The organism is uncultured Mailhella sp. (assembly GCF_963931295.1).
Taxonomy (GTDB): domain Bacteria; phylum Desulfobacterota; class Desulfovibrionia; order Desulfovibrionales; family Desulfovibrionaceae; genus Mailhella.
Map to the genome: position 1 here is coordinate 1895599 of NZ_OZ007001.1, position 57671 is coordinate 1953269.

At 55.9% G+C, this 57671-nt stretch carries 47 protein-coding genes, 1 tRNA gene and 2 rRNA genes (2 of these 50 only partly in view); 18 read left to right on the top strand and 32 right to left on the bottom strand.

Annotated elements, in window-relative coordinates; genetic code table 11:
* From ABGT79_RS07910 to hemL, 6 genes are all read left to right on the top strand, one after another.
* Positions 1-709, top strand: a 23S ribosomal RNA gene (locus ABGT79_RS07910) (it extends 2202 nt beyond the left edge of the window).
* 50 nt (positions 710-759) lie between these two features.
* Positions 760-874 (top strand): 5S ribosomal RNA (gene rrf, locus ABGT79_RS07915).
* A gap of 1646 nt (positions 875-2520) precedes the next feature.
* A complete protein-coding gene (locus ABGT79_RS07920) occupies positions 2521-2988 on the top strand; it encodes a hypothetical protein (protein ID WP_346665717.1) in 468 nt (155 codons plus the stop codon).
* Positions 2989-3382: 394 nt separating this feature from the next.
* Complete coding sequence (locus ABGT79_RS07925) at positions 3383-5011, top strand: lactate permease LctP family transporter (protein ID WP_346665718.1); 1629 nt, start codon at positions 3383-3385, stop codon at positions 5009-5011.
* Positions 5012-5385: 374 nt separating this feature from the next.
* On the top strand, positions 5386-5871 hold the full coding sequence (gene ahbB / locus ABGT79_RS07930) for a siroheme decarboxylase subunit beta (RefSeq protein ID WP_346665719.1): 486 nt from the start codon (positions 5386-5388) through the stop codon (positions 5869-5871).
* 12 nt (positions 5872-5883) lie between these two features.
* The gene (hemL, locus tag ABGT79_RS07935) at positions 5884-7158 is read left to right on the top strand and encodes a glutamate-1-semialdehyde 2,1-aminomutase (protein WP_346665720.1); all 1275 of its coding nucleotides are present in this window, start codon (positions 5884-5886) and stop codon (positions 7156-7158) included.
* Between the two features lie 320 nt (positions 7159-7478).
* Here the strand turns inward: hemL and ABGT79_RS07940 are convergent, their stop codons facing one another.
* The 8 genes from ABGT79_RS07940 to ABGT79_RS07975 all read right to left on the bottom strand — a co-directional run bounded on the left by ABGT79_RS07940 (position 7479) and on the right by ABGT79_RS07975 (position 16553).
* Positions 7479-8474, bottom strand: coding sequence for a D-alanyl-D-alanine carboxypeptidase family protein (locus tag ABGT79_RS07940; protein ID WP_346665721.1), 996 nt, complete (start codon positions 8472-8474; stop codon positions 7479-7481).
* A 265-nt stretch (positions 8475-8739) separates the two neighbouring features.
* Positions 8740-9342 (bottom strand): FmdE family protein, encoded by a 603-nt coding sequence (locus ABGT79_RS07945; protein ID WP_346665722.1) that lies wholly within the window; start codon positions 9340-9342, stop codon positions 8740-8742.
* A gap of 156 nt (positions 9343-9498) precedes the next feature.
* Entirely contained in the window at positions 9499-10608 is a 1110-nt protein-coding gene (dnaJ, locus tag ABGT79_RS07950; RefSeq protein WP_346665723.1) for a molecular chaperone DnaJ, read from the bottom strand.
* Between the two features lie 23 nt (positions 10609-10631).
* Positions 10632-10868: a DNA-directed RNA polymerase subunit omega gene (rpoZ, locus tag ABGT79_RS07955; RefSeq protein ID WP_077072023.1), complete on the bottom strand. Its 237-nt coding sequence runs from the start codon at positions 10866-10868 to the stop codon at positions 10632-10634.
* Positions 10869-11098: 230 nt separating this feature from the next.
* Entirely contained in the window at positions 11099-14134 is a 3036-nt protein-coding gene (gene rnr, locus ABGT79_RS07960) for a ribonuclease R (protein ID WP_346665724.1), read from the bottom strand.
* A 56-nt stretch (positions 14135-14190) separates the two neighbouring features.
* Positions 14191-15306, bottom strand: coding sequence for a tetraacyldisaccharide 4'-kinase (gene lpxK / locus ABGT79_RS07965; protein WP_346665725.1), 1116 nt, complete (start codon positions 15304-15306; stop codon positions 14191-14193).
* 69 nt (positions 15307-15375) lie between these two features.
* Positions 15376-15726 carry a TIGR04076 family protein gene (locus tag ABGT79_RS07970; protein ID WP_346665726.1) on the bottom strand — a complete coding sequence of 117 codons (351 nt, stop codon included), beginning with the start codon at positions 15724-15726 and terminating at the stop codon, positions 15376-15378.
* Between the two features lie 119 nt (positions 15727-15845).
* Positions 15846-16553, bottom strand: a complete 708-nt coding sequence (locus tag ABGT79_RS07975; RefSeq protein WP_346665727.1) for a Bax inhibitor-1/YccA family protein — start codon at positions 16551-16553, stop codon at positions 15846-15848.
* Positions 16554-16711: 158 nt separating this feature from the next.
* Between ABGT79_RS07975 and ABGT79_RS07980 the strand changes: the two genes are divergently transcribed.
* Positions 16712-16805 (top strand) — tRNA-Sec (locus ABGT79_RS07980).
* A 188-nt stretch (positions 16806-16993) separates the two neighbouring features.
* On the top strand, positions 16994-18196 hold the full coding sequence (locus ABGT79_RS07985; protein WP_346665728.1) for a phage integrase central domain-containing protein: 1203 nt from the start codon (positions 16994-16996) through the stop codon (positions 18194-18196).
* A 222-nt stretch (positions 18197-18418) separates the two neighbouring features.
* Here ABGT79_RS07985 and ABGT79_RS07990 read toward each other — a convergent pair whose 3' ends face one another.
* From ABGT79_RS07990 to ABGT79_RS08000, 3 genes are all read right to left on the bottom strand, one after another.
* Positions 18419-19309, bottom strand: coding sequence for a DMT family transporter (locus tag ABGT79_RS07990; RefSeq protein ID WP_346665729.1), 891 nt, complete (start codon positions 19307-19309; stop codon positions 18419-18421).
* Positions 19310-19661: 352 nt separating this feature from the next.
* Entirely contained in the window at positions 19662-20249 is a 588-nt protein-coding gene (locus tag ABGT79_RS07995; protein WP_346665730.1) for a LysR family transcriptional regulator, read from the bottom strand.
* Between the two features lie 142 nt (positions 20250-20391).
* The gene (locus tag ABGT79_RS08000) at positions 20392-21753 is read right to left on the bottom strand and encodes an aryl-sulfate sulfotransferase (protein ID WP_346665731.1); all 1362 of its coding nucleotides are present in this window, start codon (positions 21751-21753) and stop codon (positions 20392-20394) included.
* A 207-nt stretch (positions 21754-21960) separates the two neighbouring features.
* Here ABGT79_RS08000 and nhaC point away from each other — a divergent pair, with 207 nt between their 5' ends.
* A complete protein-coding gene (nhaC, locus tag ABGT79_RS08005; protein WP_346665732.1) occupies positions 21961-23376 on the top strand; it encodes a Na+/H+ antiporter NhaC in 1416 nt (471 codons plus the stop codon).
* A 997-nt stretch (positions 23377-24373) separates the two neighbouring features.
* Here nhaC and ABGT79_RS08010 read toward each other — a convergent pair.
* Positions 24374-24667, bottom strand: coding sequence for a hypothetical protein (locus tag ABGT79_RS08010; protein ID WP_346665733.1), 294 nt, complete (start codon positions 24665-24667; stop codon positions 24374-24376).
* Between the two features lie 632 nt (positions 24668-25299).
* Here ABGT79_RS08010 and ABGT79_RS08015 point away from each other — a divergent pair.
* On the top strand, positions 25300-25497 hold the full coding sequence (locus ABGT79_RS08015) for a helix-turn-helix domain-containing protein (protein WP_346665734.1): 198 nt from the start codon (positions 25300-25302) through the stop codon (positions 25495-25497).
* Positions 25498-25600: 103 nt separating this feature from the next.
* Entirely contained in the window at positions 25601-26815 is a 1215-nt protein-coding gene (locus tag ABGT79_RS08020) for a Rep family protein (RefSeq protein ID WP_346665735.1), read from the top strand.
* Between the two features lie 352 nt (positions 26816-27167).
* On the opposite strand, the gene ABGT79_RS08025 is transcribed toward ABGT79_RS08020, so the two are convergent.
* A complete protein-coding gene (locus ABGT79_RS08025; protein ID WP_346665736.1) occupies positions 27168-27677 on the bottom strand; it encodes a hypothetical protein in 510 nt (169 codons plus the stop codon).
* A 267-nt stretch (positions 27678-27944) separates the two neighbouring features.
* Positions 27945-28718 (bottom strand): hypothetical protein, encoded by a 774-nt coding sequence (locus ABGT79_RS08030; protein ID WP_346665737.1) that lies wholly within the window; start codon positions 28716-28718, stop codon positions 27945-27947.
* 546 nt (positions 28719-29264) lie between these two features.
* Here ABGT79_RS08030 and ABGT79_RS08035 point away from each other — a divergent pair.
* A complete protein-coding gene (locus ABGT79_RS08035; RefSeq protein WP_346665738.1) occupies positions 29265-29873 on the top strand; it encodes a sugar O-acetyltransferase in 609 nt (202 codons plus the stop codon).
* 257 nt (positions 29874-30130) lie between these two features.
* Here the strand turns inward: ABGT79_RS08035 and ABGT79_RS08040 are convergent, their stop codons facing one another.
* From ABGT79_RS08040 to pap, 7 genes are all read right to left on the bottom strand, one after another.
* Positions 30131-30925 (bottom strand): MBL fold metallo-hydrolase, encoded by a 795-nt coding sequence (locus ABGT79_RS08040; protein WP_346665739.1) that lies wholly within the window; start codon positions 30923-30925, stop codon positions 30131-30133.
* A 104-nt stretch (positions 30926-31029) separates the two neighbouring features.
* A complete protein-coding gene (locus ABGT79_RS08045; protein ID WP_346665740.1) occupies positions 31030-31710 on the bottom strand; it encodes a queuosine precursor transporter in 681 nt (226 codons plus the stop codon).
* Between the two features lie 302 nt (positions 31711-32012).
* A complete protein-coding gene (locus ABGT79_RS08050; RefSeq protein ID WP_346665741.1) occupies positions 32013-33284 on the bottom strand; it encodes a pyridoxal phosphate-dependent aminotransferase in 1272 nt (423 codons plus the stop codon).
* A 257-nt stretch (positions 33285-33541) separates the two neighbouring features.
* Positions 33542-34120, bottom strand: coding sequence for a phosphoribosyltransferase family protein (locus ABGT79_RS08055; RefSeq protein ID WP_346665742.1), 579 nt, complete (start codon positions 34118-34120; stop codon positions 33542-33544).
* A gap of 147 nt (positions 34121-34267) precedes the next feature.
* Positions 34268-35782: an AbgT family transporter gene (locus ABGT79_RS08060; RefSeq protein ID WP_346665743.1), complete on the bottom strand. Its 1515-nt coding sequence runs from the start codon at positions 35780-35782 to the stop codon at positions 34268-34270.
* Positions 35783-35890: 108 nt separating this feature from the next.
* Positions 35891-37078 carry an amidohydrolase gene (locus tag ABGT79_RS08065; protein WP_294487452.1) on the bottom strand — a complete coding sequence of 396 codons (1188 nt, stop codon included), beginning with the start codon at positions 37076-37078 and terminating at the stop codon, positions 35891-35893.
* 162 nt (positions 37079-37240) lie between these two features.
* Positions 37241-38746, bottom strand: coding sequence for a polyphosphate:AMP phosphotransferase (gene pap, locus ABGT79_RS08070; protein WP_346665744.1), 1506 nt, complete (start codon positions 38744-38746; stop codon positions 37241-37243).
* A 346-nt stretch (positions 38747-39092) separates the two neighbouring features.
* Here pap and ABGT79_RS08075 point away from each other — a divergent pair, with 346 nt between their 5' ends.
* The 5 genes from ABGT79_RS08075 (at position 39093) to ABGT79_RS08095 (ending at position 46539) form a co-directional block, all read left to right on the top strand.
* Positions 39093-41750 (top strand): TraB/GumN family protein, encoded by a 2658-nt coding sequence (locus ABGT79_RS08075; RefSeq protein WP_346665745.1) that lies wholly within the window; start codon positions 39093-39095, stop codon positions 41748-41750.
* Between the two features lie 93 nt (positions 41751-41843).
* Complete coding sequence (locus tag ABGT79_RS08080; protein ID WP_346665746.1) at positions 41844-42890, top strand: radical SAM protein; 1047 nt, start codon at positions 41844-41846, stop codon at positions 42888-42890.
* A 67-nt stretch (positions 42891-42957) separates the two neighbouring features.
* The gene (locus ABGT79_RS08085; protein ID WP_346665747.1) at positions 42958-43443 is read left to right on the top strand and encodes a GNAT family N-acetyltransferase; all 486 of its coding nucleotides are present in this window, start codon (positions 42958-42960) and stop codon (positions 43441-43443) included.
* 434 nt (positions 43444-43877) lie between these two features.
* Positions 43878-45323 (top strand): carbon starvation CstA family protein, encoded by a 1446-nt coding sequence (locus ABGT79_RS08090; protein WP_346665748.1) that lies wholly within the window; start codon positions 43878-43880, stop codon positions 45321-45323.
* 202 nt (positions 45324-45525) lie between these two features.
* Positions 45526-46539, top strand: coding sequence for a hypothetical protein (locus ABGT79_RS08095; RefSeq protein ID WP_346665749.1), 1014 nt, complete (start codon positions 45526-45528; stop codon positions 46537-46539).
* 261 nt (positions 46540-46800) lie between these two features.
* On the opposite strand, the gene ABGT79_RS08100 is transcribed toward ABGT79_RS08095, so the two are convergent.
* The 8 genes from ABGT79_RS08100 to rpmH form a co-directional block, all read right to left on the bottom strand.
* A complete protein-coding gene (locus tag ABGT79_RS08100; protein ID WP_346665750.1) occupies positions 46801-47769 on the bottom strand; it encodes an MBL fold metallo-hydrolase in 969 nt (322 codons plus the stop codon).
* 333 nt (positions 47770-48102) lie between these two features.
* Positions 48103-48903 carry a CDP-diacylglycerol--serine O-phosphatidyltransferase gene (gene pssA, locus ABGT79_RS08105; RefSeq protein WP_346665751.1) on the bottom strand — a complete coding sequence of 267 codons (801 nt, stop codon included), beginning with the start codon at positions 48901-48903 and terminating at the stop codon, positions 48103-48105.
* An 11-nt stretch (positions 48904-48914) separates the two neighbouring features.
* The gene (locus tag ABGT79_RS08110) at positions 48915-49571 is read right to left on the bottom strand and encodes a phosphatidylserine decarboxylase family protein (RefSeq protein ID WP_346665752.1); all 657 of its coding nucleotides are present in this window, start codon (positions 49569-49571) and stop codon (positions 48915-48917) included.
* A 164-nt stretch (positions 49572-49735) separates the two neighbouring features.
* On the bottom strand, positions 49736-50794 hold the full coding sequence (locus tag ABGT79_RS08115; protein ID WP_346665753.1) for a Jag N-terminal domain-containing protein: 1059 nt from the start codon (positions 50792-50794) through the stop codon (positions 49736-49738).
* A gap of 12 nt (positions 50795-50806) precedes the next feature.
* Positions 50807-52405 carry a membrane protein insertase YidC gene (yidC, locus tag ABGT79_RS08120; RefSeq protein WP_346665754.1) on the bottom strand — a complete coding sequence of 533 codons (1599 nt, stop codon included), beginning with the start codon at positions 52403-52405 and terminating at the stop codon, positions 50807-50809.
* Entirely contained in the window at positions 52398-52673 is a 276-nt protein-coding gene (gene yidD / locus ABGT79_RS08125; protein ID WP_294487412.1) for a membrane protein insertion efficiency factor YidD, read from the bottom strand. The genes yidC and yidD overlap by 8 nt, the downstream gene beginning before the upstream one ends.
* A complete protein-coding gene (gene rnpA, locus ABGT79_RS08130; protein WP_346665755.1) occupies positions 52670-53065 on the bottom strand; it encodes a ribonuclease P protein component in 396 nt (131 codons plus the stop codon). The genes yidD and rnpA overlap by 4 nt, the downstream gene beginning before the upstream one ends.
* A 133-nt stretch (positions 53066-53198) precedes the next feature.
* On the bottom strand, positions 53199-53333 hold the full coding sequence (gene rpmH / locus ABGT79_RS08135) for a 50S ribosomal protein L34 (RefSeq protein WP_294445518.1): 135 nt from the start codon (positions 53331-53333) through the stop codon (positions 53199-53201).
* Between the two features lie 294 nt (positions 53334-53627).
* Here rpmH and ABGT79_RS08140 point away from each other — a divergent pair, with 294 nt between their 5' ends.
* Positions 53628-54494, top strand: coding sequence for a pyridoxamine kinase (locus ABGT79_RS08140; RefSeq protein WP_346665756.1), 867 nt, complete (start codon positions 53628-53630; stop codon positions 54492-54494).
* Between the two features lie 118 nt (positions 54495-54612).
* Here the strand turns inward: ABGT79_RS08140 and ahcY are convergent, their stop codons facing one another.
* The 3 genes from ahcY to ABGT79_RS08155 all read right to left on the bottom strand — a co-directional run.
* Entirely contained in the window at positions 54613-56037 is a 1425-nt protein-coding gene (gene ahcY / locus ABGT79_RS08145; RefSeq protein WP_346665757.1) for an adenosylhomocysteinase, read from the bottom strand.
* Between the two features lie 28 nt (positions 56038-56065).
* A complete protein-coding gene (locus tag ABGT79_RS08150; RefSeq protein WP_346665758.1) occupies positions 56066-57004 on the bottom strand; it encodes a metalloregulator ArsR/SmtB family transcription factor in 939 nt (312 codons plus the stop codon).
* A 624-nt stretch (positions 57005-57628) separates the two neighbouring features.
* On the bottom strand, positions 57629-57671 hold the final stretch of the coding sequence (locus ABGT79_RS08155; protein WP_346665759.1) for a YIP1 family protein. The gene runs 1022 nt beyond the window's last position; the window shows 43 of its 1065 coding nt (coding positions 1023-1065); its start codon lies off the right edge, out of view; the stop codon is at positions 57629-57631.

Here is a 57671-nt window from a genome sequence, read left to right on the forward strand (position 1 = left end):
AGATCCTAACTCCATGCAGTTATCCTGCTGGAAGACAGTGTCTGGTGGGTAGTTTGACTGGGGCGGTCGCCTCCTAAATTGTAACGGAGGCACGCAAAGGTTCCCTCAGGCTGTTCGGAAACCAGCCGTCGAGTGCAAACGCATAAGGGAGCTTGACTGCAAGAGAGACATCTCGAGCAGAAACGAAAGTTGGCGTTAGTGATCCGGTGGTCCCGTATGGAAGGGCCATCGCTCATTGGATAAAAGGTACGCCGGGGATAACAGGCTGATCGCATCCAAGAGTTCATATCGACGATGCGGTTTGGCACCTCGATGTCGGCTCATCACATCCTGGGGCTGGAGCAGGTCCCAAGGGTACGGCTGTTCGCCGTTTAAAGTGGTACGCGAGCTGGGTTTAAAACGTCGTGAGACAGTTTGGTCCCTATCTTCTGTGGGCGGAGGAATATTGAAAGGGCCTGTCCCTAGTACGAGAGGACCGGGATGGACATACCACTGGTGAACCTGTTGTTCTGCCAAGAGCATAGCAGGGTAGCTATGTATGGAAGGGATAACCGCTGAAAGCATCTAAGCGGGAAGCCTGCCTTAAGATAAGTATTCCCTGTCGCAAGACCTGAAGGGCCCGGATAGACGATCCGGTTGATAGGTCGGAGGTGTAAGCGTTGTGAGACGCTCAGCTGACCGATACTAATAGCCCGTGAGGCTTGTTTTTCTCTCAAACCTCTCTTCATTCCCTGTCAATTATATATTTTGAAAAATTTCCTTGGTGTCCATAGAGAAGCGGGTACACCCGATCCCATTCCGAACTCGGAAGTTAAGCGCTTCATCGCCCATGATACTGCGCACCTTTACGTGGGAAAGTAGGCCGATGCCAAGGTTATCTTTAGAAAGGCTCCTGTTCAGGAGCCTTTCGTCGTTTAAAGACCTGCGTTCTCAGAAGGCATGTTGAGGGAAGGAATCACCGCTCCGGGGTTCCTTCCCTCTTTTGTTTTAATTCCTTCGGATGATTGAAGCGGCGGAGGAGAGCAGCAAAGAAAATTTCCGCAGCGTCTGACCTGACGGGAGGAAGTTTTTGGGGGCTGATCGAGGAGCCCCCGCGACACGGGAAGCGACTGAAAAGGAAAATACCGCGGCGGCAAAGCTGCGGGAGGAAGTTTGTAGAGGAAAATCGAGGATACTCCCGCAACATCCGCAACATCGGGCTTTCCTGTCTGGAAAGATGCCTGTTGCCGCTCGCGCCTTGCTCGGCCTGACCGGGGCTGTATTTTTTTCAGGCGGAAGAGCCTTCAAAAGAAAAACATCGCAGCGGCGGAGTCGGCCGGACGAAATTTTCAGAGGAAGGCGGAGGACAGAAGGAGTTTGACCATCAAAACAGCATTGCCGTGCAGGCGCAGTCCTGAGGTCCTGAACATGGTTATTTCTTCGGGCTGTATTTTTTCCCTCCTGCCCTCACAGGATTGTCTTGCAAGCTGATTCATCACTCCGTATTGAGGCATGGAAGATGTTGTCTTCCCTCCGATGCTTTTGATGCTGATGAGTTGACCAGTTCCTCTTCCAAAACTGTGAGGAAATTCTTGGAGGCTCGGAAGAGCAGGGCTGGATGCTTGCCGGAAAGCGCCTTGTGATTTGTGCGGAGGAAGAGAGCAGGACGTCGGGGTGCGACTGCTTCGGTAAAACGCTGTTGAACGCAAGGCGTCATGGGAAGACAGGAAGCCGTGGAGTCAGGGCAGTCCTGTTTTCATGAGGAAAGGCGATGGGATGATGACATCGCATGTGGAGCACGACGCTGTTAAAAGAGGCCTTGGAGCCTGAGACCGCCTGTCGGTCGACATAGCGCATGGGGAACTCCCGGCATGAGAGCTTGATCTGACCTGTGGAGCTGAGCAAAAAGAAGTGCTCAATGTGGAACTGAGCTCTCGAGACCGGAGCAGCGCAGCAATCCCGGACCAAAGCTCTGTGTTTTCTGCCGGGGACTTTTGCCTGCCCTGGTATGCCTTGCTTCCCTTGCCTGTCGGGGCTGCAAATAACTTTTTCTGTTCCTTTCAATTTTTTCTCTTTGTGGGATTGTTTTCCGCACAGTTTTTTCCTTTGTCGGCAACATGGCCGCAGCGGCTCCCTCTGCTCTGCATGAAAACGAAGACATACTTAGCGTCTCCTGGTGGGGATTCTGAGGGAAAATTTCGACCTTCGATATTTCTCAATCACTCTTGACGGGAAAAGTCGTGCGCTTTTCTGAATCCGAGCCTGACGCATTATTACTTTTGCCGCCTTCCAGACGAACGGCGTGCAGGCAATATGCGCCGCATTCTCCGAATCGCTCCGATTAAGGCGTTCAGAAGCCGTGTGGCGGCTGTTTTGAATCTGGGGCATGCTTCCCCTTTCCCTTGGCAAAAAACAGCTCAGAGCCTTGGAAAAGACTTTTTCCCCGGGAAAAGCCTCAACAGCAGTCGGATAAAAACTGAACGGCTTTGCCGTCGGCTCAGATAGCTTTTTTTCTTGGAATGTATATGGGAGGTCGTCCGTATGAGTTGTTTCTGTTGTGATTTAAGGAGACTCCCTAAAGGAGAAAAGGCTTTTGCCTCTCTCTTTTTTTTCACAGAGCAAAGACTGTTGGACTGCTGGAAGGCCGCCGGAGGGGAGAAACAGATTTTGGGCTTGCCTGCAATACCAGCTTTTGTTCCCGCTTGCCGATTCTTTGATGCCGAGGCTCTTGTCCAGGACAAGGCACGAGAGCGCACCGACATATTTTTTTGCTGCGAAGGCTGTCCGGATGACTGCAACATCCCGATGCCGGGAATGCGACACGGAAATATGGAACACGACCTCATTGTTCAACGCGCGAGATACTTTTGGGAATGCCCTGCTCAGGCTTGTGAACGCTCGGGAGAAACGCAGAATATTTTTGCTCTGACTCTTGAGGAAAAGAAATTCCACACTGATTTAATGCGGAGGAAGAGGCAGGTAACGCAGAGAAAGCAAAATTTTTTTTGATAATTTTGTCGTTCAGCATGAGAAACTGTGGCGGAAAAGTTGTATAAAGAAATAAATCACAATATAGGATTGAGCACACAAACAGTCGATAACAGCTTGTGCTGATACATTTTTTTATGTTTGTTCAAAGTGGTGCTTCATGGAGAGCATAAAAAGATCATTTTTGTGAAACGTGTTTTAAATACAAATGATAACAATCAGTTATAAAGAAATACGCTTTATTTTTCCTGAAAAAAAGTTATTAAAATTTCAATAAATGTTGTTTCTTTTTACGCTTGTCCCGGATACTTGCGAAGATTTTTTATTTTTTATAATCCTATCATCATAGGCTTATTCAGATACTTTTTTTAAGAGCATCTGCTGTGACGATCATTTTAATTCATGGGGGAATAGTATGGCGTGGACCCAAGTCTATGATCCAGTCGTCAGTGAAGTAGTTTCGGCATGTATTGCGGCCATTCCGCTTGTCATTCTGCTTTATATGCTGGCCATTAAACGTGCCAAGGGACACATTGCTGCGCTGGCCGGACTCGCTTCCGCCTTTGTCATCGCCATCCTCATATGGCGTATGCCCATAGTGACGGCCATAAGCTCCGTCGGTCTCGGTATTGCCAATGGTCTGTTCCCCATCATCTGGATCGTGATCACCGCGGTCTGGGTGTACAACATGACCGTGGAATCCGGTGAATTTGAAATCATCAAGGATTCTCTGGCCCGTGTGACGCCCGACCGTCGCCTGCAGACCATCTTCATCGCCTTTGCCTTCGGCTCCTTCCTGGAAGGCACCGCCGGCTTCGGCACTCCCGTGGCCATTACTGCGGCCATGCTCGCCGGCCTGGGCTTCAATCCCATCTACGGCGCCGGCCTCTGCCTCATCGCCAACACGGCTCCCGTGGCCTTCGGCGCCATCGGCGCGCCCGTGCTCACCGCCGCCAGCGTGTCCGGCATGGATCCCAACCTCATCAGCCAGGTGGCGGCTCGTCAGCTTCCTCTGCTTGCCATCATCATTCCGTTCTGGCTGAGCATCGTCATGTGCGGTGTCCGTCGCTCCATGGAAATTCTGCCCGCCATACTCGTGGCCGGCGTCTGCTTTGCCGGTGCGCAGTTCGTGTTCGCCAACTTCCACGGTCCGACCCTGCCCGACATCATGTCCGCCATCGCCACCATCGTGGGCCTGCTCGTGCTGCTTCGCTACTGGAAGCCCAGCTCCATTTTCCGCTTTGCCGAGGATCCCGCCATCAGCACCGACGGTCCCGGCTATTCCGGCAAGGTCGTGCTCCGTGCCTGGGGCCCCTATCTCATTCTGGCCGTCATGGTCTTCCTGTGGGGCCTGCCCCAGTTCAAGAGCATCCTGAACAGCATCTCCGCTCCCAGTTTCGCCTGGCCGCTGCTTGACGGCATGGTCAATCGCGCCGCTCCCATCGTGGCCACCGAATCTCCCTACGCTGCCGTGTTCACCTTCGGCTGGGTGTCCGCCGGCGGTACCGCCATTCTGCTTTCCGGCTTCATCGCCGTGCCTCTCATGCCCGGCTATTCCTACGCCAAGGCAGTGAAGTGCTTCTTCACCACCCTGCATCAGCTGCGCTTCCCCATTCTCACCATCGCCAGCGTGCTCGGTCTGGCCTTCCTCATGAACTACGCCGGCATGAGCTCCACCCTCGGCCTCGCCTTCACCAAGACCGGCAGCTTCTTCCCCTTCTTTGCTCCCCTCATCGGCTGGCTGGGCGTGTTCCTCACCGGTTCCGACACTTCGTCCAACGCGCTGTTCTGCAGCATGCAGCACACCACCGCCACCGCCGTCGGCATTCCGCCTGAACTGGCCGTGGCCTCCAACGCCGTGGGCGGCGTGACCGGCAAGATGATTTCTCCCCAGTCCATCAGCGTGGCCACCTCGGCGACCAACATGGTCGGCCAGGAAGGCAATCTTTTCCGTTTCGCTCTGGGACACAGCATCGCGCTTACGCTTATTCTCTGCGTGCTGGCCTACTTCCAGGCCGGCTTCCTGAGCTGGATGCTTCCGTAAGAAGGAAGACGGGATCTGCATGGAGAGTGTCCATGCAAACCAATGCGGGAATCGCTTCGGGGGGTCGGAGCGGTTCCCGCCTCTTGTAGGCGCACTCCGCAGACGGGCGCAGACTGGTCGGATGACCGTCTGTGCCCGTTTTGCGTTTGTTCCCCTCGACCGGCAAAAGGATTCCTCACACGTGCGGGGAGCGGAGCGGGTGAGCAGCGCTTCGAGCTCCGACATGGGGGATTCCCCATACGTGCGGGAGGTCGGAACCGCGTTGCGCCGCAAAAGCACGGACTTCGCCGGACCATGTGCGCGCCGTCTCTTGCTTCCGTTGCGCGGTGCGGCTATACTTCCCGTCGAATTTCTTCACCACAACGGGGCTTGCCATGGAATTTACGGAAAAGGAACAGGCCATTCTTCGCATCGCTCAGAAGAGCATACCCGATTCGCTCACTCCCTATGCGGATATGGCGGCCGCCGTCGGCGCCACGGAAGAGGAAGTGATTGCGCTCTTGTCCCGTCTCAAGGAGTCGGGAGCCATCCGTCGTTTCGGCGCGAGCATCAAGCATCAGCGCACGGGCTGGACTCATAACGCCATGGTTGCGTGGATGGTCTCCCCGGACGAGGTGGACGAGGTGGGCAGAAAGGCGGCGGAACATCCGCGCATATCGCACTGCTACTATCGTCCGAGCCCGTATCCGGCGTGGCCGTACACGTTTTACACCATGATTCACGGCAAGAGCGAACAGGACTGTCTCGATGTGGTCGAAGAGCTGCGTCGCACCACCTCTCTGGAAAAATACGAAATTCTGGAGAGCCTCAAAGAGCTGAAAAAGATTTCCATGACGTACTTTGCGGAGCCGTCAGAGTAACAGGAGCAAGCCATGCATACCAAACGTTCCCATGATCTTTTCGTCCACGCCCAGGAGCTTATTCCCGGCGGGGTAAACAGTCCCGTGCGGGCGTGCCGCAACGTTCATGCCGACCCGCTGTTCATTGCCGACGCCAAAGGCTCGCATCTGACCACGGCGGACGGCGACGACGTCATCGACTTTCTCGGCTCCTGGGGCCCCATGCTGGTGGGGCATGCGCATCCTGCCGTGACGGAAGCCATCTGCAAGGCCGCGGCGCGCGGCACGAGCTACGGCGCGCCCTGCGAGGATGAAGTCCGCCTTGCCGAAGAAGTGTGCTCGGCGCTGCCTTCCGTGGAGATGGTGCGCATGGTGAATTCCGGCACCGAAGCCACCATGAGCGCGCTGCGTCTGGCCCGCGGCGTGACCGGCCGCGACAAGATGATCAAGTTCATCGGCGGCTATCACGGTCACGGCGACGCCTTTCTGGCCAGCGCGGGATCCGGCGTAGCCACGTTTTCGATTCCCGGCACGCCGGGCGTTCCGGCGGCCACCGTGGCCGACACGCTGCTTGCGCCCTACAATGATCTGGGCGCGGTGAAGGAGCTCTTCGAGGCCTGGCCCGATCAGATTGCGGCGCTGTTTGTGGAACCCGTGGCGGGCAACATGGGGCTGATCCTGCCTCAGCCGGGATTTCTGCGCGGACTGCGCGAACTGTGCTCGAAATACGGCGCGCTGCTGGTGTTCGACGAGGTGATTACCGGATTCCGTCTTTCCTACGGCGGCGCGCAGGGGCGTTTCGACATCATGCCCGATCTGACCACGTTCGGCAAAATCATCGGCGGCGGTCTGCCCGTGGGAGCCTACGGCGGACGGGCCGACCTCATGCGTCACATTGCGCCGGAGGGCGAAGTGTATCAGGCGGGCACGCTGTCGGGCAATCCGCTGGCCATGGCCGCCGGACTGGCCACGCTGAACATTCTCAAGCACGCCGATTACGACGCTCTGGAAGCCCGTGTGCATGCGTTCGTGGAGGAACTTCAGGAGATACTCAGAGAGAAGGGCGTGCCGGTGCAGATTCCGCACATTGCCTCGCTGTTCACCGTGTATTTCACGGAAGCGCCTCTCATGGACTTTGCAAGCGTGCAGACCACGGATCAGAAACTTTTCGAGACCTTCTATAAGCAGATGCGCGAGCAGGGCATTTTCATGGCGCCTTCGGCCTTTGAAGCCAACATGCTTTCCTTTGCGCACAGCGACGAGGATTTCGCCAGGGCGCTGGACGCGGCCCGCAACGTGAAGTTCTAGTCGGCAGACGCTTCAAAAAAAAACGCGGAGTTCCGTTGCGGAGCTCCGCGTTTTTTTGTCGCTGCTGAGAAGTGCTGTTCGGGCGGGCCGAGACAGGAGAAAACGCGCGGAACTTTGACCAGAAAGTTCTTGAGAGTTGGAGGGAGGCTTTTTTCTGGAAGCTCGGCGCGGGGAGAGGCGGAAAGGACGGATGGCAGTGTCGCTCGTTGGCTCCGCGGGCGAGTCGGAAGCGTAAAAAAAACGCTCCGACGGACTGTCGGAGCGCGGTTGGCAACATGCGCGGGGAAATGCGGGGCACGGTCATTTCGGGCGGGAGAAGATCATCGGGAGGTCTTCTTTCGCGCGGACTGGCGCTGAGCGGCCGCGGCGGATTTTCTGGAGGGGCGTTTTTTCTGCACCTTGCGCGGCGGGGAATAGCTGGTGGAGTTTTTGAGCTGCCGGGCCTGCTTGGCCGAGACGCCGAGCTCGGCGATGGCGGTGCTTTTCTTTTTGGCCACGGCGGCGAATCCGGCGTTGAGCAGGCGGCGGGCTTCTGCGGCGCGCACGCCCGTGTTGGGCGCGCCGAGAATGACGGCAATGAGCTTGTGGCCGCGCTGGCGCGCCGTGACGATGATGTTGTAGCCTGCGGCGGTGACCCAGCCGGTTTTCAGGCCGTCGAGACCGGCGTAGTGACCGACGAGGGGGTTGTGGTTGGGTTCCGTGCGGCCGCGGTGCGTGATGGAGCGGGCCAGATGATACTTGCGGGCTCTGGGGTAGTGGGACTGATAGGCTCTGGCGAGCTTGAGCATGTCCCGCGCCGTGGTGATCTGTCCTTTGGCGGGCAGGCCGTGGACGTTGACGAAGCGGGTGTTTTTCATGCCCAGGCGTCTGGCCAGCGAGTTCATCCGGGAAACGAAGGCGGAGGTGGAGCCCGCCACGTGTTCGGCCACGGCCACGCTGGCGTCGTTGCCCGAAGCCACGGCCATGCCGTAGAACAGCTTGTCGAGCGTCACCCGTTCTCCGGCCCGCAGGCCGAAGCGGGAACCGCCGGTGCGGGCGGCCGCGGCGCTGATTTTAACCCTGTCGTGATAATCGACCTTGCGGCTGCTGATGGCGTTCATGGCCACGTACATGGAAATGACCTTGGTGAGCGAGGCCGGGGGAATCTTCATGTCGGCGCGCTGTTCGTAGAGAATGCGGCCGGTGGTCACGTCCATGAGAATGGCGCTTTTGGCGTTGATGGGCCGGGCCAGCGCGCTGGATGCGCAGAGCAGACAGAAGGCGACAGCGAGGGCAAGGATGCGGCGGAAGCCGTAAAACGGGTGTTGGCTGGGCATGATGATTCCTGATTCAGCTCATGAAATTGCGCCTTCCAGACTGCGGCTTCCGAAGAAACGGAGATGGGCGGCACGTTCCGGAAACGTTTTTCGGAACAGGATGCGCGAGCTCCATGTGAATTTTTTAGACAATTTTTTCCTGAGCGGCAAGCCTGCAACGCCTTTTGTAACAATTTAGTTCCGTGACCTCAGGAAGATTTTTTTGTGATGGAAAAGAAAAATATTCAGGAAAATCAGGAGAAAAAAGAGAGGTCGCAGCGAGGAGTCAGATGAACTCGCTTCCTGGCGCGATCACGGCGGGGAGTTTCGGCTCATAGGGGGAGTGTCCGGCGCAGGCCGGGCAGAGCGCGCCCATGTGGGCGGGGTGCGGTTCGCCGCAGCTTATGCAGGCAATCATGGGGGCCGGGGGCGTTTCGCGGAGGAAGGCGTCGCGCACCTGCACCGAAGCGGTGGAGAGAACGGCAATGCCGGCCTTGCGTATTTCGCGCTCCAGACGCACGAGGGAGCGTTCATCGGCCATCGGTTCCTGGAGGGCCCAGCGGCGGATGTGGGGCCAGCCCGCCGTCTTGGCGAGGTCGAGGTACACGCGCACGCCTTTGCCGCCGGGAGTGCGGAAGAGCGTGAGGGCAAAACGTCCGAGATCGAGCACGTGCAGGCGTCCGTTGCCCGCGGTGCAGGGCGTGAGCAGCTGAACGGCGTCGGGAAGGTCGCGGTCGGTTTCGCAAAGGGCGTGAAAGTGCTTTGTTCTGCCCATGGAATGCAGGGCAAGTTCGGTCATGAAGGCGGCAAGCATCATGCCGGGAGTGGCCGCGCCGTGGAAGCTGCGGGCGGTGTCCATGAAGTCGTCGAAGGAAGTGAAGGGAATCATGAGAGTTGCGCTCGTGGTTGACGTTGGCCGCAGACGATGCGTACCGGGCCTTTTTTCTTTTTTAGAGCGCAACGTCGCCGTTGGGTATGATAAGATGCGCGTAAAAAAGGCCGCTTCCTTGCGGAAGCGGCCTCTGAAAGCCGGTTGAGAGCGGAATTATTCCATGCCCATGGCTTTTTTGACCTTGTCGAAAATGCCGGGCTTGTTCTGTTCTTCGGTGAGCTTTTCAAATTCCCTGAGGAGCTTTTCCTGTTCGGCGGTGAGCTTGGTGGGGGTTTTCACCACCACGCGCACCAGAAGGTCGCCCGTGCGCTTTTCGCCCGGATATTTGAGACCTTTGCCGCGGATCTGGAAAATTTTGCCGTTCTGCGTGCCTTTGGGGATGTCGAGATCGAGCGTTTCCCCTTCGTTCAGGCTGGGAATCTGGATGCGGGTTCCGAGCGCCGCCTGCGGGAAGGTGATGGTGGAGGTGTACACGAGATTCTGTTCGTCGCGCTCGAAGACGTCGTCGTCCTCCACGTGGAGCACCACGTAAAGATCGCCGGGAGGGCCTCCGTGGACGCCCATTTCGCCTTCGCCGCGCAGGCGCAGGCGCGCGCCGTCGTACACGCCGGCGGGAATGCGCACGGACAGTTCGCGCACGGTTTCCACAATGCCTTCGCCCTTGCACTTGGGGCAGGGCTTGGGAATGGTGAATCCGCGGCCGTGGCAGGCGGGGCAGGGCTGCACGAACTGCATGAAGCCCTGACGGATGGCCACCTGACCGGAACCGCCGCACTTTTTGCAGGTTTCGCGGGAAGAGCCTTTGGCCGCGCCGGAGCCGTTGCACTCGGGGCAGGTGACGTGGCGGGGAATCTTGATGGCCTTTTCCGTGCCCTTGGCGGCTTCGCGGAAAGAGATGGTCATGTTGTAGCGCAGATCATCGCCCTGCTGGGGACGGGGCCCGCGGGAACGGGAACCGCCGAAGCCGAACAGATCGCCGAACACGTCGCCGAACTGCGCGAAGATGTCCTCGGCGCTGTTGAACGAGGAGCCGCCCATGCCGGGATCGGCGGTGCCGAAGCGGTCATAGTTGGCGCGACGCTCGGGATTGCGCAGCACGTCGTAGGCTTCCGCGGCTTCCTTGAATTTCTGTTCCGCCTCGGGATTGTTCGGATTGTGGTCGGGATGATACTTGAGCGCCAGCTTTCGGTAGGCGTGTTTTATCTCGTCGTCCGAAGCATCTCTGGAGACGCCCAGAATTTCATAATAATCGCGCTTGCTCATGAAAATGTTCCGTACAACAGGGCTTAGTCGTCAAGATCGGGCGTGGTTTCGCCTTCCACGGGGGTGTAGAAGCGCTTGTCTTCAGGCAGCACCTTGCCCGCGGCGATTTCGCGCAGGGCCGTGACGACTTCCTTGTTTTTGCTGTCAACCAGAGGTTCGTAGCCTTCGCGGAACTGACGTACACGCTTGATGGCCATCTGCACGAGAAGAAAACGGTTGTCTACGCGGCGCTGGCAATCTTCAACGGTAATACGGGCCATGAAATGCCTCCAGGAAGTTTATCCGGGCGATCCGGGTGATATCAGAAACAGGTGATGACCCGCGCCGGAAGGGCGCAGGGAAAATACGACTTGCGGCATGATGCCGAACCATTTTTTTTATCTGGAGCGGCAAATGTTGTCAAGTATTTGAATGCGAGTCCAGACCCGGGAAAGCACGCCTTTCCCGGATCTGAAGTCGTCGGATGCGAATGGTCGGCCTGCCGCCGGCACTACTTTTTGCGACGACCGAAACGATGCGTCGGCGTTTCCGGCTCCGTTTTGATGGCGAAAAAGTCGTCGGGCGCGCCGTGGAAGCCGTCATGATCGCGGTGAGCGCGGCCCTTGCCGGGACGGAAGTTATGATCGCGGAATCCGCGCTCTTCGCGGCGACCGTCGAAGCGGCGTTCCCGGTTCTCGTCGTCGCGGGAACGGAAGGAACGACGGTCTTCATGGAAGGATCTCTCTTCGTCGTCGCGGTCGCGGCGCTTCGGGAAAGGACGACGCGCGCGGTCGAAAGGCTTGTCGAAGCGTCCGCTTCTGCGGCCGTGCTCTTCCTCGCCCCGTCCGGAGCGGAAGAAGCGGCCTTCTTCCCGCTCTTCGCCTTCCTCGTGGAAGCGGCGGCGGGGACGGAAGGAACGGCGTTCCTCATCGCCGCGGCGGAACGAACGTTCCTCGTTGCGGAAGGGACGCTCTTCACGGCGTCCGTCGAAGCGGCCTTCGCCGCGCTGCTCGCCGTCGGCAAAGCGATCCTCGTCCCTGCGGAACGAAGGCTTTCTGCCGAAAGGCTTGCGTCCGGCGCGAAAATCGCGTTCGCCGTCTCCGTTTTCGTGGCGGCGATCCCTGTTCCAGGGCTTGCGGGGGGCACGCTCGCGGAAGGATTCTTCGCGCGGGCCCTCCTCGTCCCAGGAGTCGGAGGCGTAGCGGCGCTGACGTTTCAGTTCCTCGTCGTCGCGGCGCGGGCGGAAGCCCTTTCTGTCGGCAAAGGCGCGGCGGCCGGAACGGTGTTCCCGGCCATCCCTGTCTTCAAAGCGGTCCTTGCGGGACGCGTTTCCGTCACGGCGACGGAACGGACGGCGTCCTTCTTCATCTTTCTGATATTCCAAGTCTATCTCCAGTCGGCCGACGTGTACGCCGGTCAGTTTCACGGTCACTTTCTGTCCGAGGCGGAACGATTCGCCGCTGTGTTCGCCGCGCAGCTCCTGCCTTTCCTCATCAAATATGTAGTAGTCCCGGCCCAGCGTTTCCACCCGCACCATGCCTTCCACCGGCATGCCGTCGAGCTCCACGAAAAAGCCGAAATTCATGACGCCGCTGATGACGCCTGCAAACGTTTCGCCCGTGCGGCCCGTCAGCAGCAGGCAGCCCATGCGTCTGTCGATTTCCCGCTCGGCGTCGGTGGCGACGCGCTCGCGGCTGTTGCACTGTTCGGCGGTTTCCAGCAGCTTGTGTCCCGCGGGCAGGGGACCGCCCGTATCGAGGCCGAGAACATAGCGCAAGGCGCGGTGGTTCACAAGGTCGGCGTAGCGTCGGATGGGCGAGGTGAAATGACAGTAGCACGCCGAGCCGAGGCCGAAATGTCCGTCTTCCTCGGGCGAGTAGCGGGCCTGCATCATGGAGCGCAGGGCAAGGCGGCTCACCACGAAGGCCTGATCCGTGCCTGCGGCCGCATCCAGCACATGGGTGAGCCAGCCGGGAACCGTGGCCTTGGCCGCCCTCGGCAGGGGCAGATCGGCGTCGGTGGCGCGCAGGGTGTGATAGAGCTCCTCCAGCCTGTCCGGGCCGGGCGCGGGGTGTACGCGGTAGAGCAGAGGCGCGTTCTTCCGGGTGAGAAATTCCGCCACGGCCTCGTTGGCGCGCACCATGAAGGCTTCGATGAGCCGGTGACTGAACAGCCGCTCCCGGTTGCGGATGCCCGTCACGCAGGAAACGCCGTTCTTTTCCTCCACCACGAATTCCGCTTCGGGAATGTCGAAGTCCAGTCCTCCCTGACGGTGACGCCGCTCCATGAGCACGGCGGCAAGTTCCGCGGCCTCCCGGAGCATGGCGGTCACGCCGGGAGCCCGGCGCTCGATGCTTGCGGCGGCTTCGCCCTGCGGATCGTCCAGCGCGGCCTGTACTTCACGGTAGGTCAGGCGGGCGCGGGAAATCATGAGGCCGTTGCAGAAACGGGAATCCGTCAGATTGCCGTTTTCGTCGAGGCGCATGTCCACGGCCATGCAGCGGCGTTCCTCGTTGGGACGCAGACTGCACACGCCGTTGCACAGCGATTCCGGCAGCATGGGTTCCACGGACATGGGAAAATAGTACGAATTGCCGCGGTCGCGCGCTTCCTTGTCCAGCGCCGTTCTCGGGCGCACGTAGTGGGAAACGTCCGCAATGGCCACGAGAAGACGCCAGCCCTCCGCCGTGCGGCCGGCGCACACGGCGTCGTCGAAGTCGCGGGCATCCTCGCCGTCGATGGTGACCAGCATTTCCCCGCGCAGATCCTCAAGAGATGCCTTGTCGCTCCACGGCGCGGCGGCCGCCGCTTCCGCTTCGGCCACCACGTTGTCGGGAAATTCCGTGGGAATGCCGTTGTTCAGCTTGGTGAAGCGCTCCTGCACCGCGGCGTCGTTTTCCATGCCGAGATCGGCCACGGCCCGCCCCGACCACAGATGTCGTTCGCCGTGCTCTTCCAGCTTGTTCGCCACGGTCACGCGGAGCAGTTCGCCCTCCTCGGGCGTCTTTTCCAGAGCGGACACGTCGGCCAGCACATCGAAGGTCAGGCGCGAATCCGCAGGACGGCAGAACGCCGTGCCTTCGGTCTTTCCCTTGCGCAGCACGCGCGCCACCACGTCGGTCTGACCGCGGCGCACCACGGCGATGACGCGTCCTTCCTGCTTTTTGAAGGCTCCGCGCTTGCGGGGCAGCAGCATGACGTCCACCAGATCGCCGTTCCAGGCGTCGCCCACGTCGTCGGGCGCAATGTAGATGTCCTGTCCGGAGCGGGCCTCGGCGTCTTCGGGCGTCACGAAGGCCGCGCCGGAACGCTGCGTGGCAAGAATGCCGCGGCGTCGTTTGAGCGCGTCGGTCATGACCCAGCTTCCGCCTTCCAGACGGACGATCTCGCCGTTGCGGGCCAGATCGTGCAGGGCTTCCAGAATGTCCCGCTTGAGCTTGCGGGAAAAGGCTCCGATACGGAGAATGTCGTCGAGACGCAGGGGGCGTCCGGCTTTTTCGAGAATGTCGAACAAGAGCTGTTCGTCGAAATCTTCTTGTTTTTTCATGATATTTCCAGAGGCATTTTATAAATGCCGCGATGATGCGCCGAAAGAGGGCGCGTTCAGTCGAGGTGTTCGCGCAGCCAGGCGCTCCACCAGGTTTCAAAATCCGGGCCGGGAGCGGAGCAGTCGCCGGTCAGATCACCGACGCTCAGGGAGGTGAAGAACCGGGCCGAGACTTCCAGAGAAAAGCAGGGGACGGAAAGTCCGAGCGGACGCAGTTTGACGGCGTCCTTGGCGGTGCAGACAACGGGCAGGCGCAGGGCTTCAAGGCGGGCTTTCTCCCCGGAAAAGTCGTGATGATCGGGGAAGGTCAGCATGCGTTCCGGGCTTTTGCCGAGAAAGGCGGAAACCGTGTGCAGGGCCTGGGAAGGATCGCCGATGCCGCAGGCAAAGACGTAGGCGCCGGGCACGGCGGACGCATCGGAAAGCGGCGCGGCGTCTGCGTTCAGGGAACGCAGACCCGCGGGCTCCATGCGGAAGGCGAAGACCGGCCGGGGATACTTCTGGAGGCGCTGTTTCAGCGCCGGAACAAGTTCCGGCCACTCTTCCGGTTCGGCCTTGATGAGATAGGCTCCGGCGTCGCGCAGGCCGGATTCCGGTTCGCGCCAGCTTCCCGCGGGAATGACGCGGTTCCAGTTGGAGGGGGGGCGGCCCGGAGCGGGGGTGAGGCGCACGTCGTCCTTGTCGAGGAGCACGAGATCGAGGTCGCGCCCCGTGGAGAGGTGCTGAAAGCCGTCGTCGAGCAGGTAGAAGTCGGGAGAGAATTCGGATTCCGCGCGGGCTCCCGCGCGGTTGCGGTCGGGATCGACCATGATCACGGCGTCGGGATGGCGCGTGGCCAGCATGAGCGGTTCGTCGCCGCATTCGGCGGGGGGCACGCCGGGGGCCGCCCGCAGGGGCAGCGCCGAGGGATGCGCGCCGTAGCCGCGCGTGAGCACGGCGGCGCGAAGGCTGTGACGCGAGGCGTGATCGAGCAGCCAGTCCGTGACCGGAGTTTTGCCCGTGCCGCCCCAGGAAATATTTCCCACGGACGCGCAGGGCCTGGGCGGCTTCCACTGGCGGAGCAGCCCGCAGCGCGTCATGCGGCGGCGGAGGCTGCCCCCGAAGCCGTAGAGCAGGGAGAGGGGCAGCAGAATCGGCGCGAGAATGTTTTGCAGGGGGTGGCGTTCTGCCATGGCGGCACCGGGCGGAAAGACGTTCAAGCCCAGACGGATTCCGTGGGCAGGCATCCGTCGGTATGCGGGTTATTCGTGCCGGACGGGCGTGTAGTCGATGACGGCCTCTTCATCCGTGCGTTCCAGCTTGAAGATGACGGGGCGCAGACCGTCGTTGCAGCTTACGATGGCCACGCCCGGCGTTTTTATCCAGTCGCCGTAGTAGAAGAGTTCGTCACCCGTGCCGTGCGCCAGCGCGAACACGTACTGATAGACGGCCTTCCAAGCTTCGTCGCAGAAGTGCGCGGGCTTGGCGTAGTCGGCGTAAAAGACCTGGCCGGCTTTGAGCATGGGGCAGGGGCCGAGTCCTTCGACGCCGTATTCTTTGGCAAGGGGTTCGTCGAAGGTCGTTTTCAGAACGGTGATGCGCACGCGCTTCATGTCGAAAGCCCCGTTGCTGTTGAAAATCGATGGATTACATGCGAATGGCCGGCAAAAAGCCGGCCAGAGAGAAAGAGAAGAGGAAGGCCGCGGCTGAACGTCGAGGCCTTCCATAAGCGTCAGCTGTTGCGGTTGCCGAGAAGGCGGAGCAGCATGAGGAACATGTTGATGAAGTCGAGGTACAGGGTAAGCGCGCCGAGCAGCGCGCCGCGGCGCATGGCGAGGCTGTCGTCCACGGGAGCGCTTTCGCCCATCATGCGGAGCTTCTGCGTGTCGTAGGCGGTGAGGCCGGTGAAGATGATGACGCCGAGCACGCTGATGGTGAGATCAACGGCGGAGTTGCCGATGAAGGCGTTCACGATGCTGGCGAGCAGGATGCCCCACAGACCCATGATCATGAAGCTGCCCATGCCGGAAAGATCGCGCTTGGTGACCATGCCGAACACGCTCATGCCGCCGAACATGCCGGCGGTGACGATGAAGGCCTGAGCCACGGAAGAGCCGGTGTACACCAGAAGCACCGGGCCGAGGAACACGCCCATGAGCACGGAATACAGCAGGAACAGGCCGGTGGCCGTGCCTGCGGAGAGCACGTGCATTCTGGCGGTGATGAACATGGAAAGACCGATGACGGCCACCATGAGCAGAACCATCATGATGGTGTTGGTGAACAGAAACTGCATGATGGCCATGTTGGAGGCCGTGAACACGGCGGCGAGCGCAGTGACGCCGAGAGCCGCCGTCATCCAGAGATAGACCTGCTGCATGTAGACGGCAACGCTGGAGCGTCCGTAGCTCTGCACCTGGTCGCGAGACGTGTTATTCATGAATGTTTCCTCCCGAAGGGGTAAATGGCGAGGTTTGCCGCAATAATTCTGCGGATTCAGGATAACAATAAGGCTTCTTGTCCCTTAATGCAAGGCGCTGAGGGAAAAGAAAATTTCCGAGCTTGACGCAAGGTGTCGTTTTTTTTATGTTCGCTGGCGGAGGCGTCTCGTAACCGGTGTTGCGCCTGGTCTTCAAAACCAGTGTCAGGCTGAGAGGTCTGAGGTAGGTTCGACTCCTATACGCTTCCGCCAACTTTACTATTATAAAGCCCCATAAAGCTGCTAATGCCTTGTGGGGCTTTACTTTTTTCTTGTTTTATTCCTCTCATGTCCTCGCATGATATCTATAGACATACCAACAAAGTGTTGGTTTAATCGTTGGTATACTTTTTATGTGGACAACAGAAAAGCGAAGATACCAACACGGTAAGGGGGATGCCATGCCTTTGACAGATACCAAGGTTCGCGCCTTGCATGGGCGTATGGTGAAAGGGGAGAATGTAGGCAAGGAGTCGGACGGAGGAGGGCTGAACTTTCAGAGTGGGAAGTATTGGCGGATGTCCTATCGCTTTGCCGGAAAACAAAAGACGCTTGCGCTTGGAGTGTACCCTGATGTTTCATTGAAGATGGCACGGCAGGCGAGAGATAGGGCGCGGGAACTCTTGGCGCAGGGGATAGATCCGGCAGAGCGGAAAAAGGCGGACAAAGTAGAGGCAAAGAGACAGGAACGGGAAGGTTCCCTCACCTTTGAAGTTGTTGCCCGCGAATGGTTTGAAAAAAAGACTCTGGAACTGACGGCGGACTACAGAAAACAGATTCTTTCACGGCTGGAAAACCACCTTTTTCCGTACATAGGCGGGGTGCTCATGAAAGACTTGGCTCCGGCTGATGTGTTGTCTGCTGTCCGGGTGACAGAAAAGCGCGGGGCCATAGAGCAGGCGCACAGGCTTGCTCAGCTTGCCGGGAAGATATGCAGGTTCGCCCGTGTGTCCGGCTATTGCACGTTTGATGCTGCGTCAGGGTTGACGGAAGCTCTTACCAGCATACCGAGGGAAAAGCATAGGGCGGCTATTGTAGATCCGATAAGGATAGGGGAACTTTTACGCGCCATAGAGGACTATCCCGGCGATATTTCCACGTTATACGCTTTGCGTATCCTGCCTTATGTCTTTGTACGTTCTCAGGAAATACGCGGGGCAAGGTGGGAAGAAATCGACTTCGACAAGGCCGTGTGGGTTATTCCGGCGGGGCGTATGAAAATGAAGGTTGCTCATACTGTCCCCCTTGCCCGGCAGGTGGTGAGATTGTTCATGGATCTGAGAGAATGGACAGGACACGGTGAGCTTGTCTTTCCCTCTCCATTTTCTGCAACGCGCTGCATATCCGATATGGGACTTTTGAATGCTTTGCGCCGTTTGGGATATGGTAAAGATGAAATGAGTATACACGGTTTTCGTGGTATGGCATCGACCCTACTCAATGAGTGTGGGAAGTACCGTCAGGATGTAATAGAGGTGCAGCTTGCGCACGGAGAACGGAATAAAGTACGGAGCGCATATAATCATGCTCAATATATGTCGGAACGTACAGCTATGATGCAGGATTGGGCTGATTGGCTTGATAAGTTGCGGGCAGAGGAGTAATTTGAAATATATAAATTGATATTTTTTCCCATGCTAATATTTTCTAAAGAACTATCCTTGGGCAAACTGGTGAGAGATAAGCTGGTCGTCTGAATTAGGACTTTGGTATGATAAAATAAGATTCTTGAATTTATTTTTTATATAATTATAAAGTTTAGAAACAGTCCTTATCAAAAAGTATATTTTTGATGAGGACTGTTTCTTTTAATTGTAAAAAGTTTATTATTTTTTTATTTGACTGAGTATAATTCCTGATATTACAAGTAGTATAGCAATATATTGTTCTGTAGTTATGTGCTCATCAAGCATTAATACTCCCATAAATAGCGTCATAACTGGAATACAATTATTATATGAAGCAGCTTTTGCTGCGGATAACTTCATAACTCCATAGCTGTAAAGTCCATATCCTGCAAAAGTTGGTACTATGCCAAGATATATAATAGAAGCTAAAGGTAGCCAGCTAGGAAAATTATTTTCAAGGGTGATTGTTTCTGTTTCTATAGGTAATATATTTAAAGTAAAGAAAAATATGGTACCTATAAAGACCATTGCTCCTGTTTGTGTAAAGTGTGAAACTTTACCTGTTAGTCTACGTATGCATAGGGTATACCCAGTTGCACATAGAACTGCTAAAAGTTCAAGGCCATTTCCGAGAATAGGACTAGGTGCACTTTGAGTTGCTATAGCATCTAATGAAATCCAGATTACGCCTGTTAATGCAATAGCAAAACCGGCCCAAGCGAGTTTTGGCATGCTTTCGCCAAGAAAAATTCTAGCTGCAACTGCTACCGCAAGAGGTTGTAGCGCCATAACCATTCCTGCTTGCGCAGACGAGGTAAAACGCAGTGCATTACTTTCGAATAAAAAATATAGGCAGGGCATGCAAATCCCGCTTACTAACATGATCTGTCGGGAGTTACGGTCGCGGAAGCTTCGTATAATATTTGGTAATAGGGGAAGGCATACCACGGCAGCTGCAAGCATGCGCCCGGTCATGGCTTCTACGGGAGAGTAAGCTGAGAGTGCTATTTTTAAGCCGACAAATGTCGAACTCCAGACAAACATGGAAAAAAGTAAGGCTAAGTGAGGTAGCAAATTGGAAAGTTTCATGAAATTCACCATGACACAGTTTGATGTTCATTGAGAAAAGACGTTCAGGCGCTCTTTGCAAAAGTTTTTAAATAACTGTATTAATGGAGAAATGTAGACATTTTTTAAGTTAAGAAATCCAATTCTTGTAGTTAATGGAAGAGAATCGAACGAAATAATATCTAATATATCTCTATCGTTAAAACACTGCCTTTCGCGTAAAAAAGCAGCTCCTAATCCAAGTTTTACATATTCAAGTGCAAGAAGATCTGAGTCTATACTTATAATTTTTCTTGGATTTATATTCATCATTGTAAATATTTCATTAGATGTTGGTTGAGCAGCATCTGAATGAAATACAATAAATGGAATATCATTTAGTTCCTGTTGCAGGGGGGGGGGAACTCAATGAAAATTTTTTCTTTAGACAACAAAGAACATGACGTTCTTGAAAAAGTTCTTCGAAATTATAAGAGTCTGTATTGGAAGGTTCGGAACATATTGCTAGATCGCTCCTACGGGATTCGAGATGACGCAGGGCTCTACCTTGGGTTCCTGTTTGTATGTTGAAAGATACGTCTGGATATTTTTCAAGAAATTCACGAATAATATCTTTAATTACAAATAAGCTTATATATTGCTGTGTAAATATGTTGATAGTTCCATGTATATAGTTATTATTATTTAATAAATTTTCAAAAATATCATTAGCGACATTAAATAAGGTCTCAGTTCCATATAATAATTTTTTTCCTTCCTCAGTTAATTTCATGGGGTCAACAGATCTATCAAAAAGTGAACAGCCTAGTTCCTCTTCAAGTTTTACAAGATGATGTCGAACGGCAGCTCTATTGATTCCCATGTGTTTTGAAGCGGCGGAAAGACTACCGGTCAAAGCTACATAATAAAATCCGCGCAGCCATTGCATGAGATCACCGTTGAATTTCCGCAGAACTTTCATTTTACCACCTCCTGTTTTCTAACAGCTTTTCAATATCGCTTTGTCTGGGGTGCTGCAAGAGGAGAATGGGAAAGTGATATTATCTGTGGGACAAGACCGGCCATCTAAGATATCATCTTCAAAGGCCGGTCTTTGTTGCCACTTATCGCCAGAGGCTGACTCTGGTATAGATGTCTTCATTAATGCCAGCAGGCGTACACCCTTCAAGTCTCAGCTGAACATTGGAAGGCGGGATTACTTCTTTTTCTTCGGGGTGAGGAAGATCTACCCAGTCATAGGGATACCTGTGAGCCCGGAAAACAAATCCTGCCGGATCCACGTACTCCCATACGATTTCTCCCTCGGGCGTGACTTCAAAAATGCGTCCACTGGTGGCTTCGACTATTTGCGTATTTCCATTGGGAAGACGCTGCATTCCCGAGCATATGGCGCTGAAGAACAAAGAAAGTTCGGAGGCTAGCTGTCCGCGATAATCTCCATAGCTCCAGACAATTTTCAATGTAATGGGATCGATTTCAAGAACACGGGAGAAGCAACGCCCCTGATTATATTGTCCCGTAGGAGAAGCCTGCGTAGGAATGCCGTAACCGGCATGACCTCCATTGTCGAAAATAAGGATATTTCCTTCACCAGGCAGGCCCTTGGGAATCATATGAACTTCATGCTGGCCGATTATGGCTCCAAGCTCGCGGAGTTCTTTGGTAGAACTGTAGTCAGGCCCCAGACGCCATACGATATCACCGGATCTGTGATCAATGATGAACGATATATTCAGTGAACGGATGTCCGTAATGATATTATTAGGATGAAAACGTTCATCTCCCATGTCGTAGTGACGATTCGGACCAAGCCACGCACAATTGTTGAGATATGTTTCCTTTGCATAGCTCATGCCGGGCTTTACGCCGGGGAAACGGAAAAACGCATTTTTTGCGGTTTCCGAAAGGCCGAGCTGGTCAAAATGATCCATGAGTTGCCAGGACCATTCTTCCTTGCCATTTTCATCGACGATCACGAGTCTGGTATCAGAAAGCGTGATGGGAGATATTTCAGGTTTGTGTACATTCCTGTTGGAGTTGATAAGCGTACGTCCATGTTTCTTAGGGTACTGATTAGGGGCGTAATAGCCGACGGGATTTCCTTCTCTCTGGAAGTCATGATGAGTGCGAGCAGCAGGAACCTTTTCCCCATTGATGATTTGTTGATCGAGGTCTGGAGCCTTCCACACAAGGTTATTATTCCAGTCTCTTTGTACAAGGTCGCGCATTTCCAGAGGGACTCCGGGAATTTCAGCAGTGGCCCCGATAATATCTCCACCAGGAAGTAGCTTGTTATCAAAAGATCCGAGTAGTCCATCCCAGTAATGAACTACATTACCATTCATATCTATAAGTCTAGCACCTTTTGCAGTGCTGACAGAACTTGATGGCACAAGAACATATCCATTCCAACATTTTTCAGGCTTATAGATCAACGTACCGGTCAAATTAACAGTCTGCGGCATGGTAATGACTCCTTTGAAATATTTTTATAGATCATCTTTTCTTAAATCTTGTCGCGTATGTCAACGGGAAAGATTTTTCAGCTGTGTATATTTTTTTGCCTGGCAATATTTTTCTCGATGTGCAAAAAAATAGTGCCAGTTTATAGCATGATTTTTTTTTGTTAGAAAATATACAAGTTATAAATTTTATTACTTGGGAGGCTTTTAATGATGCAAGAGGAAATGAAGCCAAAACTGTGGCAGGCGTTACTTATGGTTGTTATTCCTGTTGCCATTATTTTATATGGTACAGTTGTAAAACATATTATGCCTCCAGTAGTTCCGTTAATTATGGCTGTTGTAATTGCAGCATGTATTGCTTTATTATCAGGTGTAAAGTGGCAAACTATTGAAGATGGAATGTTTATGGCACTTAGCCGTTCACAGATAGCAGTTCATATTCTTATTCTTGTTGGCGCATTGATTGGAATATGGATTCATTGTGGAACTATAAGTATGATAGTTTATTATGGCCTAAAACTTATTTCTGCAGAATATTTTTTAGTTACAGCATTTATTATATGTACGATAGCTTCAGTGGTTACAGGGACAAGTTTTGGATGTCTTGGTACCGTGGGGGTTGCTCTCTTTGGTATCGGTACAGCTTTTGATTATTCTCCAGCAATGATCCTTGGACCTATTGTAGGTGGGGCTATGCTGGGTGATAAAATGAGTCCTGTGTCTGATTCTACTAATATTGCTGCGTGCACTTGTGAGACTGATCTTTTTTCTCATATAGGATCAATGATGTATACAACGCTTCCAGCGGCTATTATAGCGTGTATTATATATACATTTATGGGAAATTCTATTGATGGAAATGTTGACGTATTGTCAGGTGAAGTAGGCGTTATTCTATCTACTATTGAGTCTCATTGTAATTTGTCTTGGGTTACACTAATTCCTCCGGTTGTGCTTTTTACGTTGGCATGTCGTAAAGTTCCGGTAATTCCCACATTGGCATTAAGTATTTTTGCGGGGGTTATTGTCGCTCTGCTGGATGGTGCGAGCCTTGATGCACTGATTAAGACGGCAACGAGCGGATATGTTTCCCAGACGGGTGTAAAAGAGGTGGATAGCCTGCTTTCAAGAGGTGGAATGCTTAGCGTCCTGCCTACATTGCTGCTTTTTATTGCAAGCCTTTCGTATGGAGGCATTTTAGAGGCTAGTGGAGTATTCAGCGTGATTATTGAAAAAATACTCCGGCATGTTTCGACGCTTGCAGGTTTAGTTTTTTCCACACTGTCTGTTTCGTTTTTTGTCTTGCTTGGTACTGGCAATATGATGCTTGCTAGCATTATGACTGGTAGAGCTTTTGCAAATGCATATAAAGAAAGAGATATACATCAAAGAGTACTTTCTCGCTCTTGCGAGGATTCAGCAACTGTTTTAAGTATTCTTATACCATGGAGTGTGCCAGCATTTTTTGTAATGGGAATACTTGGTGTATCTGCTTGGGATTATACTCCATATTGTTATTTTAATATTCTTTGTCCTGTATTTTCAATGTCTTATGCTTATACTGGTTTTGGTGTATGGAGAAGGAATGGTACACCATATAGAAAATCTATAAAGAGAAAATAATTTTTAAACTGATATTTGTTAAAAGTAAGCACCTTTTTGATGATTAATATCATTAAAAAGGTGCTTTACTGTATAAATATGTTGTTAGTATTTATTATAATTTTGTAAAATAATATAATTAATAAATAATAATATTTATAATAAAACATATTGTTTTAAATTTAAACAAATATTAAAATCCGTTGTATTTTATTAAATATTGGAAACAAGTAATTTAATAAAAGAAAAGATAGATAAAGTTTGTGATGATTTTTCTGAGACAGTGATCAGAATTTCAATGGAATGTTCGATGATATCAATATCCATCATTCTATACTTAGCTACTAGATCAAAGAGTCTTTACCTTCTTTAGATATAGCAGAAGGCCATTAAATTTCTAGAGTAGGTTTTAGGTATAAAGGTAATACCATTTTTACTTTGAATATTTTTTCCAGATAGTCTATGCATCCTGAAGATGCAAGATAGGCTATGCTATACTCATTGTTTTCATATGGAAGTACTGATATATATGGTGTATCTGAAAGGACTACTGTTATGGATAACACGCTGTCATGACAATGTGATATAATTTGCTAAGAACGTCAGCACTGTGCCGTAGGAAAACTTATTTTAATATATTGATATGATATATATCATATCTTATCTTATTATTGACAATCCCCTAATAATACTTCCAATCCATTGTCATGGTAGTATTATTAGGGGAAAAGATGACTGGAAGGATGAGCTAGGACTTCGGAACGATAAAATACGACTTCTGAGGTTATTTTTTGAGAAGATATCATACTCTTTGGTAACCAACAATTTCAGATTTTCTGCTAGTGACTATAGGGTAGAATACATGGGGAGGAAGTGGATGCCTTGTATGTATCCGTCTTCTGTGAGAAAATGCGAATTGAAGAGACCGGCATTCCAGAAGACTGACTCACAAGTTTGAAAATTTAAGGAGCAGGCAAGAGTCATCAAGAACAAGAATCTTGATATTTCATGTCTGATATTATTTTTCCCGAACAGCATAATGCTGAATTTTTTTGCCCTTCTCCGTTGTTTCTATTCCCTTTTGATGAGAACCCATTCTTCCAAAGCAATAATGCATGAGCTCTTTTAGTTCGGAGAGAAACTCTTTCACCCGTTCATCTTTCTCATCAGCCATGTAGAAAAAATCAAAGATATGGTTTTTGTCTCCGAAATCTTCTTCTAGCCTACCATGAATTTTATTATTGCTTTGATGTTCTATCCATTCTTTAAAGGTTGTCATTTTCTTCCTCTGGCTGTTCTCTGAGCCATCCATATTCGTTCTGGTAGAGCAGCCAGAATGTGATAATCATTCCAAGGAGTGTATCCTGTGTTTCCTGTGGATAGCCACGTTGCCGTACGGTCTCAAAGTCTTCGTACATTCCATCAGGAAGAGTGCATGGCAATATATGTTTCATAATAATTTCCAACTCTTATAATATTTATACTTTAAAAATATCGAGATTGAAAAGATATACAAATAATTATAAGAATGTTCTTATGATTGCCCATAGCCAATAGGGACTTAGGCGTTATCTCCAGCGTCGTTACGAATATTGAAGAAAAATTCAGAGAGTTTTGATAAGCATCATCAGTACAATGGCGGCAGCTTTTGAATCAGGGATATCGATAGAGTGAAAGGACTTCTTTAAAAATTTCTTCGATTTTTGTGTGATTTCTGCAAGCGTTTTTCAGCGTAGATGGGACTCCGAATCAGTGTGTTTGATTCGGAGTTTTTTTATTCAGGAGGGCACGTCCCATAATGTCCCGCAGATGTCCCACATATTGAAAATTCTGTCCTCTTGTTGTCCCGTATGGAATTCTGATAAATTACACTTATAAATTCAGTCGGCAGTGATGAGGTATTACATCTTATCCTGTCAGAAAATCATTTCAGGAGAAATATAAATGGAAAGAAACAGCAATCAGAAAATGGTCAGGGCGAAAGAGGCCGCAACATATCTGGGAATTGGCGAAAGCACATTCTGGCGATGGGTGGCTCAGGGAAAAATTCCACAGGGTATTAAATTTGGGACTAGGTGTACAGTGTGGCGACTTGAAGTTTTGGACTCATTTATTGAGCAACATGAAAAAGTCGCTATATAAGCTGGGTATGAGTATTTTATTATGAAAGCTATTGGAATATAAGTAAATATGATTCTAATGGGCTTGTATATATCAAATGAGTATAATGAGTAAAGGAATATATATGATGAAAAATAATTTAATTAAGGCTAGGGGCTTTCATATTGTAACAAAGCAATCATATCTTTCTGAAGATAAGATTAAAAATGTTTTAAATCGATATAAAACGATTACTAGTTGGGCTTATATTTTACATGATAAGGAAATAGATGAAGTGGGTTGTGGAGAAGACAGTGATGATGGATTAAAAAAGTTTAAAGATGCTCATTGGCATATTGCTATTTATTGTAAAGATAACAGAATACCATTATCTTCAGTTGCATCATGGTTTGGAATAGGTGATAATTTTATAGATAAATCAGAAGGAAGTATAATATATATTATTAAATATATGCTTCATGAAGATGAGGAGTCTGTTAGGTTAAATAAGCATCGCTATGACGATAGTGAATTAAAAACAAATATTAACTTTAGAAATGAATTAAATCATATCTCTAAGAAGAAGAAAAGAGAATATTTTTTTACAGGTGTCTTAAACGGCATGCATCCAGATGAATGTAGAGAGATTGATAGGTATTTTTATGCTGAAAATATGGATAAGCTTATTAGGTTATATAAGGACTATTTGAATCATAAACCAGTGCCTTCGACTAGGTATAATATTTATATTTATGGAGATTCATCTTCTGGAAAAGATTGCTTTGCTAAAGCGTTAGCGCGTGCTATTTACAATAATAAATCAAAGGATGAGTATATATATCATACAATAGGTTCTCCAAAAACGATGTTTGAAAACTATTTACAGCAAGAAGTTATTATATGGAATGATATGCGTGCAGAGAGTTTATTATCACGTTTTAATAATGATATTGGACTGATATATAATATATTCGATGTTCATCCTTCAGCAATTTCAGTGAATGTTAAATATTCATCTATAAAACTCACAAATCGAATAAACATAGTGCACTCAGTTCAGCCCTATGATGAATTTCTTGATACACTTTCTGGAAATGAAGATAGACGTCAATCTTATAGAAGATTTCCTATAATAATTCATCTAAAAGAAGATACTTATGATGTTTTTATTAATAAATTTTTTATGGATAGAACTGAATCGTTTACAGAGTATTATCGTAAGATTGATATTCCAGGTTCATTCGGAAAGTATAGAATTTTGTATTCATCGGAAGAGGCACATCAGAAAGAACAGAGGGCAATTAAACCTGTAGTTGATATTTATAATGATATTAGAAATAAAATTGAGCATATAGTATGATTACATAGAAATTTCTAGCTCTAGTTTTTTATGAAGTTATGATTAAAAAGTATTACCTTCCCCTTAGTTGAAAAGAGAGCCATTCAGACAAGATACTATGTAATAGTGTTTGCTTGGCTGTGGATGAAAAGCGAGTTTTGCGAATATTTTCAAACTGTTTAAACATCTCTTCTGAGACTAAAAATTGAAGTTTCTTTTTGGACATAGTTTATCTTTTTTATTCTATTTTATCATATTTATCATTATAGAAAATAAAAGTTATTTTTCATAAAAAGACTATACTAGAATTTGTATTGAATAATAATTTCTATAAATTAAAAAAAGGAGCGGCAATCTCAGCAACTCTTTTTTATTATTTTTCTTCCAAAGAATTTAGAAGTTTATTAATTTCATTTTTTAATCTATCACGAGCTTCTATGAAGCTATCATCTGACTTTATTTTATTATTGCTTACCATATGTTCATAGAGATTTGAAAATTCCTTAATCCGTTTACCAAAATTTTCAAGTTGCGTTAAGTATCTCTTTTTTCTAGAAGTGTTATTTTCATAAATTTCTTTTTCTTTTATTTGAGCAGCCTTTGCATTTCGCTTTTGAGCTTTTTCCAAACGAGCATTATAAAGTTTTATTTTTTCTTCCTTTGAACCTTTATTTCTAGCTATGCTGCGCATGGTGATAACAGATAGCAACGAGTCATTACGAGCTCTTTCTTTTATTTCATCAGGAAGAGTTTGAAGTGCATAATAGTCAGAAATTGAACCTTCTGCCAGTCCCAATTCTAGTCCCAATTGTTTATGGGTATAGTTTTCATCTTTCTCTTTCCGTTTTTTATAAAGTCTATCTATTGCATCACTTTTTTCCATGCAGTTGTGCTCTGTGCGCACAATGTTAGCTTTGAGGCCACATTCGACAGCTTCATCATAGCTCAACAAAATAGCGTAAATTTGGGACAGTCCTGCTTGTTTGTGTGCTTCAAATCTATGCCAACCATCAACAATGATATATTTATTGCTTTCCGTTTTTTTATTGCGTAATTAGGATATTATCTATCTTCTGTCCAAAACAGAACCATTTATAAAAAATTTTCGACGGTACGAAGCATTATACAAGTTTAATATAAATTCAATTTCTTAATCTTTTTCACCATCACACATTCTCACACCATATTTTCTGATTGCTTCAGAAGATACTATACCATCAGTTACATGATAGAGTAGGGCTCCTATCATCGCTTTTGATATGCCATATTGAGATTCTAAATGTTTAGCAATTTTTTTGTCGGAGTCTCCATCTTTTCTCATTTTTATTACAGTTGTGCATAATCCGTTTCCTTCTATATATAATTTTTTTTCATTTTCAATTCTTGCTTTTAATTGATTTTTATAAGTAACTAATTCATCTCGTAGACGATTTAATTCGTCTACAATAGGGCATTCTGAGCATCTTTCAAACTCATCTTTTATTTCCAAATATTCATCAGTAACGATTTCTTTATCGGTATCACTTTCATCAAATAAATAAGTTTTCTTTTTTGATATACAATGAATTTGTTTCCAGTTGCTCCAATCTGATATATCCATTGTTAATGTATTAATATCATCTTCTTTAAAATAATTAAAAATTTCTACAGGATTATGGAAATCACAATATTCATTATATGCCTGTATAAATTCTAATTCTCGATTTGTTTTTATTCTATCATATCCTTTTGTTTTATTTAAAAATTTAAGAAGTGTTATTACCTTTATATTAATTTCATTAAAAATAAGTTTTACAGGAATTTCACGTTCTTTATAGTCGATTTCATGTTCACATAGAATCGCGTAAAATTTTTCAGGTGTATACTTTGCAAAAGGTTCGCTCTCATCGTTCCAGTTAAAATCTTCCTCTTCATATTCATTCATGGTGGTTTCCTTTTTTATATTTTGTAAGACCTGCTCGCGCAGTCACACAAATAATTTGTCTAATTATGCATCATTTTTTGTCTTTCATCAAGATATTGAGCACGGTTATAGGGTCTTCGAGAGGTACTTTCCTTAGCGTGCGCCATCAGGCTTTCACACTCTGGGATTATATTGTTGCGTAATGAGCAGCATAGAGGTCATAGCTCGAAGCCAGAAACTCGTCTTTCTGTTTTATTGGGTTAGAAATGGAATGGCCCTGCCTAGTGGGATAGATTAGAAAATGTTGGTATTAATGTTGGTATATTTGATATATTATTTTTTAAATATATGTAATATCAATATGTTATATTATATATTTGATTCCTATACGTGCCAACAGACGCGCATAAAGCCTCATGAAGCCTCAACTGCTTTGTGGGGCTTTCCTTTTTCCGCGCTGCCTTGCGCTCTCTCATGGCGTTTCTCTGCCGAAGCCGCGGCATGAGGCGGCAGCGTCGTGAGGCCCGGGCGGCGTTTTTTCTGGAGCATGCCGGAGAAGAGGCGACTATGACGGAAGAAGAAAAGATTTTTGCAGGAAGGCTTTTTGATGCGAGATGTCGGGAACTCAAGGACATCAAGCATGTGGCGCACGAGCTGTGCCGGAAGTTCAACGCCATGGATGAATATGATCCTGATAGGCTGCCGCTCATACAAAAATTCATAGGGAGCATCGGCAGGAATTATTACTTTCAGGGGCCCGTCCAGTTTAATTACGGCTGCCACACGTTCATCGGCGACAACTTTTTTGCGAACTTCAATCTGCTCATCTTTGACGACGGGAAAGTCGTCATCGGCAACAATGTGATGTTCGGACCCAACGTCAGCCTTCTCTGTTCCAACCATCCCCTCATTGCGGATGAGCGCATACGCATGACCTATCCTGACGGCCACGTGTCCACGTCGGAGTTCGCGGGAGAAATTCATATTGAAGACGACGTCTGGCTGGCGGCCAATGTTTCCGTCATCGACGGCGTGACCATAGGAAAGGGCGCGGTCGTGGGCGCAGGCAGCGTGGTCACGCACGACATTCCCGCAGGATGGCTGGCCCTCGGCGTTCCTGCAAAGCCGGTCAGGAAGATTTCCGAGCGGGATTCCAAAATGCACCTGCTGAGCTAGGCGTCTCTCCTGCGCCGCTGTTTCTGTCCTCTGGGGAAGGAAACGTTTTTTTTGCCGACGCCATCCGGGCCCGCAGTCGTGAAAGGCGGCGGGCTTTTGCATTAAATGTTCCGGCGGTTCGGGCTCGGAGAACGGCACGGCCGGGAGGCTGATTTTGAGGAAAAGGGATTCCGCGTTCTGCGTCGGGAGCCCCTTCCGTCGCCTCTGCGGTTCGGCGGGGCCGTTGCCGCAGCTGCTTTCCTGGTGCCTTCTCCTTGTCAGGGAAGCGAGATGCGCGAGCCGCAGGAAAGGTAATGGAGCCTGTCGCCGAGCGTCTGTTTCAGATATTCAAACGGGCCGAGTCCCGTGCAGTGGCAGGTGTAATACTCGGTCGGAAACTCTGCCAGGTGCCGGGCGGCGAAATCGAGCGTTGCCCGGCTCTGCTGATCGGATTTCAGCGACCTGAAGTGGAATCCGCCCACGAGCACGTCGGGCCGCAGCCACTGTACGATGTTCAGAATGCCCTTGTGGGAACAGCCGCTGATGACCACGAGCCGTCCGCGTTCCCGGAGGCAGAGATACTGTTCGTGCGTGAAGTCGTCAGGCTCAGGATGCCCATCGCGCACCATGAGCAGATCCTGGCTGTACGAGGGAAAGGGCCGCGCTTTTTCGTTGCAGGAGCAAAGCCACATGTCGTCGTCCAGCGACAGAACGTCGTCCGTCGGCACGATGCGGGGATGCCCGGCCAGCGAGGGGGCCATGCCTATTTCCCGATCGTCTGCGGCGAGGTGACGTTCAAAGGCGCGGCGATGCACATAGACGGGGGCGTGCTCGTTCACGGCGAGGAAGCGGGCCAGACCTCCGGTGTGATCGTAGTGCCCGTGGGACACGACGGCCATGTCCACAAGGCGCAGATCTACGCCCAGATGCACGGCGTTGCGGGCAAAGGCGTCCGTCTGTCCTGTGTCGAAGAGAATGCGGTGCTTTTCCGTTTCGATGTAGAGGCTCAGACCGTGCTCGGCGGTGAGGCGTTCGTCGGACGAGGTGTTTTCCAGAAGCGTGACGATCTTCATGTCGAACTCCTTGTGGCGGGATTGCCTTCCTACAGTACGCCGCGCCGCAGGCGCTGTCCACGCATGCGGCAAAAAACGCCGCGGGAAGCGCATTGAGCGCGTTTTTAAATTTCCCGGATTTTCAGAATATTGTAGGAAATATCCGTGTCGTAGGCGTCTGATTCTTCGATTTTCTTGAGGAAGTTCACCACGCGGATGGTGACCGGCAACACGACGATTTCGTACGCCGTTTTGGCGAAAATCTGAATGGCCATCATCTTGATAAGTTCCTGCGCGGGCACGAGGCCGCCGAAGGCCAGAGGAAAGAAGATGAGGGAGTCTGCGCTTTCTCCCGCGAGGGTGGAGAGCACGGCGCGGGCGGAAAAGTGTTTGCCGCGGCTGGCGATTTTCATTCGGCTCATGACGTAGGCGTTGAGAAAGGAGCCGAGGAGAAAGGCGGCGAGGCTGGCGGCAGCGATGCGCGGGGCCAGACCGAAGATGAAGCGGAAGGCGGCGTCGCCTTCCCAGAAGGGAGCGGCAGGCAGGGCCACGGCCAGCTGAAACAGGGCGACCATGGCGAAGTTGACGGCAAAGCCCAGCCAGATGATGAGCCGCGCCTTGCGGAAGCCCCAGACTTCGGCAATGCAGTCGTTGATGATGTAGGAGATGGGAAAGACCAGGAATCCGGCGGTGATGGTGACGGGGCCGAACTGGAGGATCTTGGTTTCCAGAAGATTCGAGGCCACGAGACAGGCGCAGAACACGACGCCGAGCAGCATGAACGAGAGGGAGACGGTAGCTTTCATGACTTGTTTTTTACGTGGTTTTCAAGCACACGGTTGAAGGAAAGGGCCGATGCCGGAATTAACCTTTTGAGGCGGCGGGCGTCAAGCGGCGCGGGCCGGAGCGAAAGCGCGGCGTAGTTTGGAACATTGCGCCTCCGCGTCGATCGCGCCTTCGGCGCGGCTTCAGGAAACTTTGCGCGCGTCGCCGCGGGAGCATCCTTGTTGCGGAGAAGGGAAAGCCGCCGCGCCGGAAGAATGTTCCAGAGCGCGGCGGCGCGCTTTGTTTTTTGCGGTGTCTGACGGCTGTCAGAACCGCGCCCTGATCAGCGATGCTCGCGGATGAGCGCGGCGATGCGTTCGATGCCGGTTTTCACCACATTGCGGGAGGGACCGTAGGAGAATCGCACCCAGGAGCGGTAGGGTTCTTCGGCGGGACGGGTCCGGTAGGGGCGCACGTCGAAGAAGCGGCCGGGCACGGTCATGACCTTGCGGGCGAGGCAGGCGTGGAAGAAGGCGTCGGCGTCGTTGAGGGGCGCTGGCAGGTCGCGGATGCAGGCCCACACGTAGAAGGTGCCGCGGGGCTCGGCCGCCGGGCGGATGCCGAGTTCGGCGAGGCCGTCGAGCATGAGCTTGCGCTTGTAGGCGAATTCGGCGCGCAGGGCGGTGGTTTCCTGCTCCACGCGGGAAGGTTCGAGGGCCGCGAGGGTGGCGCGCTGGGAGAGCATGGAAGGACCGCCGTCCACGGCGCTGGCCGCGCGGTTCAGCATTTCAATGATGTGCTTCGGGCCCACGGCCCAGCCGGCGCGCCAGCCGGGATAGCGGTGGCTCTTGGTGAGGCCGTCGAAAATGACGACGGGATCCTTGTCCACGTCTTCCACGAATTCCGCCGCGGAAACGGGGCCGGACGCGGGAGAGCCGTCGGGATTGTAGATGAAGTGGGAATAGAATTCGTCGCTGCCGATGAGGCAGTTTTCCCTGCGGGCCGTGGCCACATAGCTGTCCAGGGTCTCGCCGGAAATGATTTCGCCCGTGGGGTTGCAGGGATTGGAAAACACAAAGACGTTGGCGCGTTCCTGATGAATGAAGCTTTCCAGCGTTTCTGCGGGAATGGAGAAGGCGTCTTCCTCCCTGGCGCGGATGGGAAGCAGCACGCAGCGGTTGCGGAGGCTGTAGAGATAGTCCTCGTAGGCTGTGTAGTCGGGATTTTTGTAGGCTATGCGCGCGCCGTCGGCCAGAATGGTGTAGAGGCGGGTGAGGGCCAGACGGCCGCCGCTTGCGAAGCTGACGTTGTCCGCCGTGTACTTCGACTTGCCGCGGCGATAGGTTCTGTTGACCATGTCGGCAATGGCTTCGCGCACTTCGCCGGTGCCGCCCACCGGGCCGTAGGCATGATCGGCGGGATCAATGTCGATGTGATGGATGCGTTCGGGCGCGCCGGGCATGTCGCCGACTTCGGGCTGTCCCTGACCGAGGTTGCACCAGTCGGGATTTCCGTTCCAGAAGCCGAGCTTAGAGGCCTCGTGAACAACCCAGATGACGCCCATGTAGGGAACGTCCCTGACCATGGGAAATGTGGAGGACATCTCCGTATCCATGTTGATAATCTCCTTGAATTATTGGATATTATTCAAAACACAGTGTAAGCGTGAAGAGTGCGTCCGCTTTCGGAACTCGAAAGGGAGCGCGAGGGTGCAGGTGCGGAAGTCGGCGTTTCAGGAAGCCGGGCGGAGCGTTGCGTCGACCGACCTGCGAGGCGGGAAAGGGGAGTTGTTGCCGGACGGCCGCCCGGAGAAGCGGACGGAAAAGCCGTGCAGGTTGTCCTCGCTGCGGACGGCCGTCGGAAAGAAGAACGCTAGTCGAGTTTGTCGATGGGGGTGTAGGTGCCGTCGGGATTGGGACGGAAGACGTAGTGTTCCTTCAGATAGATGATGTCCTTGCGGTGGACGGACTGCAGTTCGGCCAGAATGGCGGCGCGGGCCACCACCTCGGCGCCGGCGGAGCGGGCCAGGGATTCGATGGCTTCGATGGATTCGCCGGTGGCGATGACGTCGTCGATGAGCGCCACGCGCTTGCCGCGGATTTTATCGGCGTCGCAGCCGTCGAGCCAGAGGGTCTGTTCCTTCTGGGTGGTCACGGAGAAGACGGAGTGGGAAATGGGGTTCTGCATGTAGGGCTTGCGGCTCTTGCGGGCCACCACGAAATCCTTCATGCCCATGAGGCGGCTGATTTCGTAGGTGAGGCAGATGCCCTTGGCTTCGGCGGTCATGAGCACGTCCACCTCGGGCAGACGCTTCATGAGCTCGGGGGCGACGGTCTGGATGAGTTCGGTGTCGGAAAGTACGACGAAGCTGGCAAGAGCAAGATTTTCTCCGATCTGGACGAAGGGAAGCTTGCGCTTGAGTCCCATGATTTCAAAGTCGAAGTATTTCACATGGCCTCCTGAGTTGATTTTGACGAAACGTGTCGGAAACGCGGGAGCCGTCGGCGGGAACGCGGTTCTGCGCCGGACGGCGAACATGCGAATCCCTCCTTCGCGGACGATCGTACAACGTTATCCGCAAAGGAGGGAAGGGGTGATCTACAGGAAAACGGGAGCGCCGGGGCCGAGAGGCAGATCCATTTCCATCCAGAAGATGAGGAAGAGGCCCCAGAAGAACAGGATGCCGAGCGCGTAGGGAAGCATGAGCGAGATGATGGTGCCGAGGCCTACGTTTTTGGCGTATTTCTGCGCCACGCCGATGATGAAGGCCATGAAGGGCTCAAGCGGAGAGATGGCGTTGGTGGTGGAGTCGGCCACGCGGTAGGCGGCCTGCACGAAGTAGGGCGAGAGCTGCGTCTGCATGAGCATGGGCACGAAGATGGGGGCGAGCAGGGCCCACTTGGCCATGGCGCTGCCGATGAAGAAGTTGATGCAGGCGGTGAGAATGAGGAAGCTCACCACGAGCGGAATGCCGGAGAAGCCGGTGTTGTTGAGGAAGGCCGCGCCCTGAATGGACAGATACATGTCCAGATGCGTGTAGGCGAAGCTGGAAACGAACTGACCGGCCGCGAAGCAGAGCACGATGAAGGAGGAGAATTCCTTCATGGCCTTGCCCATGAAGCGGACCACGTCCTTGTCGTTGCGGATGACCTTGGTGCTCACGCCGTAGGGTATGGACACGGCGAGGAAGAACACCAGCAGGATGGGCACGAGGGAGTCGAGGAAGGGGGAGGGGACGATGCTGAACGTCTTGGGATTGCGCAGGATGCCGTGTTCGGGCACCACGGTGAGCAGAATGAGGCAGATGTAGACGATGCCGCCGATGAGGGCGGCGCGCAGACCGCGGCGTTCTTCGGGGGTCACGGTCATGTCTTCGCTGCCCAGCGCGCCATCGTGCATGGCCACGCCTTCGAGACGGGGTTCGACGAATTTTTCCGTAAGGAAGACGATGACGGCCGTCACGATGAAGGTAGAAGCCGACATGAAGTACCAGTTGACGGCGGGATGCACGGTGAAGTTGGGATCGATGATCTGGGCGGCCTGCTGGGTGATGGCGGCAAGGCCCACGTCGGTGCCCACGACCAGGAGGTTGGCGTTGAGGCCGGCGGCGCAGCCGGCGAAGCCCGTGGCGAGACCGGCCAGCGGATTGCGGCCGAGGCCCTTGAAGATCATGGCGCCGAGAGGCGGCACCACCACGAAGGCCGCGCTGGAGGCCATGTTGCCCATGACGCCGCAGAAGGCGATGATGGCGGTCACCATGCTGCGGGGAGCGCTGAGAATGGTGGCGCGCAGCACGGCGGAGAGCAGGCCGACTTCTTCGGCCACGCCGAGGCCGAGCATCATGACGAGCACGAGGCCCAGGGGCTTGAAGCGGACGAAGTTGTCCACGCAGTTTTTGAGGAACCAGGTCAGGCCGTCCACGGAGGCAAGGCTCTGCACGACCAGGGTTTTGCCTTTTGGATCCACCATGGTGATGCCCTGCAGCAGGTAGGAAAGCACCATGACGACCAGCGTGAGGATCAGAAATATGGTGACGGGATGCGGCAGTCTGTTGCCGGCTCGTTCGATGAAGCCGAGAATGCCGGTAAGGTTTTCAATCTGTTCTTTAGCCATTGGCTCAAGCTCCTTGGGCGTGTTGCGGATGGGACGGCCTTTATACGCAGCATCACGGCGCGGAGGAATCCGCGCCGTGATGCACGGGGGAATTACTGGATAGGTGTATTAGTTAAGGTCGTCAAGGTTTTCAAATGCCTGACGAACCTCTTTGCGCAGCGCTTCGTTGGTGAGTACGTCGTAGCCGGTGAGGCACATGGAGCGGGCCGCAAGAAGCATGCCCTTGAAGCCTCCTTCTCCGTTGCAGGCTTCGGCAAAGGCGGGAGTGTGTCCGACGAGGTGCGCGCCCCCGATGGAGATGTAGGGATGGATGGACGGCGCCTTGAAGCTGACGTTGCCCATGTCGGTGGAATAGCTGCTGGACACTTCGTCGATGTAGCTTTCCCCGAGCAGATCGAGGTTGGAGGCAAAGGCGTGCAGCAGCGGCATGTTGTGGCGCATGGTGTAGTAGGGATGCGCGGAATGGCGGTAGGAGAACTGGCAGCCGAGAGCCATGGCGCAGCAGCGGGCGCAGTTGACCACGCGTTCGATGGCGTTGTCGAGGGTTTCGGGCTTGCGGGCGCGCACGCCGTAGCGCAGGCGGGCGAATTCGGGAATGGTGTTGATGGAGGTGCCGGTGTCGGTGAGCAGGCCGTGAATGCGCACGTCGGGGGTCATGTGCTGGCGCAGGCTGTTGATGCCCATGACGGCGAGCGCGGCGGCGTCCATGGCGTTGATGCCCTTTTCAGGCGCGCCGGCGGCGTGAGCGGCCTTGCCCTTGAAGTCCATTTCCAGGTTGGCGCGGGAAATGAGCTGCTGCTTGAGAATGGTGCGCCCTTCGGCGTGGGCGGCAATGACGGCGTCCATGTGATCGAAGAGGCCCGCGTCGGCCATGGGCACCTTGCCGCCGGCGTCCCGAACGTTGCCTTCTTCGGCGGGCGTGCCGAACACGTGAACGGTTCCTGCGGGAAGATGGCGGGCCAGCGCTATGCCGGCGGCGCAGGCCGCCGTGCCGAAGAGGTTGTGTCCGCAGGCGTGGCCGAGCCCGGGCAGGGCGTCGAATTCGGCGAGGAAGGCCACCTGCGGGCCTTCGCCGGAGCCGTACACGGCATGGAAGGCCGTGGGCATGTCGAGCAGATTGCGTTCCACCTTGAAGCCGTTGGATTCAAGAAAATCGGCAAGACGGGCGGAAGACTTGAATTCCTGATAACCCAGTTCGGGTTCGGCGAAAATGGCGGAGGCAATTTCCTTCATCTGGGCGGAAAGATTATTGACTTCATCCAGTAACTGGCTTTTTTCACGAGAGATTTCAGGCATGTTGCCTCCTTTGAAGTTTACAGAAACTTGCGCGTTCTCCGCACCTTACCTGTTATTGCAGGGGGAAGCAAGAAAAAGCGCAAACAAAATGGGGAGTTAAAATGAAAAGCCCGGCCGAATCCCTGTGCCGCAGGCGTTTGCGCCGAATGCGGACCGTCGGCATTATTTTTTGCCGTGTTTTTTTCCGTCGGGTTTTTTGAGCGCCTTTTTCAGCGCGTCGCGATAGGCTCGCAGCACGGTGAGACGGGCGTTCTTTTTGTCTTCGGCGGCCACGATGCGCCAGGGCGCATACTCCGTGCTGGTGCGCAGGAACATTTCATCCGCGGCGCGCACGTATTCGGGCCACTTTTCCCGATTGCGCCAGTCGTCGGGCGTGATCTTGTACTGTTTCCACGGGGTGACTTCCCGCTCCCTGAAACGGCGCAGCTGTTCCTCGGGGGAAATGTGCAGCCAGAACTTCATCAGCACGTTGTTGCCGCTTGTGAGCTGCTCCTCGAAGAGATTGATTTCCGCAAAGGCGCGGCTCCAGTCTTCGCGGGGCGTGAGCTTCTCCACCCGCTCCACGAGCACGCGGCCGTACCACGAACGGTCGTACACGGTGATGAATCCGGCGCGGGGCACGTGCCTCCAGAAGCGCCACAGATAGTGATGCGCCAGCTCTTCGTCCGTGGGCGCCCCGATGGGAATCGCGCGGCTGATGCGGGCGTCGATGCCGTCCATGAGGCGGCGGATGCATCCGCCCTTGCCTGCGGCGTCCCAGCCCTCGAAGACGAGCGTGCTGGAAATCCCCCGGCGCCAGGCGTGATAGGTGAGTTCGTGCAGTTCCTGCTGCAGGTCGGCCAGCTCCTTTTTGTAGGCGTCGGGATCGGCTTTGGCGCTCAGATCGATGGCGTCCAGCGTGGAGACCACGTTTTCCTGTTCCGCGTCGTTCTGATTCTTCAGGCGCGCGGCCCTGGCGTCCTGCTCGGCCGCGGTCCGTTCCACGGCGGCGATCACGGCGCGGGCCACGGCAAGGTTGCGATAGTTCGCGTCCGCGGCGTCCACGATGGTCCAGGGCGCGAAGGCCCGGTCGGTCAGGGTGATGGCGCGCGAGGCGGCTTCGGCCAGACCGTCGTAGTTTTCGGAAACCTTCTTGTCGTAGGGCGTGAAGTGAAGCACTTCCTTGTGAGCCAGCCGCTTCTTGAGGCGCTCGTCGTGCTCCTTTTTGTCCAGATGCAGCCAGATCTTGACGATGGCCATGCCCGACGCGGCCAGACTTTCCTCCAGGCCGCGGCAGTGATGCATGTGGGCGGTGAATTCCGCTTCGCTCATGTCTTTCGTGCAGAAGCGGCGCAGCTCAAGGCCGTACCAGCCGCCGAAGAACACGCCGGTCGAGCCGGCCGCCGGCAGTCGCCGCCAGAAGCGCCAGTCGAGCGGGCGTTCACGCTCTTCGTCGGTTTCCATCCAGAACACGTGGTTGTGAACGTGCTTGCTGTCCATCCATTCCGACAGCAGGTTGATGACGGCTCCGCGCCCTGCGCCGTTGACGCCGTCGACGATGACGAGCAGGGGAATCTTGCGGTAGATGCATTGCCGCTGCGCGTCAAAGAGTTTCATGCGCAGTTCGGGGGCCTGCGTCCGGAAGTCCTTGTCGCTGCAGCGTCTGCCGAGAACAACGTTTTCAAACATGCGAGCCTCGCTTTTTATCGGAAATAAGAAGGACCGCGCCCGAAAGCGCAGGCCTCGCCGTACCGGTACAATGTAGGCTTCCGCAGGAAAAAGGCAAGTTGTTCAACAAATTAGATAAGGTACGGAATTGTTTCGCTGCTGGGGCCTGAAAACGGAAAAGGCGGCGGAGCTCGGAGGCGTCGTGCGGCTCCCGGAAAGGGCTGAATGCGCCCGGCCTCGTGCCGAAGGCGGGCGTGCGAACGGGCGCGGCGAAACAATAATGAATCGCTGCGGCGTTGCGCGGGGCCGCTTTACCGGCAAACAGGGATATGGCATATTCGTCACAAGCGTGCCCAAGGAGTCTTCCATGTCCGCAGTCATTGTTCCCGAGCATTCCCGGCGTCTTCTGGAGGCCATTTCGGCAGGTCGTTCTTTCGAGCTGGACAGCTTCATTTTCGTGACGGCCGACGACTGGCTCATGGCCATAGGCTATCCGCAGGAGGGAGAGTTTTCCGTAGGGCGTTTTGAATCCGCGCTGGATGAAGCCGTCCGCAAGGTGAAGCCTTCCGACTGCTTTGCCATTGCTCCGGAGATGCCGGAGCGATTGGAAAGTCATGTGGAGGACAGGGACGTGTACTACACGCTGGATGCGTCGTCTCCGGTGCCGCCCAGGCTTCGCGGCCCGGTGCGGCACGCCCGCGAACGTCTTTTAGTGGACGAAACGCGCGAATTCACGCCGGAGCATCGCCGGCTCTGGGCGGAATTCATGGGACGCATGCCGCTGCCGCCGCGCATACGTCAGCTGTATTCGGGCACGGCCGCCGCGCTCCAGGGGCCGGCGGATCTGCGCCTTCTGAACGCCTGGGACGCCGAGGGGCAGCTTGCCGCCTGTCTGCTCATGGACTATTCCCTGCCGCATCATGTGAGCTACGTGCTCGGCGCGCATTCCAAAACGCATTACGTGCCGCATGCGCCCGATCTGCTTTTTGCCGAAATGCTGGAGCGCGCCCGGGCGGAAGACAAGCAGACCGTGCTGCTCGGGCTCGGCGTGAACGAGGGCATCACCCGCTTCAAGAAAAAATGGGGCGGTGTGCAGGGCGCGCCTTACGAGCTCGCGGTGTGGCAGGAAGCTTCGGGATCGGGCGGATTTTTCGACATGGCGGCGTATCTTGCCATCAGCATAGGCACGTCGTCGGGCAACTACGAGATGTCGCGCTGGAAGTTCTTCGATTCCCTTCCCGAGCAGCGGCCGTGCGCCATGCTCTGGCGTCTCGACAAGAACGGACGCACGTCTTGGATAGGCGGTTCGGCGCACTTTTTCTGCTATTCCTTCGAGCATTCGCTGCGTCGTCTTTTTGAAAACGTGGACACCGTGCTTCTGGAAGGCCCCATCGACTCGGACAGCATGGACGAGGTGGCGCGCATCGGCCGTTCCCCGGAACCGGACGCCCCGCGCGTGGCGCAGTTTCTTTCGGAAGAGGACGTGCGTCGCCTTGAGCGCATGGTGTACGGTCCCGAAGGCTTCTGGGCAAGGCTTGCGGGCGTGCAGCAGGAACGCAGCATCGACGTGCGGCAGGTGCTGGCCGAAAGCCGTCAGTGGTACGCGTTCTTCTCGCTCTGGACGTCGTATCTCGAACGCAACGGCTGGACGAATTCCGTGGATCTCGAAGTGTGGAACATCGCGCTCGACATGGGCAAGTCGGTCATGGGCATGGAAAGCCTTGCCGAGCAGATAGCCTCGCTGGAGTCGGCGCCCATGACGCGCATCGTAAAGTTCATGAAGGAGTGCTCCTTCTGGCCGAAGCTCATGAACAGCAATCGTTCGCGGTATCTGGCGGGCGATCTCATGGGCATGATGGGCACGAGCGCTGAATTTCCCACGCGCACGGGCACCATCATCAGCGTGCGCGATCAGCGCTTCCGCGAGCGCATGCGGCCGTACATCGAGCGGGGCGGAACGGCGGTGTTCGTGGGTGCCGCCCACATGATCAATCTGCGGCACATGCTAGCCGAAGACGGCTTTACCGTGACGCGCGTGCTGCCCACGTGGAAACATCGCTTTTCCGCCTGGATACGGCGCGACGATTCCGTGGTGCTGCCCGGCAATCCCGACGCGCCGACGTGGGAAAAGGCTCCGGAAAACATTCGATCCTCCGCGCTGCGCAACGAGCCTTCCGGTCATGCGGCGCGCTCTTCCTCCCGCGGCCCGTCTTCGGGCAGGGCGCTCGCCGATCTCGGCGCGCGGGCCGTCGTGCCGGAACAGATTCCCGCCTACGTGCGCGCGGTTTCCGGCCGCACGCTGCGCTCCTGCGAGGGCTTTGCCGCCTGGACCACGACCGACAGCTGCACGCTGGTGGCCTTCCCCGCGCAGGACGAGCTCGCCTCCTGCGGCCTGCACAGCGCGGCCTACGCGGACAGGCTGGAGAGCGCCGTGGCCTGCGCGCTGGCCATGCCGAATCTGCGGCGCATCACCGTGCTGGCTCCCGTGGTTCCGGCATCTGCGCCGGACAAGGCCGTGGTGGAGCGCGACGCCTGGTGGTGCGTGAACGTGCCGCATGCTCCGGGGCAGAAGCTGCGCAACATGCTGAACCGCGCCCGGCGCGAGGCTGTGGTGGGCGTGGAAGAGTGGGGGTCGGAACACGACGCGCTGGTGGATCACTATCTCAAGGTGCGCACGCTCGCTCCGGGCACGAGGCATATTTTCGGCAAAGTGGGGGCGTACGTGAAGGCGTCGCCCGAGGCCGTGCTCTTCGGCGCGCGGTCGGCGTCGGGCAGGCTGCTGGCGCTGGCCGTGGGCGACTACAGCGCGCTCAGCACGGCGTTCTACATGTTCGCCTTCCGGCAGGACGACTGTCCTCCGGGCGTGAGCGACGCGCTGGTGCAGGCGCTGGCCGACGAAGCCGTGCGCCGGGGGCAGAGCGTGCTGAATCTGGGCCTCGGCATAGACGGAGGCATTGCCTTCTTCAAAAAGAAGTGGGGAGCCTTCGAGGCCATGCCGCATCTGGAAACGAGCTGGATGGTCTAAAAGTTCGAGCGGATTTTCGCGGCGCGGAGACGAAGAAACGGCGTTTCCGGCGGCCGGTGTTCCAAAACAAAACGCCTTTTGGGGAGAAACGGCATGACTTCTGACGTCGAACGGCTTTTCGCGCAGTTTCGCGCGCCCGGATTTCTTCAGGAATTTCGGGAGATGTTTCAGCCCCGGGCGCTGGAATGCCTGCAGGTGGAAGTGACTTCCTGCTGCACGGGCAAATGCACCTACTGTCCGCACACCACGCGCGCCGACGTGTGGAAGAGCCGGCACATGAAGCCCGAGACCTTTGCGGCGCTCTGGCCGGTCATGGTCAAGACCGGTCGCGTGCATCTTCAGGGCTGGGGCGAGCCTTTTCTGAACCCGCATTTCATGGATTTTGCGGAGCTGGCCAGAAGAGCCGGATGCGCAGTGTCCACCACGACCTACGGGCTCGGCATGACCGAGAATCTGGCGGAGCGCATTGTGGCGAGCGGCATGGACATCGTGGCCTTTTCCCTGGTCGGCACGGACGAAGCCAGCAACGGCGCGCGGGCGGCCGTGCCCTTTTCCCGCGTGAAGGAAGCGGTGCGTCTGCTTCAGCAGGCGCGGCGAAAAAGAAACGCCGTGCATCTGGAAATTCATCTGGCCTATCTCATGCTGGCCTCCAATGTGGAGGCTGTGCGTAACCTGCCGCAGCTCATGGACGAGTGGGGCGTGCATGCGGCCGTCATCAGCACCATGGACTACATTCCCTCGCCGGAAATGGCGAAGGAAGCCTTTGCGCCTCACGAGCGGGAGAAGATAGAGGCCGCCCGCGCGGTGCTGGAGGACGTGGGCGCGAAGGTGCGCGCCGCAGGACGGGATTTTTATGCGTCGCTCCCTGCGCCGGAGCCTGCGCCTTTTTGTCGCGAGCGGGCGCACAAGACCCTTTACGTGGACGCGGAAGGATATATTTCTCCCTGTGTATATCTCAACGTGCCTCTTCGCGAGCCTCAGCCGAACCGCACGGTGTTCGGCAACGTGCTGGAAGAGAGTCCGCTTGCCATATGGGCAAAGCCCGGGTATGCGGATTTCCGCGCCGCGGTGCAGACGGCGGATCCGCCGTCCGCCTGCGTTTCGTGCGCCAAACGTTTCGAGGCTCCCTGCGCGCAGTAGCGGAGCCGCGCCGTGGGGCCGCTCCTTTTGGGAATATGCTGTGCCCGCAGGCGATGCCGGAGGATTCATGCTCATAAGAAATGCGACACTGGCCGATCTTGCGGTCGTGGCCGAGGTGGAAAGGCGCTGTTTTCCTGCCAGTGAGGCAGCCACGGAGGAGGAATTCCGGGAGCGTCTGGAGGCGTATGCCGACTGCTTCTGGCTGCTTTTTGAGGACGGGCGTCTGGCGTCGTTCATCGACGGCATGGCTACGGACGAACCCGACCTGCGCGATGAAATGTACGCGGACGCCTCGCTGCACAGGCCGGACGGCCGCTGGCAGATGATTTTCGGACTCAACACGCTGCCTGAGCATCGCGGAAGGGGCTATGCCGCCATGCTGGTGCGTCATTTGACGGAAGAGTCGCGGAAGCGGGGAAAGCTCGGCGTGGTGCTTACCTGCAAGGAGAGGCTCGTGCCCTATTACGCCTCGCTCGGCTTTGAGAACGAAGGACTTTCGTCGTCCACGCACGGCGACGTTTCCTGGTATCAGATGCGCCTGACCTTCCGTTGAGGCTGAATTTTTTTGCCGGCAGAAGGATGCCTTCGGGCGGGCGCGGCCTTTTCAGGCTCAAAAGGAAGGGGGCGGTCTTGTCCGGCGTTCGGCGCAAAAGGCGTCTCGGACGCGAATCGTCTTTCTGCATCGGGCCGGGCGCGGCGTTTGTTGTGCTTCAAGGCGCGCCAACAACGCCGCAGCGCGATTTTCGGCATGTGCGGAGGCTTCGGAATAACGTCTTGTGCCCGGACGACGGCCTTCAAAAAAACATATTAAATAAAGATATGTGATATGGCCCGATTAGAGCTTTTTTTCTCAAAAAGCTCAAGGGTCGGTCAATGTATCGCCTTGCATAAATTTGTCAAGTGGAATACTTGCCTTCTAGAATCTTCGGCGCCTTCCCTGCATGAGGGATGCATGGAGAGGACGCCGACACTTGAGAGGTTGTTTGTATGGTTAGTTTCTTTCTGTGCCTGGCTCTTCTGATCATAGGCTACTTTACCTACGGCAAGATGGTAGAGAACACCTTTGGTCCGGACGACCGGGAAACTCCCGCCGTCGTCATCAACGACGGCGTTGACTATGTGGTGCTTCCCCAGTGGAAGCTGTTCCTCATTCAGCTGCTGAACATCGCCGGTCTCGGACCCATCTTCGGCGCGCTGCAGGGCGCGCTCTGGGGCCCCGTGGTGTTCCTGTGGATCACCTTCGGCACCATTTTCGCCGGCGGCGTCCACGACTTCTTCTCCGGCATGACCAGTGAGCGCAACAACGGCGCTTCGGTTTCCGAAATCACCGGCATCTACCTCGGCTCCACCATGAAGACCGTCATGCGCGTCTTCTCCGTGGTGCTGCTCGTCATGGTCGGCACCGTGTTCGCCGTTGGTCCCGCCGGCCTCATCGTTAAGCTGTGCAGCGAAGCCGGCGCTTCCGGCATTCTGCTGAACGCTTCCTTCTGGCTGACCGTGGTGCTGATCTACTACTTCATCGCCACCTTCATTTCCATCGACAAGATCATCGGCAAGATCTATCCCGTCTTCGGCGTCTGCCTCGTCATCATGGCCGTGGGCGTGGGCGCTGGCATTGTGATTGATCCCGCCTACCAGATTCCCGAACTCTGGGATCACTTCACCAACATGCATCCCAAGGGAACGCCCATCTGGGCCTTCATGTTCATCACCGTGGCCTGCGGCGCCATTTCCGGCTTCCACGCCACGCAGTCGCCCCTCATGGCCCGCTGCATGAAGAGTGAACATCAGGGCCGCTTCGTGTTCTACGGCGCCATGGTGTGCGAAGGCATCATCGCCCTCATCTGGGCCGCCGCCGGCTGCACCATCTATGAAGTCACCAACGGTCAGACCACCGGTCTGCTCGCCAGCCTCGGCGCCGGTCAGTCCGCCGCCATCTACGACGTGTGCAGCAAGACCATGGGCGGCATAGGCATCGGCCTTGCCATGGTCGGCGTCATCGCCTGCCCCATCACCTCCGGCGACACGGCCTTCCGTTCCGCCCGTCTGGTGCTGGCCGACTGGTTCAAGGTCTCCCAGACCAGCTACAAGAACCGTCTCCTCTTCTGCGTGCCGCTGCTCGGCGCGGGCGCGCTCATCAGCCAGCTCGACTACACCATCGTGTGGCGCTACTTCAGCTGGACCAACCAGACCCTGGCCATGATCGTGCTCTGGGCCGCCTCCATGTACCTCTTCCTGAACAAGAAGAACTACTGGATCACCGCCGTGCCCGCCACCTTCATGAGCGCCGTGTCGAGCACCTACTTCTGCATGGCCCCCGAATGCCTCGGCCTTGTGGTGAAGCTGCCCACCGCCGTGGCCTATGTGATCGGCGTGGTCGTGGCCGCGCTGTTCCTCAGCCTGTTCCTGCGCGCCACCCGCAGGCACGCGTAACGCTGCGGCCGCTTTTCAAAGGCGGCGCGGAAAAACTTCTGAAAGAGGCTGCTGCCTTCTTTTGAACATGCAGTGACGGAACGCCGAGGCGCTCCAGATCCCTCTGTTTCAGAGTGCGAGGGGGCCGTCCGCAGAGACGGCCCCCTTTTTCTTTGTTCTGCGCCTGGCGCATGAACCAAACTTCATCTCTCCGGGAGTTGTGATGCTGTATTTCAAACCGGCCAGACTCGGCAGCGCAGGGCTGAACGACAAGGATTTGAAGGAGGATAGAAAGTCCTGCCTTGTCTTCGGTCCCTGCGGCGTCGGGCAGAAGGCGCTGTACCTGAACAGTATTTTCATGGAGCGCCGCTTCTACATTCCCGCGTCCAACATTCAGCGCGCCTACAAGCGCGTGGCCATGAGCAAGGGCGGCTTCACCGGCAAGGGCATCTTCGGCTCCATTCCCTATCTGGTGGTGGAATACGACAACGGGGAGCATGTGCAGTGTACGTTCAAGCATGAAAGCCATGTGGACATGATGCTTGCGGAAATTCAGCATCGCTTTCCGCACATCAAGACCATGTCCGAGGCGGCGGCCCGAAAGCTCGCCGAGGCCAGGGCTGCGGAAGAGGCCAGATATGTGAAGCACCTTTCTCCCGCGGCGGAGAAAAGCCTCAATGAGCTGCGCCAGGCCCGGGAATTTCTTGAAAAGCGCCCCGATCTGACCACGCGGCTTGCCGCGGCGAGCAAGGCCAGACGCGTGGATCAGCTCACCAATCCCGCGCACAAGTGGGTGGCGCTCGCCATTTTCTGCCTGGCGCTCGCGGCGTCCGTCTACGGCGCCTACACGTGGCTGACCGGATCGGGCGATTACGGCATGTACGTGACGCTCATCGGTCTTGCCGCGCTGTTCTTTTTTGCCAGCGCCCACGTGCTGCCCACGGCGCGCAACAACAGCCGCGCCATTGCGGCCGCGCTGGACAGAGCCCGGGACGATCTGGAGGCCTACCTGCGCGATTATCCCGACTTCCCGCTGCCCGCCCGCTACGCGCATCCGGCCACGCTGACGCGCATGATGCGCTCCATACGCGAAGGCCGTTCCGAAACCATTCCCGAAGCGTATGAGGATATGAAGGCCGTGCTTCGCTCACTGAATTCGGGCGTGAAGGTCAACCAGACGGAATACGACGAGGTAGTGGCCATCAAGCCCATGTTTCTGCTGGAAAATTATCGGTAGAACCGCCGAGCGGCCATTGTCCGCGGCACGCGGTCGCAGAGATTTTTAGGCGTGGTTGCAGGAAAATGCGGCGGAAATTCTCCTGACGGCGCTGAAAGAAAAGAGAAGATTTGCCGGCGTTGACGTCCGGCGCAGAACATGTTGTTCATGCAGGAAAAGGGCTCCGTTCTGCATTGCAGGACGGGGCCCTTTTCCTGCATGCTGAGCTGTTTTCGGCGATTGCCCCCGGTGCGCGTAGTTGCTGACGGCGGCTTCGGCGCGTCAGGCTCCGGCCTTGGCCAGTTCCTGCTTCAGCCGGGCGGCGGCGCCCTCGTTGAGCTTTTTCAGGCGGTTCAGGTAGGCGGCGCGGTTGATGAGCGGATGAGGATCGGAAGGCTTCAGGCTGCGCAGCGCGGGAATGAGATCCGCAAGCCCGGAGGAGAAGGGGTGGGCCGCGAGGTCCACTTCAATGTTCAGCGAAGGCTGGCCGAGGCGCTCCATGCTTTTGATATAGGCTCGGACCTGGTCGGGGCCTTCAATGGCGTTCAGCCCCTGTCCGCCCACGGTGACGGCCTTGTAGCTCTTGTCGCCCCGGCGCACGTCGTACATGTACGAAGCCGTGCCCCAGGTGTGTCCCGGCGTTTCAAGCACGGTGAACACGCTGTCTCCGCAGCGCAGCTGATCTCCGTCTTTGGCCACGACGTCCTTTTCTTCGAGCATTTTCCATTCCTTGGGCGTTCCCCTGCTTTCGCCTGCGTAGCGGAAGGCCTCGTTCCAGCCGCGTTCCGTCATGACGAATCGGGCGTTTTTCAGCAGCGGCTTCAGACGGTAGTAGCCGCCCACGTGATCGAAATGCCCGTGCGTCATGAGCACCAGTTTGACGTCTTCCTGTGCAATGCCCACGGTGCGGAGATTGTCGATGAGAAAATCCACAAAGGGTTCGTGCGTGGTGTCGATGAGCACCCAGCCGTCGCTGGTTTTGACGGCCCAGGAGGACACCCAGGCGATGCCTACCTGCCAGACGTTGTCGAAAGCCTGATAGGGCGCGATTTTCTGGGCGGCGGGGTCATGAATCCATGCGTCCAGTTCCTTGGGGGCCTTCTTTTCGGCTCCGAGCTTCTGGAAGAGGCGGTTGACCTCGGCGGTGCCGAGGGTTGCGGCCTGAGCCGGGGAGACGAGGGAGGGAAAAAGGGAGGCTCCGGCCGCGCAGCAGCTCAGGGCCAGAAAACGGCGACGAGCAATATTGTTCATAATACCTTCTGTGGCATGAGGTTGATTGCAGACGCAGTATAGCGGAAAAGGCGCGCGCTCAACAAGATGGTGCAACACTTTGGCAGAATTGTAAGATAACGTAACACAGTGGCGTTGCTTCTGCGCAAGGGGGCAGGCGGAAGCTTCTCGGCGCGAAGCTTTGCCGGAGCGTGGAGAGGCGGACGCGGAAAAGGAAAACGGCGGAGGGGGACGCGCGTTCGGCGCGTGTGCAGGCTGGGAGAGAGTTGTCCGGCGCGCAGGAGCTTTGCCGGCAAAAGAAAAGGCCGTCGCTCTGGAAGCGACGGCCTTTTCGGCAGCAAAACATGCGGAGGGCTATTCTGTGGTCTGTTCGGCAGCCGTTTCAGTCTTGGCTGTGGCCTTGGCGGCGTCGGCGGCTTCAGGATCAAGCTGACGGCCTCTGCGGCGCAGAATGTAGGTGTATGCCGGGCCGGAAATGACGTAGCCTATGAGAATGAGGAAGCAGAACAGGCGCGGCAGCGAGAACACCATGCTGAGCACGATGAGCGTGGCGACCATGGTCTGGAAGGGATGGGCCTTGATGAAGCCGAATTCCTTGAAGGAAAAATAGCGCACGCGGCTTACCATGAGCAGCGGCACGACGACGGAGAGGATCAGCGTCAGCCCGGGCAGGATGGGCATGAGGAAGTCGGGATAGTAGGGCATGAACAGCACGAACGTGGCCATGACGCAGGCGCAGGCGGGGCTGGGCAGTCCCACGAAGAAACGTTTGGACGTGGTGGACACGCCTACGTTGAAGCGGGCCAGGCGCAGGGCGGCGCAGCCGCAGAACAGAAAGGCTACGGCGAGGCCGAGACGGCCGAAGTTGTGCAGCTGCCAGGCGTAGGCAAGCAGGCCGGGAGCCACGCCGAATGTCACGTCGTCGGCGAGGGAGTCGTATTCGATGCCGAACTGGCTGGCCGTGCCGGTGAGTCGCGCCACCTTGCCGTCGAGTCCGTCCATGGCGGCGCCCACGAGAATGGCCCAGGCCGCGAGATCGAACTGATCCTTGAATGCGAGAATGATGCTGAAGAAGCCGGCGAAGAGGCTGGCCGTGGTGAACAGATTGGGCAGAATATAGACGCCGCGGGGAACGGGCTTGTTGGGATCGCGCATGAGAGCCTCTCTTACGCTTCTTCGGAAGCGGACTTCTTGGCCAGAACAGTCTGACCGGCAAAGACGTTTTCGCCGATGGAAACTGCAGAAGTATAGTCGGCGGGCAGATAGACGTCAACGCGGGAGCCGAAACGTATCATGCCGAAACGCTGTCCTCTTTTGAGGGAATCGCCCTGTTCGGCGTGGGGCACGATGCGGCGGGCGATGAGTCCGGCGATCTGCACGAAGGTCCAGGAGTCGCCGTTGTCGTCGCGCATCTGCCAGAGGCAGCGTTCGTTGTCGGCGGAAGCCTTGTCCAGCGCGGCGTTGAGGAACTTGCCGGGCAGATAGCGTATGCCGGTGATGGTGCCGGAGACGGGAACGCGGTTCACGTGTACGCTGAAAATGTTCATGAAGATGGAGATGCACAGCCTGGTTTCGCCGCTCATGGGATCCACGCGGGATTCCATGCGGACGACGCGGCCGTCGGCGGGACTCACGGCGATGTTTTCCTCCTGCGGCACCACGCGTTCGGGATCGCGGAAGAAATGGACGGAAAACCACAGCAGGATGAGGGCCGCAATCGTGACGGGCCACCAGTCCAGAATGGCGGAGCAGAGGGAAAGGATCGTCAGCAGGCCGATGATGGGAGCCCCTTCGGGGGCGAGGCCGATGCTTGGCTTGTTCATCAGAAACTCCTTTTTAAGAGTGCTTTCCCGTGCGGAGAACGATGCGGCGTGCTGTCGGGAAAAGGGCGCGCGGCGTTGGAGCGTGGCCGCTTCGGAGCGCGTGAGCCGGAGCGGATGGGGAACGAAAGCGCCCGGCAAACTCGCTGTCTGCCGGGCGCATCATGTTAGTCCTTGCGGCGCAGGATGACAACGTGTTTGAGCGCCCCTTCGCCGGAACTGCGCGTCTGCACGTCGGGATCGTCCTGAAGGGCCAGATGGATGACTCTTCGCTGATAGGCGCTGAGCGGACGGGTGGTCTGCACCTTGCCGGTGGCCTTCACCTTTTCGGCGAGGGCGAGGGCGAGTTCCTGCAGGCGGGAGTCCTGGCGGACGTGATAGTCGCCGGCATCGACCTGCAGACGCACCTGCGAGCCGATGGCGCGCGTAATCATGCGGGAGGCGAGGTACTGCACGGCGGCGAGGTTCTGTCCGTCGCGGCCGATGAGCAGACCCGTGTCTTCGCTCTTCACGGAAATCTGCACGCGGTCTTCGCCGATTTCCACCGAGAGGTCCACGTTTTCCGGATCCATGTCCAGAATGGGGGCCACCAGGCGGCTGACGATGTTCTTGGTTATTTCCGTGAGACGTTCCTGATCCAGTTCGGCCAGGGGAACGCGGGGCAGGGAGCTTTCCAGACCGTCGTTCTCTTCGCCCTTCTGCGCGGATTCCTTGCGGGCACCGCGATTCTGGCGGGAACGGCGGGCGCGGGGAGCGTCCTCGGCGTCTTCGGTCTTGTCCTGCTCGTCGGCTTCGGCTTCGGCGCTGGGGCCGGCCGGATTCAGAGCGGGCACGCCCGCCGTGCGTATGGCGGGCAGCACGCGTTCGGATTTTTCTTCCGGATTTTCCCGTTCCGCGTCCTGGCGTTTTTCCTTGCGTTCTCTTTGTTCTTCTTTCTGAGCGTCCGAAGCGTCGGCCTTTTCGCGGCGGCGTTCGTTGCGTCCGCGGCGGCGGCCTTCCTGGCGTTCGGATTTTTCCTGGGCGGACGATCCCTGCATGAAGTCGGGGAGCGTTGCCAGGCGGGCGCGTATTTTTGCCTTGCGGGCGCCTACGATGCCGAAGATGCCCGTTTTTGCGTCTTCAATGATTTCTATTTCCAGTTTTTCTCTGGGCACATCGTAATAGGAGCACGCCTCCGCGATGGCCGCATCCAGTGTTTTACCAAGAAATTCTTTGGATTCGCTCATATTTTTCCCCTGCTACTTGGTTTTGTGCAGGGTCCAGGACTGCTGGATGATGGACAGAATGTTGTTGCAGAGCCAGTACAGCACCAGGCCGGAGGGGAAGTTGATGAACATGACCGTGAATACCACGGGCATGATGAGCATGATCTTGCGCTGCTGCGGATCGCCCATGGCGGGGCTGAGCCACTGCTGCAGGAACATGGTGGCGCCCATGACGAGCGGCGTGATGTAGAGCGGATCCTTTACGGACAGGTCGGCGAGCCAGAAGATGTCGGTGCCGGGCAGGTAGGTGATGAAGGAGGCGTGACGCAGTTCGATGCAGTTGAGCAGGGCCTGATAGAGGGCGATGAACACGGGCAGCTGAATGAGAATGGGGAGGCAGCCGCCCATGGGGTTGACGCCGTAGGTCTTGTAGAGCTGCATCATTTCGCGGCTGAGGGCTTCCTTGTCGTTCTTGTACTTTTCCTGCAGCTGCTTCATCATGGGCTGGAGTCTCTTCATCTGCTCCATGGACTTGAAGCTCTTGCGGGAGAGCGGCCAGAACACGATTTTGATGAGAATGGTCAGCAGAATGATGGCGAAGCCCCAGTTGCCGAGGAATTCTTCAAAGATGGTGAGCAGCTTGAGCAGCGGCACGGCGAGGAAGGTGAAAAGTCCCATGTCGATGGAGGACTTCAGCTTGTTGGGAGCCGCGTCGAGCAGATCGCGGCTCTTGGGGCCTATCCACCAGGAGGTCTTGAGCTCGGAAGGCTGACCGGCGGTGAGGTTCACGTCCTGCAGTTCCACGGCGGCGCGCCAGACGCCTCCGTCGGTGATGCGGCCCTTGAACACGCTGTTCTGACCCATTTCGGGCAGCACGGCGGAAAGGAAATAGTTGGTCATCACGCCGGCCCAGTAGATTTCGCCGGAGCTCATCACGCCTTCCTTGGTGAGGTCGTCCACGTCGGTGTCGCGTTCGAGGGAGCCTTTGAGATCCCAGGCCATGCTCATGGTGTCGTAGTTGCTCTTGCCGCTGAAGTCCGTGGCGCCCAGGTTGTAGGAAATGCGGGTGGCGGGGGAGTTCTCGGCGGCGGTGAGGGTCACCTTTTCATCCATGAGATAGGTGTCTGCGTGGAAGGTGATGGCGCGGTTGATGCGCACGCCGTTCAGTTCGCCCACGAAGGTGAGGGTGGCGTCGCCGCTTTCAAGATTGACGTCGGAACCGTCGAAGCTCCACTGTCCCATGTTCCAGGAAGGCTGGCCGTTGACGAGCAGACCCATGGGAGCCACCGTGGCGGCGGCGGGGGAAACCATGTTGAACAGCGGGGAGTCGGGAGCGATGCTGGCCTTGTAGTTCTTCAGCCGGAACGACTGGAGCACGCCGCCGCCGGAATGGAAGACGGCCTCGTACAGAGGGGTGTTCACGCGGACTTCGCGGCCTTCGGAAGGCTCGAACTTGGCCACGGGAACCACGGGAGCGGCGGGCACGGGAGCCGGAGCCTGGGCAGCGGCCTGTTCTTCGGCCGTGGGCTGAGCGGGTTCAGGAATCCAGCCCATGTAGGAGGAAAAGGCCTGCCAGCCGAAGAGCAGGACAATGCAGATGACGACGGAGATGATGAGGCGACGGTTATCCATGACGTTCCTGAGAGTCTGCGTCGGGCGCAGAGGGATGATCGTTTGAGAGGGGGGGCACAGGATCGAAGCCGCCCGGGTTGCCGGGATGGCAGCGCAGGATGCGCCTTACGGCCAGCCAGAGGCCCTTGACGGGGCCGTGCATTTCAATGGCCTGGATGGCGTAGGTGGAACAGGAGGGATAGAAGCGGCAGCAGGGAGGATACAGCGGCGAGATGCATCGCTTGTAGAACCGGATGGGCAGAATGAGAAGCCGCTGGGCGAGAGTCATGCCGGATCTCCCGATGGCGTGGAAACGTCGAGGCCGGCGGCCGACGCGGAAGAGAGTTCGGCGAGCAGAGGCAGAAGTTCGGCTTCCGCGAGGCCGAGACCGAACTTGTCGGCACGCAGATGCTTTTTGGGCGTGACGACAATGTCCATGGGGGGCATTTCATCCTGATGCAGGCGGAAGAAAGCGCGAAGAACGCGCTTGATGCGGTTCCTCGCCACGGCGTTGCCGCATTTTTTTGTGACAGCAAGCCCGAGACGCCCGGCTCCGGACGTGCCGGAGCTACGGGCGAACACAACGAAATATTTTGTGAACAGACGCTCTCCCCCGTTGTAGCAGGCGGTGTATTCCGCCCTGCGGGTGATGCGTCGTTCTCTGGGCCAGGTCAGTGACATGGAGGGAATCCATGCTGCGCTTGAGCAGAGTTAAACGCAAAATGTGGGCGTGGCGAAACGCCGCGCCCGAAACATTTGCATGGTCTGCCCGGAACTTTCCTGAGGGAAGAGATCCGGGAAGCGCATCGCTTGCTTAGGCGGACAGAGTCTTGCGGCCCTTGGCACGACGGCGGCTGATGACGGCACGACCGTTGGGGGTGCTCATGCGGGCGCGGAAGCCGTGAGTACGCTTTCTGCTGATCTTGCTGGGCTGATACGTTCTTTTCATGACGCGCGGTCTCCTTACTGAGATTGGAACTTGCAGGTATAACGCGCCTTTCTTCCCCCGTCAAGTCGGACGGTTCAGGGCGCGACGAAAGCCTCCCCCCGAAAGGGGCGCGGCAAGCTCTATGTGTAAGCCGAGAGCCGTTTCCGGGCAAGCATTAAAACGCGCGTTTCGGGGAAAAGTCGCGCTTTCCCGCCGGGGATCCGGCTGGTGGCGGGGAAATGTTGATGACAAAACGGGTAGTTGCGCTTAGACTGCCCTCACAAGTTCTGCCGCCTCGGCGGTAAAGGAGCAGTCATGCAGGGAGTTCCCGTTCTCCGCGTTGCGGCCATACACGATCTTTCCGGCTTCGGCCGGGCGTCTCTCACCGTGGCCATTCCCATTCTGGCCACCATGGGCATTCAGGTCTGCCCGCTGCCGACGGCCGTGCTCTCTTCTCAGACTTCGGGCGTGGACGACTTCACCTTCCTTGATCTGACCGATCAGATGGGCCCCATGATGGATCACTGGGCGCGCCTCGGCCTCAGGTTCGACGCCGTGTATTCCGGCTTTCTCGGCAGTCCGGATCAGTCGGGTCTGGCCGAGCGCTGCATCCGGGAATTTTGCGCGCCGGGCGGCCTTGCCGTGGTGGATCCCGTGCTCGGCGACAACGGCGCGCTCGATCCCACGCAGACGCCGGAAATGGTGGAGGCCATGCGCAGACTCGTGCGCCGGGCCGACGTCATCACGCCCAATCTCACGGAAGCGGCCTTTCTTCTGGGCGAAGACTTCCGGCCCGACATCAGCCGCGACGGCCTGCGCGATCAGCTCTGCGCGCTGGCGGCCATGGGGCCTTCGGGCGTGGTCATCACGAGCGCGCCCGCGTCCTGCGCGGCGAACACGTCCACCGTGGCCTACGACGGGCGTCGGTTCTGGCAGGTGGAGGTGCCGCATCTGAACGCCTTCTATCCCGGCACCGGCGACGCCTTTGCCAGCGTGCTCACGGGGAGCCTTCTGCTCGGCGATTCCCTTCCCGTGGCCGTGGATCGGGCCGTGCACTTCGTGTACCTCGGCATTCAGGCCACCTACGGCTACGACACGCCGCACCGCGACGGCGTGCTGCTTGAACGCACGCTCCCTTCCCTGCGCATGCCCTTCACCGGCGGCAGCTACACGGAATTTTGAACATCCGCGCATGTTTCATCGGCAGCAACGCAAACAAAAACGGGCCTCCTCGTCGGAAGCCCGTTTTTGTTTTGACAGCCTCTGCGCTCCGCGCGGAAGGCGGAAGCGCGCCTGAGGCTTAGTAGCGGTACATGTCGTTCTTGAAGGGGCCGTCCACGGGAACGCCGATGTAGTCGGCCTGCTTCTGGGTGAGCTTGGAGAGCTTCACGCCGAGGCGGTCGAGGTGGAGCCTCGCCACTTCTTCGTCGAGCTTCTTGGGCAGAGTATAGACGCGCACTTCGTGCTTGTTGGCGGCAAGATCCATCTGGGCGAGCACCTGATTGGTGAAGGAGTTGGACATCACGAAGCTCGCGTGGCCGGTGGCGCAGCCGAGGTTCACGAGGCGGCCTTCGGCCAGCACGATGATGGAACGGCCGGAAGGCAGGAACCACTTGTCCACCTGCGGCTTGATTTCCATCTTGCGGCATTCGGGATTGGATTCGAGCCAGGACATCTGGATTTCGCTGTCGAAGTGACCGATGTTGCACACGATGGCTTCATCCTTCATGCCCATCATGTGTTCGCCGGTGATGACGTCGCAGTTGCCGGTGCAGGTGACGTAGATGTCGCCGTAGGGCAGGGCGTCTTCCATGGTGACCACCTGATAGCCTTCCATGGCGGCCTGAAGAGCGCAGATGGGGTCGATTTCCGTGACGAGCACGCGGGCGCCGAAGCCGCGCATGGAGGCGGCGCAGCCCTTGCCCACTTCGCCGAAGCCGCAGACCACCACGACCTTGCCGGCCACCATGACGTCGGTGGCGCGCTTGATGCCGTCGGCCAGGGATTCGCGGCAGCCGTACAGGTTGTCGAACTTGGACTTGGTGACGGAGTCGTTCACGTTGATGGCGGGGAAGAGCAGTTTGCCTTCCTTTTCCATCTGATAGAGGCGATGCACGCCGGTGGTGGTTTCTTCGGACACGCCGCGGACGGCGGCGGCCACGCGGTGCCAGCGGTAGGGATCACTGGTGAGGGAGAGGGCGATGCGCTCCATGATGATGCCTTCTTCCTTGCAGGAAGGCTCGCGGTTCAGCACGGAAGGATCGTTTTCCGCCTCCACGCCCTTGTGGATGAGCAGGGTGGCGTCGCCGCCGTCGTCCACGATGAGGTCGGGGCCGGAGCCGTCGGGCCAGGTGAGGGCCATTTCGGTGCACCACCAGTAGTCTTCCAGGGATTCGCCCTTCCAGGCGAACACCTTGGCCATGCCCTGTTCGGCGATGGCCGCGGCGGCGTGATCCTGGGTGGAGAAGATGTTGCAGGAAGCCCAGCGGATGTCAGCGCCGAGCTCGTAGAGCGTGCGGATGAGCATGGCCGTCTGAATGGTCATGTGCAGAGAGCCGCTGATTTTCAGGCCCTTGAGGGGCTTTTTGTCGCCGTAGCGGCGGATGAGCTCCATGAGACCGGGCATTTCGCGCTCGGAGAGCTGGATTTCCTTCTTGCCGAAGTCGGCAAGGTTGATGTCGGCGATTTTGTAGTCCAGAGACAGATCGAGATTCTTGGCGGACATGATTGCTCCGTGGAAGGGTTAGAAAAGATTACAGCGCGGCGGAGGACGCCGCAGGCTTGCGGGCCAGAATGAGATGAAGCGCCAGATTTTTTTTCACCGGCTGACGGCGGTAGTCCACAATGGAGAGCCCTGTTTTTGTCAGCGCGGAAGAGAGTTCGTCGAGAGAGAAGCCGAGCCAGCGGTCGCCGTACATGGTGCGCATGGACTCCTGCGTGTGCTGATCGAAATCGGTGACCAGCACGAGCCCGCCGGGATGCAGCACCCGGGCGATTTCTCCCAGCGAGGTGGACGGACGGGAAAGATGATGCAGCACAAGATTGATGCAGATGAAATCCGCTTCGCCGTCGCGCAGCGGCAGATAGTCGAGCTCGCCGATGCGCAGGGAAATGCCGTTCATGTTGTCGCCGAAGCGGCGGCGGGCCAGCTCCAGCATGCGCGGGGAATCGTCCACGCCGATGAGTTCCCGGCAGCTTCCGCGCAGATGCTCCAGCACCTCGCCCGTGCCGCAGCCGAGGTCGGCGGCCACGCCGCAGTTCTCCGGCACGGCGCGCAGAATCACGTCCGGCAGGGAAAAGTCGCCGAGAATCTCACGGTTCATTTCATCCCAGTCGTCGGCGATTTCGTTGAAGAACTGCCTTGTTTTCAGGGCGCGTTCCTCAATGATGCGCGAAGCCATGTCGAGATCGGCGCGGCAGGCCTCGTCGTCCTGCGCGAAGGCAACGACGCTGCTCAGAAAATCGTGCCCCGGCCCCTCCGGCTCGGCGGAGTAAAAGACCCACAGGCCGTCGCGACGCGACTGGAGCAGGCCCGCTTCCGTGAGAATCTTGAGGTGTCGCGAAATGCGCGACTGCCCCATGTTGAGAAGCGACACCAGCTCGTTCACGGACAGCTCGTAGTGGAAAAGAACCAGCGCCAGACGCAGGCGGGTTTCATCCGAAAGGGCTTTGAGATACCGGAGAGCTTTCATAACCTTCTGAAATATAACAAATATCAAGTTTTATCAATGTAATATATCCGTTTATCTTCATATAGTCAAGAAGGGCGCGTCCGGTGCTTTTTTCGGGCAGGGCGAAGGCGTCGCGTTGCAGTGCGTCCGGTTGTGGAAGGGGTTTCCGGCGCGCGAGGGCCCGCTGGTTGTGGAAGGAGTTTCCTCGGGGCGGCACACAGGCCGGGGCGAGGGAGTCGCCGGGGAGGGCGGCGACGCTGTCAAGGGAGGCTGAGGGGCACGCGGCGCTTCGGGCGACAGAGCACCCGGCATCCTTCCGACGCGGCAGACGACACGCCGGTCGGCAACGGCTGGGCAGCCGGGCGCGTGCATCCATAGATATTGGCGGAGCGAGACGCATGGTCGCGCGTGGACGAACATCCCGGAAAGACGACTCTGCCCGCATACGGCGTGCCGGGCGCAATCCGGTCGCGGTCGGCTTCCGTGGATTCCGTGCATGAAACGCTCATCGGGGATGCCGCCCCTGCGGTCGGTCCCCCGTTTTTTGCAGCGTTCTGCGGAAATCTGGCCGCAAAAAAGGGTTCCGCCGAAACCGGCGGAACCCCTGACGCCCGACGTCGTCGGGAAAGGTTCAGAGATCGAGGATCAGGCCGCGCCCGCCATGAAGGCGGGAATCTGTGAAACCAGG

Coding starts and splice junctions, on each gene's coding strand:
- hemL (WP_346665720.1), top strand. CDS start 5,884: ATGCATACCAAACGTTCCCATGATCTTTTCGTCCACGCCCAGGAGCTT.
- ABGT79_RS07985 (WP_346665728.1), top strand. CDS start 16,994: ATGCCTTTGACAGATACCAAGGTTCGCGCCTTGCATGGGCGTATGGTG.
- ahcY (WP_346665757.1), bottom strand. CDS start 56,037: ATGTCCGCCAAGAATCTCGATCTGTCTCTGGACTACAAAATCGCCGAC.
- ABGT79_RS08000 (WP_346665731.1), bottom strand. CDS start 21,753: ATGCCGCAGACTGTTAATTTGACCGGTACGTTGATCTATAAGCCTGAA.
- ABGT79_RS08065 (WP_294487452.1), bottom strand. CDS start 37,078: ATGCCTGAAATCTCTCGTGAAAAAAGCCAGTTACTGGATGAAGTCAAT.
- ABGT79_RS08110 (WP_346665752.1), bottom strand. CDS start 49,571: ATGAACAAGCCAAGCATCGGCCTCGCCCCCGAAGGGGCTCCCATCATC.
- nhaC (WP_346665732.1), top strand. CDS start 21,961: ATGATGCAAGAGGAAATGAAGCCAAAACTGTGGCAGGCGTTACTTATG.
- ABGT79_RS08050 (WP_346665741.1), bottom strand. CDS start 33,284: ATGGATACGGAGATGTCCTCCACATTTCCCATGGTCAGGGACGTTCCC.
- ABGT79_RS08025 (WP_346665736.1), bottom strand. CDS start 27,677: ATGGAAAAAAGTGATGCAATAGATAGACTTTATAAAAAACGGAAAGAG.
- ABGT79_RS07990 (WP_346665729.1), bottom strand. CDS start 19,309: ATGAAACTTTCCAATTTGCTACCTCACTTAGCCTTACTTTTTTCCATG.
- ABGT79_RS08090 (WP_346665748.1), top strand. CDS start 43,878: ATGGTTAGTTTCTTTCTGTGCCTGGCTCTTCTGATCATAGGCTACTTT.
- ABGT79_RS08020 (WP_346665735.1), top strand. CDS start 25,601: ATGATGAAAAATAATTTAATTAAGGCTAGGGGCTTTCATATTGTAACA.
- ABGT79_RS08140 (WP_346665756.1), top strand. CDS start 53,628: ATGCAGGGAGTTCCCGTTCTCCGCGTTGCGGCCATACACGATCTTTCC.
- rpoZ (WP_077072023.1), bottom strand. CDS start 10,868: ATGGCCCGTATTACCGTTGAAGATTGCCAGCGCCGCGTAGACAACCGT.
- ABGT79_RS08045 (WP_346665740.1), bottom strand. CDS start 31,710: ATGAAAGCTACCGTCTCCCTCTCGTTCATGCTGCTCGGCGTCGTGTTC.
- ABGT79_RS08100 (WP_346665750.1), bottom strand. CDS start 47,769: ATGAACAATATTGCTCGTCGCCGTTTTCTGGCCCTGAGCTGCTGCGCG.
- ahbB (WP_346665719.1), top strand. CDS start 5,386: ATGGAATTTACGGAAAAGGAACAGGCCATTCTTCGCATCGCTCAGAAG.
- rpmH (WP_294445518.1), bottom strand. CDS start 53,333: ATGAAAAGAACGTATCAGCCCAGCAAGATCAGCAGAAAGCGTACTCAC.
- ABGT79_RS07995 (WP_346665730.1), bottom strand. CDS start 20,249: ATGAAAGTTCTGCGGAAATTCAACGGTGATCTCATGCAATGGCTGCGC.
- ABGT79_RS07970 (WP_346665726.1), bottom strand. CDS start 15,726: ATGAAGCGCGTGCGCATCACCGTTCTGAAAACGACCTTCGACGAACCC.
- ABGT79_RS08015 (WP_346665734.1), top strand. CDS start 25,300: ATGGAAAGAAACAGCAATCAGAAAATGGTCAGGGCGAAAGAGGCCGCA.
- ABGT79_RS07925 (WP_346665718.1), top strand. CDS start 3,383: ATGGCGTGGACCCAAGTCTATGATCCAGTCGTCAGTGAAGTAGTTTCG.
- ABGT79_RS08115 (WP_346665753.1), bottom strand. CDS start 50,794: ATGAGCGAATCCAAAGAATTTCTTGGTAAAACACTGGATGCGGCCATC.
- ABGT79_RS08010 (WP_346665733.1), bottom strand. CDS start 24,667: ATGGATGGCTCAGAGAACAGCCAGAGGAAGAAAATGACAACCTTTAAA.
- rnpA (WP_346665755.1), bottom strand. CDS start 53,065: ATGTCACTGACCTGGCCCAGAGAACGACGCATCACCCGCAGGGCGGAA.
- ABGT79_RS08030 (WP_346665737.1), bottom strand. CDS start 28,718: ATGAATGAATATGAAGAGGAAGATTTTAACTGGAACGATGAGAGCGAA.
- ABGT79_RS08150 (WP_346665758.1), bottom strand. CDS start 57,004: ATGAAAGCTCTCCGGTATCTCAAAGCCCTTTCGGATGAAACCCGCCTG.
- ABGT79_RS08035 (WP_346665738.1), top strand. CDS start 29,265: ATGACGGAAGAAGAAAAGATTTTTGCAGGAAGGCTTTTTGATGCGAGA.
- pap (WP_346665744.1), bottom strand. CDS start 38,746: ATGTTTGAAAACGTTGTTCTCGGCAGACGCTGCAGCGACAAGGACTTC.
- ABGT79_RS08075 (WP_346665745.1), top strand. CDS start 39,093: ATGTCCGCAGTCATTGTTCCCGAGCATTCCCGGCGTCTTCTGGAGGCC.
- yidD (WP_294487412.1), bottom strand. CDS start 52,673: ATGACTCTCGCCCAGCGGCTTCTCATTCTGCCCATCCGGTTCTACAAG.
- ABGT79_RS08095 (WP_346665749.1), top strand. CDS start 45,526: ATGCTGTATTTCAAACCGGCCAGACTCGGCAGCGCAGGGCTGAACGAC.
- ABGT79_RS07975 (WP_346665727.1), bottom strand. CDS start 16,553: ATGAATAACACGTCTCGCGACCAGGTGCAGAGCTACGGACGCTCCAGC.
- rnr (WP_346665724.1), bottom strand. CDS start 14,134: ATGAAAAAACAAGAAGATTTCGACGAACAGCTCTTGTTCGACATTCTC.
- ABGT79_RS08040 (WP_346665739.1), bottom strand. CDS start 30,925: ATGAAGATCGTCACGCTTCTGGAAAACACCTCGTCCGACGAACGCCTC.
- ABGT79_RS07940 (WP_346665721.1), bottom strand. CDS start 8,474: ATGCCCAGCCAACACCCGTTTTACGGCTTCCGCCGCATCCTTGCCCTC.
- ABGT79_RS08080 (WP_346665746.1), top strand. CDS start 41,844: ATGACTTCTGACGTCGAACGGCTTTTCGCGCAGTTTCGCGCGCCCGGA.
- ABGT79_RS08060 (WP_346665743.1), bottom strand. CDS start 35,782: ATGGCTAAAGAACAGATTGAAAACCTTACCGGCATTCTCGGCTTCATC.
- ABGT79_RS07945 (WP_346665722.1), bottom strand. CDS start 9,342: ATGATTCCCTTCACTTCCTTCGACGACTTCATGGACACCGCCCGCAGC.
- ABGT79_RS08085 (WP_346665747.1), top strand. CDS start 42,958: ATGCTCATAAGAAATGCGACACTGGCCGATCTTGCGGTCGTGGCCGAG.
- ABGT79_RS07920 (WP_346665717.1), top strand. CDS start 2,521: ATGAGTTGTTTCTGTTGTGATTTAAGGAGACTCCCTAAAGGAGAAAAG.
- pssA (WP_346665751.1), bottom strand. CDS start 48,903: ATGCGCGATCCCAACAAGCCCGTTCCCCGCGGCGTCTATATTCTGCCC.
- dnaJ (WP_346665723.1), bottom strand. CDS start 10,608: ATGAGCAAGCGCGATTATTATGAAATTCTGGGCGTCTCCAGAGATGCT.
- lpxK (WP_346665725.1), bottom strand. CDS start 15,306: ATGGCAGAACGCCACCCCCTGCAAAACATTCTCGCGCCGATTCTGCTG.
- yidC (WP_346665754.1), bottom strand. CDS start 52,405: ATGGATAACCGTCGCCTCATCATCTCCGTCGTCATCTGCATTGTCCTG.